We start from the raw sequence: 54154 nt of genomic DNA, 5'->3' as shown, positions 1-54154 counted from the left end.
AATTCGACGCCATGACCACCCAAGCCGCCTTCGACCTGATCTTCCGCAACGCGCTGTTGCGCTCATCCGCCGCGCCCGTCGATATCGGCGTGAAGGACGGCCGCATCGTCGCGATTGAGCCAAAGCTCGCCTGCGAGACCGTCGAGGTCGACCTCGGCGGGCACCTCGCCCTGCCCGGCTTCGTCGACACCCACATCCATCTCGACAAGGCCTGCCTGCTCGGCCGCTGCGGCCACAATCACGGCAGCGTCTCGGAGGCGATCCGCGCCGTGGCGGGGATGAAGAAGGATTTCACGGTCGAGGACGTCTACGCCCGCGGCGCAAAAGTGCTCGAACGCGCCATCGTGCACGGCACGACGCGGATGCGTACGCATGTTGAGATCGATCCGCGCATTGGCCTCCGCGGCTTCGAGGCGGTCAAGTCGCTCAAGCGCGACCATGCCTGGGCGATCGACCTCGAACTCTGCGTCTTCCCGCAGGAAGGCTTGACCAACGATCCCGGAGCCGAGGAGCTGCTGATCCAGGCGCTGCGCAACGGCGGCGAGGTCATCGGCGGCTGTCCCTACATGGACACCGACCCGAACGCCCATCTCGCGCGCATCTTCGACCTCGCTGAGGAATTCGACGTCGACGTCGACCTCCATCTCGATTTCGATCTCGATCCCTCATGGTGGCATCTCGACGAGGTCTGCCGGCAGACCGAGCGGCGCAACTACGGGGGACGCGTGGCAATCGGCCATGCCACCAAGCTGTCGGCATTGCCGCCGGATCGGATGAAAGCTGCCACCGCGCAACTGGCGAAATCAGGCGTTGCCGTCACGGTGCTGCCCGCGACCGATCTCTACCTGATGGGACGCGAGGCCACCCACAATGCGCCGCGCGGGCTGACGCTCGCCCATAAGCTCGCGGCCGACGGCGTGCTGTGCTCGGTTGCGACCAACAACGTGCTCAATCCCTTCACGCCGTTCGGCGACGCCTCGCTGCTGCGGATGGCGAACTTCTACGCCAATGTCGCACATGCCTCGGTCAGCGACTTCGACACCTGCCTCGATCTCGTGACCGAACTGCCGGCGCGGCTGATGAACCTCGGTGACTACGGCATCAAGGTCGGCAATCCCGCCGATCTGATCGTGCTCGATACCAGGGACAGCCGATTCGCCATCGCCGAGCTGCCTGACGTGATGATGGGCTTCCGGGGTGGCCGGCAGACCTTCGCGCAGCAGCGGCCCGCGCTGTTCCGCCCAGGCCCGTGAACGGACGCTCACGCATATCTGCATTGCAGCGCGCCGGATTACCGTTCGATGTTACCGCTCAAAGTTCCAAAATTCCGAATCCGGTACTCTCCCGGATAGTAGATTCTCCCCGAATTCCCGATAGGTGCACGCAATGCAAGTCCCGCGGTGCCGGTCATGGTGAGACCGCACTGATGTCTGCATTCAACGGGGAAGCATGGACATGTTCAGCGCATTCAGCAGCATCGACTCTCATTCCATTCGGGCCGGAACGCCTGCCGAGACCGCCGTCAAGCGGCTGAACGGCATCGGCGAGGTCCTGTCAGGCCTCGATCTCTCGGCGATCCGCACCGAGGAGGATATGGCCCGCGCGCTGTGGACGCTCGAGACCGCTGACAAGTGCATTCGCATGATCCTCGCCGAGTTCCGCACTGAGCGTACGACCGTAGTTGCCCGGGAAGCCAAAAGCCTGATCGACTTGATCGACCGCGCCCGCGACGAGCTCACGGGCTGTTGCGCGGCGTAATCTTGAACCGGATCCGCGCTATTTCGCGCGATTGATCTTCGCCAGGATCCGATCCGCTTCGGTGCGCCAGTCCGCACTGCGGGCAAACTCCTTGGTCCCCTTGGGTCCAAACAGCCCTTCATCGGCGAGATCGGCCACCCAGGCCTGGCGCTCGGCCGTGCCTTGCGCGGACCACGGCGTCAGCCCCGCCTCGCGCACGGTCTCGGCGACCTCGCGCACCTCCTCGGCACGGCGGCGGCCGTGCTCGATCACGCGCTGGAAGAAATAGGCGCCCTGCTTCTCCCAGTTGATGGCAGGGAATGTCTCGGTGAGTGACGCCAGCATGGCATCCTCGACGCCATAGGCGCGCGCGGTCGTAAAACTCTCGATGACCATGGCCTCGAGGCCCTTGATCATGATGCTGCGGCACATCTTCACTGCGGAGGACACACCTAACTTGTCGCTCGCAACCTTCGCCGCAAAGCCGATCGCGTTCAGCAGCGGCTCCAGCTCCCTCGCGCCGGACCCGCCGAGCAGCAGCGGCACCTTGATGCGATATGGCGGCACCGAGGTCATCACCGCGCCCTCGACATAGCGCCCCGCCGCGCCGTCGATCAGCGCCGCGGCGCGCTGCTTGGCGCCGGGAGACGCCGAGTTGAAATCGAGGAACCAGGTGCCCTGGTTGATCGCGGCCGCGCAGGCCTTTGCGACCGGCACGGCCTGGCTCGCCGTGACGGCAGAGATGATGAAGTCGGATTTCGCGGTCAGCTCGGCGTGGGACGCCGCGAGCGTTACGCCGAATTTCGCCGCATGCTCCCTTAGCGGCGCGCCCTGCTCGCCCCCGAGCTTGATGTCATAGGCTGAGACCTTGATGTCCTGCTGGCGCAAATCCTCGGCCAGAATCCTGCCGACCTCACCATAGCCGACCAGTCCGATCTGCCAGCGCCTGGGATCACCCGCCATCAGTTCAATCCTCGCGTCGTCTCGTCGAACAATTCTTCGACCACATAGCGGCGCGGGATCAGCGCCTGCTGGAATGCATAGTCGATGATCAGCTCAAGCGGTTTTCTGTTGGCTTCGATCCCGAACGGAACGAGGTCGGGCGTCGCCGCCGGTCCCGCCTGCGCCTTGTTCCACTTGAGCAGATCATAGACGCCTGCGACCACATCGGGGCGCGATATTGCTAGGCTCTCTGTCACGACCACGAGATGGTTGACCGGCACGACGCCGCGACGGGCGTACCACTTCGCCGCCTCCGCGGCCGGATCAGGGAAGAGCGGCTTCAGTTTGGGATTATCAGAGGTCTCGCCGAGCACGGCATCGAGCTCACCGTCGAGCAGCATCTGCAACACCTTCTTGTCCTTGGGCGCGCGCTCCGTGGTGTCGACATATTCGGCCACGTGCGGATCCTCGAAGGTGATCCAGCGGATCTTGTCGAGATTGACGCCGTAGTCGTTGGCGAGGATGCCCCTGATCCAGGCGCCCGTCGTGGTCGTGAACGAGCGGATGCCGACGCGTTTGCCTTCGAGATCGGACGGCCCGAGCGTTCCGTGCGCAGGATTATAGAGCGCGTAGGAATGCTGGAAGCGCCCGAGGATGGTTGCCGGCAGCAGCACCAGCGGCTTGCCGTGCGCCTTCGCCATCAGATAGGTGACGATCGCCATCTCGCAGACGTCGAAGGCCTGCTCGCGCACCATCGGCTTGAACGCCGTGTTGGTCGGCGTGTACTCGATGAAGTCGAGCTCGAAGAGGTCGGAGCGGAGCGCGCCGCTCTTCACCGCCTGCACATGGGGATGACTGCCGAGCACGGCTTTCAGCTTGAGACGTTCCATCCGCCCGCTCCGCTTCTCGCGAGCATGATCCGGAAAAGTGTGCAGCGGTTTTCCGAATAGATCATGCTCAAACAATATTACGCTTCAGACGTCCTCGGGATTGTCGACATAGACGAGGCCCGCCTTCGCCAGCGCCTCGCGCATGCTGTACATATCGAGGCCGAGCTCGCCCGAGGCCAGGCGCTTACGCTTGCCGCCTTCATCCGCGTTGCGCTTCTTCGCCTTCTCGGCCACCTCGGCCGCATAGCGTTTCGGCACCACGACAACGCCGTCGTCATCGGCAACGATGATGTCGCCGGGGTCGACATTCACGCCGGCACAGACCACGGGAACGTTGACCGAGCCGAGCGTAGCCTTCACGGTGCCCTTGGCCGAGACCGCGCGCGACCACACCGGGAAATTCATCTCGTGCAGCGCTTTGACGTCGCGGCAGCCGGCATCGATGATCAGCCCCTGCACGCCTCGCGCCTGCAGCGAGGTGGCGAGCAGCTCTCCGAACATGCCGTCGGTATTGTCGGTGGTGCAGCCGACGACGAGGATGTCGCCCTTTTTGCATTGCTCGACCGCGACATGGATCATCCAGTTGTCACCGGGCTGCGCCAGCACGGTGACCGCGGGACCGGCGATCGACGCACCGGCCCAGACCGGGCGCAGATAGGGCTTCATCAGGCCGAGGCGGCCATAGGCCTCGTGCACGGTGGAGACGCCGTACTCCGCCATGCCGGCGGGATCGGCACGCTCGATGTTGCGGACGACGACGGGCTTCATGCCAGCTCCTCCGCAACGGTCGGGAACAGGCGCTGATAGGCCTCGCCGTAGGTCATGGGAACGCCGGTATTGCGGCTGCCCTGGATGCCGCGGTTGAGAGCGACGCGCTCGTAATAGCCCCAGAGGTGCTTCTGCGCGGCGAGGATCTGGAACGCCTCGTATTTCTCCTTCCAGACCTCGTCGATCTTGAGGATCGTGTCGGGCTTGTAATTGCACTGCTCAGGCTGATGCGGCTCGAACAGGAACACCGGCGGCGCCGAGTATTTGTACTGCGCGCCGGGCTTATGCCCCATGGCCTGCGCCACGACGCGCGTCTCCTGCGCGAAATGCGCCGCGTTCGGATGGTCGAAATTATAGGGGTCTTCGAGCGCGTGCGTCAGCACGAAGCTCGGATTGAGCTCGCGGTAGATGTCGACCATGCGGTCGAAATGCGCCTCGGTCAGTTTCAGCGGATAGTCGCCGCAGTCGAAGAACTCGATCTCGGCGCCTAACAGCTTGGCCGCCCGCTCCGCCTCGTCCTTGCGGCCGGCCTTGACCGATTCCAGCGTCGCGCCCTTTTCCTTCCACGCGAACTGGCTCTCGCCGCGCTCGCCGAAGGACATGCAGACGATCTTCATGCGATAGCCCTTCTTCGCATGCAGCGCGATGGCGCCGCCGGCGCGCCAGACGAAATCGCCGGGATGGGCGGTGACGACGAGACCTGTTTTCATGGGACAAACTCCCCTCTCTCATTCGTAAGCATCATAGGCCGCCTGCGTCATGCCGGCAGCAAGTTCGTTCAGGCAGCAGCGGCCACCGGTTCCTCGCCATCGAGCACGCGGCGCAAGCGCTCGCCATCGAGTGCGCCTTCCCATTTGGCAATCGCGATGGTCGCGACCGCGTTCCCGATCAGGTTGGTCGGCGTCAGCCCCTGCGACATCAGCCGGTGGATGCCGAGCACCAGCGCCACGCTGGTCACCGGAATGGTGCCGGTCGCCGACAGCGTTGCCGCCAGCACGACGAAGGCCGCGCCTGCGATTCCCGCCGCGCCCTTGGAGGTCACGAGCAGGATCAGCAAGAGCTCGATCTGCTCGGCGAGGCCGAACGGCGTGTTGGTCGCTTGCGCCAGGAACACCGAGGCGGCGGCGAGATACAGGCAGGTACCGTCGAGGTTGAAGGAATAGCCGGTCGGGATCACCAGCCCGACCACGCTCTTCTCGCAGCCGGCCTTCTCCAGCTTGGTCAGCATCCGCGGCAGCACCGTCTCCGACGAGGTCGTGGCGATGCAGATCAGCAGCTCCTCCCAGATGTAGCGGATCAGCTTGAGCAGCGAGAAGCCGCACAGCCGCGCGACGGGACCGAGCGCAATGACAATGAAGAGCAGGCAAGTAAGATAGAAGCCGCCGAGCAGCTTGCCGAGCGAAGCGAGCGAACCGACTCCAAATTTGCCGACCGTGAACGCAATGGCACCGAATGCCCCGACCGGCGCCGCCCACATCACGAAGCCGACGACGGAAAACACCATCTTGGCGGCGATGTCGATCAGATGGACCAGCGGCGCGGCCCGCTCGCCGAGCTGCACCAATGCAAAGCCGCACAGCACGGAGATGAACAGCACCTGGAGGATATTGCCTTCGGCAAAAGCGCCGACGAACGTCGCCGGTACGATGTTCATCAGGAACGGCACGAAGCCGATCGCCCCGGTCTGCTTGACGTAAGGCTCGATCGCGCTGGCATTGATGCTGGCGGGATCGATGTTCATGCCGACGCCGGGCCGCATCAGGTTCACGGCAATGAGCCCGATGATCAGCGCGATCGTGGTCATGATCTCGAAATAGACGATCGCCTTCACCGCGACGCGCCCGACACGCGCCATGTCGGCCATGTGGGCGATGCCGTGCACGACGGTGCAGAAAATGATCGGCGCGATCAGCATCCGGATCGCCTTGATGAAGGCGTCGCCGAGCGGCTGCATCTTGGCGCCCGCCTCGGGGCTTGCGATCCCAAGCGCGATGCCGGCCGCCATGGCGATGAGCACCTGGATCCAGAGCTCCTTCCACCAGGCGCGGCCGCGCGGCTTGTCGATCGCGATCGCCGTCATCGGTCGAACTCGAACAGGCGCGCGGGATTGTCGACGAGGATCTTCTGCTGAAACTCCGGCTCGGGGGCGAACAGCGGGATCAGATCGACGAGGTCGCCGTCATTGGGCATCACCTTGACGTTGGGATGCGGCCAGTCGGTGCCCCAAATGACGCGGTCGGGCGCGGTCTCGACGATCTTTCGCGCGAACGGCACCGCATCCGTGAATGGTGGACCGGCCGAGGACACCCGCTCGGACCCGCAGATCTTCACCCAGCACTTCTCGTCGCGCTGCATCAGCTCGATCAGGATCTTGAACGGGAGCTGATCGAGCCCGTCCGCCGACTTCACCCGCCCCATGTGGTCGATGGTGTAGCTCAGTGGCAGCCTGGTCAGCACGTCGGCATATTCAGGCAGGTCGATCGCATCGAAATGCAGATCGATGTGCCAGCCGAGCGGCGTGACCATCGCGACGATGCGGTCGAACACGCGCTTGTCGGGCACGCCGCCGAGATGGCGGACGAAATTGAAGCGGCAGCCGCGGAAGCCGCCCTCGTGCAGCACACGGAGCTCACGCTCGGTGATGCTGTCGTCGATATTGGCGACCGCGCGATAGGCGCCATTGCTCTCAGAGATCGCATCGAGCGCCACCGTGTTGTCGGTGCCGTGCACACTGGCATTGACGATGACCGCGCGCTCCACCCCGAGCTTGGCATGCAGTGCGCGAAAGTCCTCCAGCGGCGCGTCCGGCGGCGTGTAGGAACGGTCCGGCGCGTAAGGATATTTCGAGCCGGGCCCGAAGATGTGACAATGCGCGTCGCAGGACAGCTTTGGCAGCTTGAACTTCGGCGAGCGCGTGTTCGGATCGGGCGGCGGAATGGTCGGCGTGTACATCATGGCCATCACTTGAACCGCCGAGCGAGACGGTTTCTTTCAAGTCTTGCTGCTGACGACCGGTCGCCGCCGCGCAGGCGCGGCCTGGTCGAGCGCCGGCGCCTGGAACGCGGCGACGGTGGCCTGCACCAGCTGTTCGATGGCGCCCGCGGCATCGCTGCCGTCGGCCTCGCCGCGCGACAGGCGCGAGACGCGATCCGGCGTCACCAGCGAATAATAGAGTGCGCCGAGCAGGAAATGGCTCCGCCAGACGATATCGGTGCGCGGAATGTGCGGCAGACTCTCGTGGATCGCGTCGATGAAGGCGTGGCTGGTGTCATCGAAGGTCTGCGCGATGATCTTTCGCGCAACCTCGTTGCCTTCCGCCGACATCACCGCACGCAGCCGGGTGAAGCGCGCCCCGCCGCCGGCGAGATCGCTGCCCGAGGTGAAGGCCGGCACCACATAGGCGCGCACGATCGCCTCCAGCCGGTCCTGCAGATCGCGCACGCGTTTTGCGGCGGCGAGCAGCTCGGAGCGGCGCAAATTCATCGGCCCGCAATGGCGCCGGTAGATTTCCAGCAGCAGACCGTCCTTGGTCTTGAAATGATAGGTGACGCTGCCGGGATTGGCCCCGGCGGCCTGCGCGATGTCGCGCACCGAGACGGCATTGAAGCCGTTGGTGGCGAACAGCTCCTCGGCCGCGGCGAGGATCGCCTCGCGCATGTTCGGCTTGCGGGCCGATTCCTTGCTGGTGGGCTTGCGTACCATGTGATTTGTACTATCGTACAAAAGATCAGGTCTCGTCAACAAGAACCATGGGCGACGTCCGGAACGGCCGAGAGACCGCCGTCAGGGACGGAATGCCCGCAAGGAGTGCTGGGAATGCTGGGTTTGAACACAACGATCGGCCGGCTCGCCGTCGGCGCAGGCCTGCTGCTGGCAGCGAGCACCGCGCAGGCTGACAACTATCCGAGCAAGCCGGCCCACATCCTGGTGCCCTATGCGGCCGGCGGCGCGGTCGACGTGCTCGCGCGTACGCTCGGCCAGGCACTGGCCAAGATCTGGGGCCAACAGCCGGTGATCGACAACCGTCCCGGCGCCGGCGGCATCGTCGCCTCGCAGACGCTGGCGCAGGCCGCGCCTGACGGCTACACGCTGATCCTGGTCGCCAGCGGCCATCCGCTCAACCAGTTCATCTATCCGAGCGTGCCCTACGACACGTTCAGGGATTTCACCGCGATCACCGAGGTCGCCTCCTCCCCGCTCGCGATCGTCGTGGCCAAGGACAGCCCCCACAAGACGCTCGGCGATCTCCTCGCCGCCGCCAAGAAGGAGCCGGACAAGCTCTCCTACGGCATGTCCGGCAATGGCACGTCGGCGCATCTTGCCGGCGAGCTGCTCAAATACATGTCCGGCACCAAGATCGTCGCGATCCCCTACAAGGGCGGCGCGCCGGCGCTGACGGCCGTGATCGCCGGCGAGATCCCGCTCAGCATCAATCCGCTCGCGGAAGCCATCGGCCAGCTCGAAGGCGGCCCGGTGCGCGCGCTCGCGGTGACCTCGGCCGAACGCTCCAAGGCGCTGCCGGATGTTCCGACCGTCGCCGAGGCCGGCGTGTCCGGCTACGACGTCTCGGTCTGGTGGGGCGTGCTTGGTCCGGCCAAGATGCCGCCGGAGATCGTCGCGAAGCTCGAGACCGACCTCAAGGCCGCGCTGCAAGACCCCAGCGTACTGTCGACACTCGCCAAGATCGGCGCATCCCCCGTCGGCTCCTCCGCCAAGGACTTTGACGCCTACATGCATGCCGAGGCGACCAAATGGGAGCCGGTGCTGAAGGCCGCCAACATCCGCGCGCAGTAGGGCTCTTCCCATGAGCACCTCTTCTGGACGCCTTGCGCGCACCGCCCTGCTCGCGGCCGCAATCATCAGCTTGATCGGCGCGCCTGTGCGCGCCGATGGCGAAGCAAAGCTGCTGGCACCGAACGGCACCTTGCGGGTCGGCATCTATCCGGGCAGTCCGACCTCGATGGTGAATGATGCGGCCGGCAAGCCGCACGGCCTCGCCTACGATCTAGGCGGCGAGCTGGCAAAACGGCTCGGCATCGGTGTCGACTATGTCAGGTTTCAGCGCGTCGCTGACATCGTCAGCGCCATCCACGACGGCCAGGTCGATTTCACCGTGACCAACGCCACGCCGGCGCGCGCGAGCGAGGTCAGCTTCAGCCAGCCGGTACTCTCGATCGAGCTCGGCTATCTCGTTCCCGCGAACTCGCCGATCGGCAAGATCGAGGATATCGACAAACCGGGCGTGAAGATCGGCGTCACCAAGGGCTCGACCTCCGAGCGCACCCTGCCGGCGAAGTTCAAGAATGCGACCATCGTTCCCGCCGAAAGCGTCAAGGTCGCCATCGCCATGTTCGGTCGCAGCGAAATCGACCTCTACGCCACCAACAAGCCGACCCTGTTCGAGATGTCCGACCAGATGCCGGGCGCGCGCATCCTCGACGGCAATTGGGGACTGGAGCACATGGCGATCGCGATTCCCCGAGGGCGCGAGGACGCGCTTCCCCTGCTCAACCGCTTCGTGACCGAGGAGCGGTCCTCCGGTGCACTGGACACGATCCAGCAGCAGGCGGGCCTGCGCGGCGCGACCAAGGCGACGCGCGAATAGGCCTTAATTCGCCGCCTGCTCCGCGGACCGCCAGACGATCTCCGGCGGATCGCGGAAGGCGAAACGAAGAAGATGCCGCTCGACGACGCCTTCGACCTGCACGAGGAGGTCCGCGTTTTCGGCCTCAGCCTTCATCGTGAGCCTGTCGCCCACGGCTTCCAGCCGGCACGTACCAACCGAAAACGGGATCGTGCCGTGCTCTGGCGTGAACTCGACTGCGAGCTTGTGGGCAAAATGCTTGCAGAGCTGCTGGAGGTAGATGCTGGCCCGCTCGGTGGTGATCTCTGCCACGGAATGATTCATGTTCCAATGCCCTTCAGGCAGGTGGTCCGAGGTTCGTCTTGCCGGATCGCGTAAGCGCCTTGTATCTTTCCAGCAAGCTAATCGCTGCTAACGATCCCGTGAGACCATGCCGCCGCCCGTTCAGAGGTTACGCAACGACTGGAGCGCTTACGCGCCAGCCTTCGTCCCGTCCGATCTTACCACGCGCCCGGCTGGGCCGGCGGACGGGCAACCGCAACGCCATCGGCCGAATTCGTCGCAGCATTGGCCGGCACGGCACCGAAAGCCTGCCGCGCGGTCGCTTGTTTCGTCGTGCTCTTGGCCGTGGCGAGGTTCGTTCTGGTCTGGCCACCCGCTGCGAAGGCGGCGGGCGCCGCGAAGATCGCCGCTGCGGTCAAGGTCAGTGTCAGATATCGCTTCAACATCGATCGTCTCCGTTTGGCAAAAGCCTTCCCGTTCGCGCGCCGACTTGTCGCGCGCGTCGGGTCCGTTTCATCGTCTCGCTGGCCGGCGGCTGCCGGCCATTTATCTTTCTAGAAAGGTACATCGCAACTATCTTCCTAGCAAGACATCTGGAAATGAACTTTACGTCAGGAGCCCACCGTGACCGAACCGCGCTATCCCGCGGACAAGCTTCTCGCCATCAGGAAGAAGCATTGGCCGGAATCCGTCACCGCCGTCGGCGAATTCATGGTGCGCATCTACCGCCTGAACAGCCTGATGCAGGACAGCGTGGCGCAGCAGATCGCCGCGCACGACCTGTCATTCATGGAATTCGAGGTGCTGATCACGCTCCGCGGCGTCGCTCCGCCCTACGAGATGATCCCAACCGAGCTCTACCCGGCCATCCTGATCTCGTCGGGCGGACTGACCAAGGTGCTTAATTCCCTGCAGGAGCGCGGCTTCATCACGCGGGCGGAAGGCACGGCCGACAAGCGCAGCAAGCCGGTCCGGCTGACGGCCAAGGGCCGCGCGCTTGCCGAGCGCGTCATGGCCGACGTTCTCGAGCATGGCGACACAATGGTGCGTGGCGGCCTCTCGGACGCCGACATCGAGCGCGCAACGCGGTTGCTGCACAAGCTGCTGACGACGCTCGAACCTGCGAACGATTAGAATTCGGCTGCGGTGTGCTGCGCTAGCCGCATAGGGCCAAGCCCGCGCTTCAGTTGCGCGCGCTCGCTCGCATCTTCTCCGGCGGCAGCCGCAGGAAGTCGGCATCGTCATCGGCCGACGGGATCAGGATCGCGCGCTCGCGCGGCAGCGCTTCCGGCATCTCGTCGCGAATGAAGGCGACGAGCTTCTCCCTGATCTCGCAGCGCAGGTCCCAGGATTGCGGCGCATTCCTGGCGCTGACCAGCGCGCGAAGCTCGATGGTGCGCGAATCCGCGTCGATGACCTGGAGATTGACCACCTCGCCGTCCCATAGTTTCGACTGCTTCACCGCCTCCTCCAGCCAGCGCCGGATGTGCGGCACGTCGGCGCGATAATCGACATGGAGCGCGATGACGCCGATCAGGGAGGCGGTATCGCGGGTCCAGTTCTGGAACGGCCTCTCGATGAAGTACGACAGCGGCACCACCATGCGGCGCCAGTCCCAGAGCCGGATCACCACATAGGTCGAGGCGATGTCCTCGACCCAGCCCCACTCGTTCTCGATGATCACGGCATCCTCGATCCGGATCGGCTGGGTGATCGCGATCTGCAGGCCCGCGATGAGGTTGCTGAGCAGCGGACGGGCGGCAAGACCGACGATGATACCGGCAGCGCCCGCGGAGGCGAACAGGCTGACGCCGTATTGCCTCACCGAATCGAACGTCATCAGCGCTGCCGAGACCGTGATGATGACAATGATGGTATCGGTGACGCGCTTGAACACGCGCACCTGCGTGACGTGCTTGCGCGCGACGAAATTCTCGGTGACGTCGCGAAAATTCTGCAAATAGCGCGCCGCGCTCATGTCGACGACCCGGATCGAGATCCAGCCAATCAGCGCGATGAAGGCGACGACGAACAGGCGCGTGAGCGGCGTGCGGATGGTGTCGTCGAGCGGCGCGAGCGGCAGAACCAGCGCGACGGCGGCAAGACACAGCGCCAGCTGGGCCGGACCGGACGTGCGCTCGATGAACACGCTCAGAAGCGGAAGCCGGGTCCCGAAGGCGCGATTCAGCAGCCAAACGGCAAACCGATAAAGCGACAGGGCAAGCAGCATCGCTCCGGCGACCAGGCCGAGACCGATGAACCATGATGGTATCCACCCGAACATCTTGTCGATGTCGGCCATGAGGGCCTGCCAATTCATTGCTGTCCCCGTCTTGCATGCGCGTCAGCGCTCAACGCCTCCCGCCCGGCTTCGCTCCCCCGCCCCGTGCAACGCAGCATTCCGCTGGTGCAACCGTCGCCGACCTGCGCTAGTTTGTGGTTCGCATGACCAGACGAACCGGCAGCGCCGATCTTCCTCTCCACACCGGACGGGTTCCGCCGTGGCTCGCGAGCCGCATGGCAACGCTCGGCGCGATCGTCACGCAGGCGGTCGTACATCATTATGGACGCGATGCATTCCTTCAGCGTCTGTCGCATCCATTCTGGTTCCAGTCGTTCGGCGCGGTGATGGGGATGGACTGGCACTCCTCGGGGATCACCACCTCGGTGATCGGCGCGCTGAAGCGCGGGCTCGGCCCGCTCCAGGACGAGCTCGGCATCTATGTCTGCGGCGGCCGCGGCCAGCATTCGCGCAAGACACCGGACGAGCTGCTGCAGCTCGGAGAGCGCGTCGGCTTCGACGGCGTCAAGCTCACGCGCGCCAGCCGTCTGGTGGCCAAGGTCGACAGCGCCGCGGTGCAGGACGGTTTCGATCTCTATCTGCACGGCTTCTTCGTCACCGCCGACGGCAAGTGGACGGTGGTGCAGCAGGGTATGAACGGCGACAAGCGCCAGGCCCGCCGCTATCACTGGCATTCCGAGGCGCTGAAGAGCTTTGTCGATGCGCCCCATAGCGCGATCGATGGTCCGCAGCAGGGCGAGATCGTCAATCTCACCGATCACCGCGCCGACGTCTCGCGCAGCGCGCAGCTCGAATTGCTCTCCGATCTCGGCCCCGATCGCATCGTCTCCGAATTCGAGCGGCTCACCGGGACCGAGCCGGCGCAAGCCATGCTGCCGCATCTGATCATGCCTGATCATCACGATGTCAGGCCCAAGGACGTGTTCGCGCGCCGCCTGCACGGCACGCTGGCCGCGGCGGCCGAGCGCGGCCCGGTCGATTTCCCGGAGCTGCTGCTGACGCCCGGCGTCGGCGCGCGCACGGTGCGCTCGCTGGCGATGGTGGCCGAAGTCGTGCACGGCGCGCCCTATCGCTTCACGGATCCCGCGCGTTTCTCGCTCGCCCATGGCGGCAAGGACCGGCATCCCTATCCCGTCCCGATCAAGGTCTATGACGAGACCATCCGCGTGCTGAAGGGTGCGATCCAGAACGCAAAGCTCGGGCGTGAAGAAGAGATGCAGGCGATCAGGCGCCTCGACGACCAGGCGCGGCGGCTGGAGCGCACCGCGCGTGGACCGTCCGTGGAGTCGTTCATCGCGGGTGAACGTGCTGCCTCGCCCGATCTCGACGGTCGCTCCGTGTTCGGCTGGGAGCGCGAGCTTGCGCCGACAAAAAAGCGGACCGGCTGAACACCGGTCCGCATGGTTGGTCGGGAGGACCCTTTCTCAGGTCTCGTCGGTCCCCGGCTCCTCATCGAGCCGGTTCGCCGCATGATCCTGGTACTGTTCGGTCTGGATGGACTTGCCGTCCATGCCGCGAATGTCCGAATGCTGCTTCTTGTCGCGGTTCGATAGCACCATGTTGTCGCCGATCATGTCCTTGGGTACGTCGGTCAATCCGCCGGTGCCGTCGCCCTTGCCATGCATGCCGGACCTGAAATGCGTCTTGCTGCCATGCCCACCTGGCATCGCTCTCTCCTCTTGCAGTGATCTTGCCTCTTGCAGTGATCTTGCGAAGGCTCAGTGCTTCTGTTGCCCCGGCATCGGCTTCGGCCGCTTGTGGCCGCTCTGGCCGGGACTGTTGTGCTTGTTGTGGTCGCTCTCCTGATTGAGACCACCCCGGCTCACCGGAAATTGGCTCTGTCGCGAGTCCCCGGGTTTGGTCACCAACGCCTGATCCAGCTCTCGTGCGTCGGGGAGATCAGGCTTGCGCTCGAGAATGCGTACCTGCTGCTCATGGGTCTTTTTGCCTTGCATGTTGGGTCTCCGGTCTTTACCTCCCGCCGCCCTTGCCGGCCTCATCGTGCCTGTGATGGGAGTCGTGCTCGCCTCCGCCACCCGAGACGCGGCTGTGGCTTCGCTGCGGATCGTCGGCGGGCGGCTTCTTGATCTCCAGCGGCGCTTTTGCGTTCTCGTGCGATGCGCCGGGTCCGCCCTGACGGATGCTGTTCGGTGTCTTGGTGGATGTCGACATGAAGCGTCGTCCTCCTCAACGGTCCTGCTGATAACCCTGATTGGTCGTGTTCTGCTTGATGTTGCCTTGGTTTCCCTGCTGGTCCGGATTTTCCGTGCGCTGTTGTCCGCGCGGCGTCTGCTTGGCTGACGTTTGTTTGCTGTCGCCAGTTCCCTTCGGACTCTGATTGTCGGGCGGAACAGGTGGCATTCTGGTGCTCATGATCCAGACTCCTCAAGAGATGTGGAATCCTTGCGGCACGGAACCTGTTCGTCGCGCGCCGAAGTCCTGGTGACAACAGCGACCGCCGAACACCGTTCCTGACTGAACACAGCTGCGACGATTTTCCGAAGCGCAGGAAACGTCAGTCTGCCTGTGCAAGGGAACGATCAACCATCATTCGCGCAGACGCCGCGACATCTGTTCCCCCGGCCTCTGCCGTAACAGGAAGCTTCGCGATCGCACGGAGGCCTGGCCGCCTGCGCCAGCGGACCTGCGCGGGATCGACGGCGAGACCGAGTTTCGGCCACCGCGTGAATAGCGCCTCCAGCGCGCACGCCGCCTCGATCCGCGCGAGCTGATGGCCGAGGCAGAAATGAATTCCCGTCCCGAACGAGATGTGGCGGTTCGGCTTGCGCACGGGGTCAAGCCGCTCCGGCTGGTCGTGCACCGCCGGATCCATGTTCGCCGCGGCCAGCATGACCATGACGCGGTCGCCCTTCTTCAACCGCACGCCCTCGAGCATGATGTCCCGCCGCACATAGCGCGGCTTGGAGAACTGTACCGGCGAGACGAACCGCAAAAACTCCTCGACGGCGAGAGCGATGCGGCTGCGGTCTTGCTCCAGCCAGTCGCGCAAGGCCGGATCCTTAAGAAGTTCATAGACCGAACCGCTGATGAGATGCGTGGTGGTCTCAGAGCCCGCAGCCAGCAGCAGGAACACCATCGAGACCATCTCGTCCGGCGTGATCTGGCCGCCCTCGCGCTCGACCTGGACCAGCTCGGCGATCAGGCCGTCGCCGCCCTGCACGCGCGCGATCTGCAACTGCCGCTCGAGGTAGGCGCGCATCTTGCGGAACGCCAGCAGCAACCGAAAGAAGCTGAGCGCGTTTGTCAGCGACGACATTGAATTCGCCCAGGCAATGAACCTCGGGCGATCGGCGGTCGGCAGGCCCAGTAGTTCGCAGATCACCGACAGCGGCAGCAGGCGGGCATAACGCTGGACGAGATCGGCGGGACTGCCGCCGGCAAACAGCTCGCCGGCAAGTTCGTCCGCAATGGCGCGAATGCGCGGCTCCATCGCCACGATCGCACGGCGGCGAAACGCTTCATCGACGATACTGCGCAGCCGCGTGTGATCCGGCTCGTCCATCGTCAGCATGTTGTTGGCGATGGTCTTGACGTATTTCGGCATCCACCAGCGCAGGCCGGCGAGGTCGCCATCTTCCTTGCGCAGCGAGAATGTGGTGCTGTCCTTCAGCACCTGAGCGGTGACGTCGTGCGTGGTGGTGATCCAGACCTCGCCCACCAGCGGAAAACGCGTCGCGACCACCGGACCGGATGCGCGCAATGCCGCGATCGCCTTGGGCGGATCGCGGAAGAAGGCCTCGCTGGTGAAATCGAGGCGCGGCGTCATGGGATCACCGGAATGGTTGGTGGTGCGCCTCAACCAGATGGTGTGCGCGCGGCGGCGCGCAAGAGCCGGAACCGGAGGAAGGACAAGAGAGCCTATCCGCGTCCGGGCGAACGCTGGCCGGTCTTGCGTTGCTGCTGGTTGGTATAGGAGTCCCAATGGCTCCAGCTGCCATTGCTGAGGCTTTGCAGGTCGGTGCCAAGCGGACGTCGCGTGCGCTTGTCGTGATCGGCGATGGCGCGCTCGGACTGCGCGATCTTGCGCTTGAGTTCCGCGATCGTCTTCTGCGTCTGGCCGTTTCGCTTCGACGAGGCGATCTCGCCCATCGTGAAGCGCGCGGTCTCGAGCGCCTTCAACTCGGCGCGATTCTTCTTCAACTGAACCCGGTGCCAGGCGATGTTGCTGTCGCTGTCCGCAACCATGTGGGAACTCCGCTGATTCGGTCCCACATAGTATCGTGCGCCGAATCGGCGCCGCAACGCCCCGGCGGTGGCGAAAATACGATCTTCTCGCGCAGAAATTCTGTGCCTAGAGCCCCGGAACGGGGCTCCAGATTCTTATTTTGACGCGTTTTCTTTACGCGAACCGGCATCCACTTCGCTCGAAAACGCTTTAGCGCTCGGCAAAGGCCTTTTCGACCACGAACTGGGCCGGCTCACCGTGATTGCCCTCGACGAAGCCGCGCTCGCCAAGCAGCACGCGGGTATCCGCCACCAGCGCCGGGCTGCCGCAGATCATGACGCGGTCATGGGCGGCTTCCAGCACCGGCAGGCCGATATCGGTGAACAGCTTTCCTGACGTAATGAGGTCGGTGATGCGGCCGCGGTTGCGAAAGGGATCGCGGGTCACGGTCGGGTAGTAGATCAGCTGGTTGCGGATGTACTCGCCGATCAGCTCGTCCTTCGGCAGGTGCTCGGTGATCATCTCGCCATAGGCGAGCTCCTTGACGTGCCGGCAACCGTGCAGCAGCACCACTTTCTCGAACCGCTCGTAGGTCTCGGGATCCTTGATCACGCTCAGGAACGGCGCAAGGCCCGTGCCGGTGCCGATGAGGTAGAGGTTGCGCCCCTCCTCCAGATTGTCGATCACCAGCGTGCCGGTGGCCTTGCGGCTGACGATGATCTCGTCGCCTTCCTTCAAATGCTGGAGGCGCGAGGTCAGCGGACCGTCCGGCACCTTGATCGAGAAGAACTCCAGCGTGTCCTCGTAATTGGCGCTGGCGACGCTGTAGGCCCGCAGCATCGGCTTCTCGCCGACCTTGAGCCCGATCATGGTGAACTCGCCATTGCGGAAGCGGAAGGTCGGGCTGCGGGTGGTCTTGAAGGAGAACAGCGTATCGGTCCAGTGGTGGACGCTCAAAACGCTTTCCTGATTGAAATTGCTCATCTCACCCTTCCGTGTCGCTTGCTTGCGGTTCCGAGGCGGTCAGCTATGCGTCGTTTGTACACTATCATTCGTATACTAATGAATAATCCGGCTTGATCCCGCGGTCAAGGCTGCCCAAGATCGGAAGCGTTGCAGTTACGAATAAGGAGCCCCTTCCATGGCGCATGACGCACCCCAGGCCACCGGACCCTCGAAGCTGGTGATCCGGAACATCGGCCTGATCCTGTCCGGCGCCCTGGAAAAGCCGATCCTGGACGGCGACACCATCGTCGCCGAGAACGGCAAGATCACCGCGATCGGCCGCTTCAAGGACCTCGACACGGAAGGCGCGACCACCATCGTCGACGCCAACGGCACGACGGTGACCCCCGGCCTGATCGACAGTCACGTCCACCCTGTGGCGGGCGACTGGACGCCGCGGCAGAACCAGATCAACTGGATCGACAGCTCCCTCCATGGCGGCATCACCACCATGATCTCGGCCGGCGAAGTGCACATGCCCGGCCGCCCTCGCGACGTCGTGGGGCTGAAGGCGATGGCGATCTTCGCCCAGCGCGCGTTCTGGACCTTGCGTCCGGGCGGCGTGAAGGTTCACGCCGGCGCGCCCGTGATCGAATGCGAGATGGTCGAGGAAGACTTCAAGGAGATGGCCGCCGCCGGCGTCAAGCTGCTCGGCGAGGTCGGCCTCGGTGGTGTGAAAGACGGTCCCACCGCGCGAAAAATGGTCGGCTGGGCGCGCAAATACGGCATCCAGAGCACGATCCATACGGGCGGCCCCTCGATCCCCGGCTCCGGCCTGATCGACAAGGACGTCGTGCTGGAGGCCGACACCGACGTGGTCGGCCACATCAATGGCGGGCACACCGCCCTGCCCGACGACCAGATCCGCTGCATCTGCGAGGGCTGCAAGCGCGGGCTCGAGATCGTTCACAACGGCAACGAGCGCTCGGCGCTCTACACGCTGCGCATCGCGCGCGAGATGGGCGACCTGCACCGTGTCATCCTCGGCACCGACGGGCCGGCCGGCTCCGGCGTACAGCCGCTCGGCATCCTGCGCATGGTCTCGATGCTGTCCTCGCTCGGCGAACTGCCGGCCGAGATCGCGTTCTGCCTCGCCACCGGCAACACCGCGCGGATGCGGCAGCTCGATTGCGGCCTGATCGAGGTCGGCCGCGCTGCGGATTTCGTCATCATGGACAAGGCCCAGCACTCGCCTGGCAAGAATATCCTGGAGAGCGTCCAGCTCGGCGACCTCCCCGGCATCGGCATGACCATCATCGACGGCATCGTGCGCACCCAGCGTAGCCGCAACACCCCGCCGGCCGGCCGGGTGCCCGAGGTGGTGGCGAAGTGACGCAGCCGGAGCGGCCCGCCGCTCCGCATCGCCCCTCGAAGGCGTTGAACAAGTCTGCTGCCTGCTGCGTCTAACGCAGGCAGCCCTCGGCGGCGGCAGTTCCTTGCTGGACCATCGAGGGCAACATGAAGAACTCATCGCGAATAGGCGTCGGCATTGCTGGCGCGGTAGCGGGCTATATCGCGGTCTTTGTGCTGTTCTCCATCCTCGATTTCGGCAACCGCGCGGACCCGATCACATCGGGCCTGTTGGGACTGTTCTTCTACTCTCCCATCGGCGCGATCGCCGGCGCGGTGCTTGCCAGCTGGCTGGTGACGCGCTCGGGCAAGGATAAGGATGCAGGCAGTGGCAGCGTCGCGCGCAACAGCCTGAAGTCGCTCGGCGTCGTCGTCCTGCTCTGCGTCGCCGGTATCGGCATCTACATCGCCTACGCCTATGCGACCGCGACGCCCTGGCTCAACCGGAACGGCAACAATCCCCTGCTCGTGTTCGAGGTCCGTTTTCCGGCCGGAGTAAAAGTGCCGGCGACAGCGCAGGGCATCACCATCGAGCTGCAGACCGACCTCAACACCATGCCGGGCGAAGTGACGCCCGCCGCCTTCTATCGCGACGGCGACCAGCCCGTCATCGCAGGCGAGGTCGAGCTGGCGTTTCGCACCTCGCACCGGCAGCTCGCGATCAACATCCAGGGCCAACCGAGCCGGGTCTATCCGATCGATCTGACGGCCCGGGCGCCGCATACACCGGAATTCGGGACGTGGCGGCGGCTCGCTGACGGCAGCGAAATCCGCTACCGCGCCAAATGGCCGGGAAAGACGTAAGCGATCAGCGCGGCTTCAGCCCCTCGCAACGCACATAGGTTTGGCGCTTCGCGCGCCCGACCGGGCCGTTGTCCATCACCAGCCTGCCATCCGCCGCGATGGAGACGCGCGGATTGGAGCGAAACTTCTCGCCCTCGCCCTCACAGGCGAGCCGCATCTTCCAGCCTTGCTTGCCGTCCGCCGTGATCTCGCTGGCGCGGCAGCGCGTCTCGTACCAATAGAGGCGGTTGCCGCCTTCGATGCTCATGCGGCTGGCGCTGTCGTCGTCGCGACAGTCCTTTTTGGTCGAAGCCCAGAAGCCTTCATAGGGCTGGGCGGCGAAGGCTGGAGTGCAAATGCTCACCAGCGCCGCGCCGAGGCTCAAAACCGTCGCTAATCGCGTCGCGGCTCTCATGACGAAATACCTCGATAAACCCTTCATCGAGGTTAGTCGCCAGTACCCACACCTTGTTCAACTGCCGTAGGGTCGGCAAAGGCGCGAAGCGCCGTGCCCACCATCCTTACGCTTAAGGAAGAATGGTGGGCACGCTTCGCTTTGCCCACCCTACGAGACCGAAATCACCGCAGCTTGTTCAACAGCGCCATCAGCGTCTCGCGCTCCTTGACGTCGAGCGGGGCTAGCGTTTCCCGCGTGATCGCGAGTGCGTTCGGCGCGAGCTTCTCCGCGAGCTGCTGGCCGGCGCGCGTCAGGCTGACCAGCAGGCGGCGGCCGTCCTCGGGATCCTGGCTGGTCTCGGTCAGGCCGCGCGCCGTCAGGCGGTCGATCACGCCCTTGATGGTGGCGACGTCCATCGCCGTCAGCCGGCCGAGCTGGTTCTGCGAGCAAGGACCGGTCTCGGCGAGTTTCGACAGCGCCGCCCATTGCGTCGGCGTCAGGTTGGTGCCGATGTCGCGCGAGAAGATCGAGCTGTGACGCTGCCAGACCTGGCGCAGGATGAAGCCGACCTGCTCGTCGAGCACGTAAGGCGGCTTTGCAGGTTTGACGTTCTTCTTCGCCGCGACGCTTCTCGCCATCCGTCCGCTGCCCTTCCCTTTGCCCTCACAACGACAGATGCGCGTCGCGGATGTCCGGACGCGCGTCGAGCTCGGCCATGGTGCCGCCGAAGCAGATCCGGCCGCGCTCGATGATGTAGGCGCGGTCGGAGATCAACCGCGCGAAATGCAGATTCTGCTCGGAGACGACGATGCTGACGCCCTCCTTCTTCATGGTCAGGATGGCATCGACCATCTGCTCCACGATCTTCGGCGACAGGCCTTCCGACGGCTCGTCCAGCAGCACCAGCGACGGGTTGCCCATCAACGTGCGCGCGATGGTCAGCATCTGCTGCTCGCCGCCGCTCATGCGTCCGCCCGGGCGGTTCTTCATCTCGCCAAGGTTTGGAAACAGCGCGAACAGCTTTTCGCGCGTCCAGTGCGGCGCGTTCGGTCGCTTCGGCTGGCGGCCGACCTCGAGATTTTCCTCCACCGTGAGGTCAGTGAAGATGCGCCGCTCCTCCGGGACGTAGCCCAGGCCATCGCGCACGATCTCGTGGGTCGGCTTCGCCGAGACGTCCTTGCCCTCGAACATGATGCGGCCGGAACGCTGCGCGACGAGACCGACGATCGAGCGGAACGTCGTCGACTTGCCGGCGCCGTTGCGCCCGAGCAGCGCGACGACCTTGCCCTCGCCAACCTCGAAGCCGATGTCGAACAGGATGTGTGCCGGGCCATAATGGCTGTTGAGGCCCTCGACCGTCAGCTTCATGTCGAGGCTCCCTCGCGATGCTCGGCATCGTAAAGCAGACCCTCGCCGAGATAGACCGCCTGCACTTGGGGATTGCTGCGTACTTCCGCTGGCGAGCCCTCGGCGATCAGCGTGCCGCGGTTGAGCACGATGATGCGGTCGGCATGCTCAAACACGACGTCCATGTCGTGCTCGGTAAAGAGCACGCCGATCGACTTTTCCCGCGCGATCTGAGCCGTGAGCCGCATCAGGTCGACGCGCTCGCGCGGTGCCATGCCGGCGGTCGGCTCGTCCATCAGCAGCAGCTTCGGCTGGTTGGCCAGCGCGACCGCGAGCTCGAGCCGCTTGAGGTCGCCATAGGCGAGCTCGCCGCAGGGCCGATCCGCATAGCCGCCCATGCCGACCAGTTCGAGCAAGCGTCCCGCCTCGCCGCGGTCGAAGCTCGGCGCCGAACCCCAGAGATTATAGAGCTGCTTCCCGTGCGAGATCAGCGCAACCTGCACGTTCTCCCGCACCGTCATGGTGGCGAAGGTGGCGGTGATCTGGAAGGTGCGGCCGACGCCCATGCGCCAGATCTCGCGCGGCTTCTTGCCCGTTGTCTCTTCGCCGAGCAGGCGGACATGGCCGCTATCAGGCTTGTTCTGGCCGTTGAGCATGTCGAAGCAGGTGCTCTTGCCCGCGCCGTTCGGACCGATCAGCGCCAGGATTTCGCCGGCGCGCAGCGAGAACGAGACGCCGCGCACGGCGTGGATGCCGCCATAGGATTTGGTCAGGCCTTCGACCGCGAGAAGTGGGGGTGCGACGCTCATTCGGCGGACTCGATCGGCTTGGCAAGCAAGGGAGATCCCGGCGGCGACGACTTCCGGCGGCGCTGCGCCAGCATCTCCAGCATGCCGACGATGCCCTTGGGGAAGACGACGACGATCAGCACGATGAAGCCGCCGAGCACGAGCTTCGACAGATCGGTCTGGCTGACCAGCCAGATGTTCAGCGCCTTGTAGACGATGGCGCCGATCACCGCGCCGGACACCGTTTCGACGCCGCCCAGCAACACCATGACCAGCGCATCGACCGAGAGCGAGATGCCGAGATTGTCAGGGAAGACACTGCCCTTGAGATAGGCGAACAGCGCGCCGCCGATGCCGGCCGTGGTGCCAGCGATCACGAAGGCGGTCCACTGGATGCGCTTGGCGTCGATGCCGATCGCCTCGCTGCGCAGCACCGAGTCGCGCGTGGCGCGGAGCGCGTAGCCGAACGGCGAGAACACCATCACCCGCAGCGCGATGGTCACGAGCGCGGCGACGCCGAGCGCCAGCCAGTAGAAATGCGACGGGCTCGCCGCCCATTTTTCCGGCCAGACACCCAGAATGCCGTTATCGCCGCCGGTGACGCTCACCCACTGGAACGCGATCGACCAGACGATCTGCGCAAAGGCCAGCGTCAGCATCGCAAAGTAGACGCCGGAGAGCTGCACCGCGAAGAAGCCGAACACGGCGGCGCCCATGCAGCCGAGCAGCGGTCCGAGCAAGAGACAGACGATCATCGGCAGCCCCGCCATCTTGGCGAGGAAGGCAATGCCGTAGGCGCCGAGCCCGAAATAGGCGGCGTGGCCGAACGAGGCGAGGCCGCCCACCGACATCAGGAAGTGCAGGCTGACGGCGAAGATCACGAAGATCGCGATCTCCGAGCCGACGGTCAGTGCGTAGTTTCCGGCGAACAGCGGCAGCGTCGCCGCGATGACCAGCGCCGCCAGCGAGGCCAGCCGCTCGTTCGACGTCAGCGGCCGCCAGGGATTGACGGTGAGACCCGGCGTCTTGCGCGCGGCCGCCTCCGGCTTGCCGAACAGGCCCCAAGGCCGCACGATCAGCACCACCGCCATCACCAGGAAGACCAGGATGATGGAAATCTTCGGAAAGATCAGGATGCCGAAGGCGTTGAGCTCGGAAACCAGCACCGCCGCGACGAAGGCGCCGACGATGCTGCCGAGGCCGCCGATCACGACGACGACGAAGACCTCGACGATAATGCGCAGATCCATGGCATGATGCACGGCATCACGTGGGATCTGGAGCGCGCCGCCGAGCGCGGCGAGAAAGACGCCAACGGCGAACACCGATGTGAACAGCCACTTTTGATTGACGCCGAGCGCTGCGACCATGTCGCGGTCCTGCGTCGCCGCGCGCACCAGCACGCCCCAGCGCGTGCGCTGGAACAGCAGCCAGAGAATGCCGAGCACGACCGGGCCAAGCACGATCAGGAACAGATCGTAGCTCGGGATGTTCTGGCCGAAGAAATCGATGGCGCCCTTGAAGCCCGGCGCGCGGCGGCCGACGAGATCGTCGGGCCCCCAGATCAACACGACGAGGTCTTCGACCATCAGGGTCAGGCCGAAGGTCGCAAGCAGCTGGAACAGTTCAGGCGCATGATAGATGCGCCGGAGCAGCACCATCTCGACCAGCACGCCGATCAGCGCCACGGCAAGCGCGGCCAGCACGATGCTGCCCCAGAAACCGAACGCGCCGGAGAGGCGCTCGGTCAGCGTGAAGGCGATATAGGCGCCGATCATGTAGAAGGCGCCGTGCGCGAAATTCACGATCCGGGTCACGCCGAAGATGATCGACAGGCCCGACGCCACCAGGAACAGCGACGCTGCGCTGGCGAGACCGGTCAGAAACTGTACGACATAAAAGGCCATCGGCGGTCCGGGTTGGGTTTGAAGTCACCTCTCCCCGCTCTTGCGGTGAGAGGTCGGATCGCCCCCGGCGATGCGAAGCATCGTCCGGTGCGATCCGGGTCAGGGGCTCTCTCCACCAGCGCGGGGCGTGGAGAGAGCCCCTCACCCCAACCCTCTCCCCGCGAAGAGCGGGGAGAGGGAGAGATAGAGAACGATCAATCCTTCGGCCGCAGCTTCTCGACTTCGGCGTCGCTGGGCAGATAGTCGGCGCCCTTCTTGTAGGACGAGTCCACCATCACGCCCTTGCCGTCCTTCAGTGCGGTCTTGCCGACGTAGGCGCCGAGCGTCGACTGATGGTCGATCTTGCGGAAGGTGATCTCGCCGAACGGCGATGGCATGGAGAGCCCCTCCGCCGCGGCGATCAGCTTCTCCGGATCGGTCGAGCCGGCCTTGGCGAGAATGGCGGCCGCCGACTTGATGGTCTGGTAGCCGACGATCGAGCCGAGACGCGGATAGTCGTTGTACTTGGCCTGATAGGCCTTCAGGAACGCGTCGTGCTCGGGCGTCTTGATCGAGTACCAGGGATAGCCGGTGACGATCCAGCCCTCGGGCGTCTCGTCCTTGAGCGGATCGAGATATTCGGGCTCGCCGGTCAGGAACGACACCACCTCGCGCCCCTTGAACAGGCCGCGGGTGTTGCCTTCGCGCACGAGCTTGACGAGGTCGGCGCCGAAGGTGACGTTGAGGATCGCCTCGGGATTGGCGGCGGCAACGGCCTGCACCACCGGGCCCGCGTCGATCTTGCCCTGCGGCGGCCACTGCTCGTCGACCCACTGGATGTCCGGGCGCTTCTCCGACATCAGCTTCTTGAACACCGCGACCGCCGACTGGCCGTACTCGTAGTTCGGCGCGATCGTCGCCCAGCGTTTTGCGGGCAGCTTGGAGGCAGCCTCCACCAGCATCGCGGCCTGCATGTAGTTGGAGGGACGCAGGCGGAACGTGTACTTGTTGCCCTTGGACCAGGTGATGGCATCCGTCAGCGGCTCGGCCGCGAGGAAGAACACCTTCTTCTGGTTGGCGAAGTCCGAGACCGCAAGACCGATGTTCGACAGGAACGTGCCCGCGAGCATCGCGACGCCCTCGCTCGAGACGAGCTCGTTGGCGGCGGTCTGCGCGTCGGCCGGCTTGCCGCCGTCATCCTTGGAGATGACGACCAGCTTCTTGCCGTTGATGCCGCCGGCCGCGTTGATCTCTTCGACTGCGAGCTGCCAGCCCTTGCGATAGGGCTCGGTGAACGCCGGCAGCAGCGAGTAGCTGTTGATCTCGCCGATCTTGATGTCCTGCGCCACGGCCGAATGGGCCATGCCGCCCGCCAGAAGCGCGAAGGCCGCGCCGACGAAGTAATTTCTTGCTCGCATCCCAACCTCCAGTTTTGAACTCGCTTGCGTCTTCTATCTCAAACCGTCTTCGCCCTTGACCTCGGCAACCGTCAGCCCGCCGACGCGCGGCAGCGGACGGCCGCTGTCGGTGACGGCGACCGCGACCATGATCTCGTTGGCGCGCGGCGCGTCGTTGATCTGCACCTCCATGCCGTCGAAATGACTGCGCACGAAGGCGGCATCCTTGTGCCCGAGCGGAATGTCGAGCGTCGTGCCCGGCCCGCTGCGCTTCTTCGACGACGGGATCAGCGCCGCGCCCTTACCCAACACTTTGCGCACCGGCGCGCCCATCTTGGGGTGAAGGATGGCGGCCGCATGCTCCAGCTCGCCGTTCTCGCCGACGGCCGCGGCCTTGCCGTAGCTCTGCGCCTTGGCGCCTTCGATGCCGAGCGCCGCCACCGCGCGCTTCGACAGGAGCTCGCCGAGCTCCTCGCCGATCGCGATCAGCGGCGAGAGATCCTCGAAATATTTTCCGGCAAAGGGATTCTCGATCACGGCGATCGCCGCCGCGCGCCGGGTCGGCGGCGAGACCTGGCGTCCCATCTCCATCTGCGTCTCTTCGACGACGGTGACGATCTTGCGGATGATCGCGCTCATGTTTCGCTTCCCTGTTCAGGCACAGACCGCGTTCTCCAGCACGAGCGGGCGCGATCGTTGCTCTTCTATATCCTTTGTTCCGATGACAAGCATATCACCACAAAGCCGCAGCACGGCGCCCTCGATCAGTCCGCGATCGAACAATTGCCGTGCACATTCCGCGCCAGATTCCAGCGCGGTCGCGACCTCATTGTGAGACAGCTCGCCGACATCGCGGGTCACGAGACGCGCGCCCAGATCGCTGTCGGGCTGAATTTCGTTCGCAGGCATTCGGATGATGGCGGGATGCCCGGGCAGATCGACGGCATTGGCGATGACAGTCGCGGCCGCATCGGCCTGCGAGGCCGTTGCCGCCAGCACCGTGACGGCGTCCGCGATCCCGAGCGAAAAGCTGCGGCCGTGGCGTCCGCTGGTCGCAATCCCGCGCACGGGATCATCTGAATCGACCCTCATCGCGCGCATCACGCCGTCGCGGTCCGGCCGGTCCATCAGGCCGACGGCAAAATGCTCGCCCTTGCCGAGATGCAGCGCGATGTCGCCGCCGTTGTTGACGTAGGCCCGATCGAGCGTCGCGGCACCCAGCATTGCCCCCAGGATCTCCTCCGCCACGCTGCCGGCCACCGCGGCCATCGGCGTGATGAAGCAATCGGCGGCATAGGGCGCGACAGCGGCGTGCATGCGGCGCGCGACAGCGCCCTTCAGCGAGGTTTTCTCTTCGGCCGCCCCGCGCAATTCAGGCAGTTCCGCACAGAGCTCGTCGAGCAATCCGGTGAACCGGTGCGCCGCGGCGTCATAAGCCGCACGCACTGCATCCGTGCGCCCCCTCGCCTCGACGATCAGATCAATCGGACCATCCTGCAAATGCAGCCGCCGGCCATCAGACAGCAATGCGATTTGCGGGAGCCTCGTCATGCCCGGGGTCCCGGAATCGGGTTCTGCCAGGGCAGCTGCCGGACATCTTCGCCGTTCTGCACCTCGGCAAGCGGTTTGACGTAATCCATGTGTCCGCCGAGCGCGGCGTAGTCCGTCAGCTTCATCGTGAACTCGATCGGCGCAACCAGCGCCGGCGTCGGCACGTAGCCGAACGCGCCCGCCGGCATCTGCGTGACGTCGACCATGTAGGTGATGCCGCCGCCCGGCCAGACATAGACCGGCGCGCCGCCGCTGGTGACGCGGGTCAGCGCATCCTTCACCGAGCGCGTCAGCCGCACCGGATTGTCGGTGACACCGGCGCGCAACGAGCCGCCCGCGCCCGCCATGAACAGCACCGTGCACAGCGCCGGCTCGCAATTCTCCTGGATGCGCTCGACGGAGAATTTCAGATCGGCGGGCATCTCGGTCTCGACCGGATTCAAGGCCTCGTCGAGCACGTAATAGGACGAATGCTCGCCGGTCGTGGAGACCATCAACATGGTCAGCCCGGCCTTCGCCTCCTTCTTGTCGAACGGCCCGAGGATCGAGAGCGGATCGGAAATGTTGGTGCCGCCCCAGCCCGTGCCGGGATCGGCCACCTGGAAGTAGCGGCCGGGCGTCGAGCGACGCCCCTTCATCTTGATGCCGGTGTCGGCGATGTCGAGCAGCTTGCCGGCCTGGTGCTCGCTCAGCACGCCGGTGATGTGATCGTCGACCACGACGACCTCGTCGACCTTGCCGTGCCATTGCTTGGCAAACATGCCGATCGTCGCCGAGCCGCAGCCGACGCGCATGCGCTCTTCCTTCACGCCGTTGACGATCGGCGGCTGGCCGGCCTGCACCACCACCGTGGCGCCGCCGTCGATGGTCAGCTCCACCGCCTTGCAATTGGCGAGGTCCATCAGCGTGTCGCAGGTGACCCGGCCCTCCTTCTTGGAGCCGCCGGTCAGGTGATGCACGCCGCCGAGCGACAGCATCTGCGAGCCGTATTCGCTGGTGGTGACATGGCCGACGGCCTCGCCTTGCGCGCGCACGGTCGCGGTCTCCGGGCCGAGATAGCGGTCGGTGTCGATCTTCACCTTGATGCCGCAATAGGAGAAGATGCCCTCGGTGACCACGGTCACCATGTCGACGCCGTCGACTTCTGCTGAGACGATGAACGGCGCCGGCTTGTAGTCGGGATAGGTCGTGCCCGCGCCGATCGCGGTGACGAAGGTCGAGGGTTCGTGGACGATCTTGCCGTCCCAGTCTTCCGTGCGACTGAACGGAACGAGCTTGCCGCCATGCGAGACGGTACGCTCCAGGATCACATGCGGATCGACGCGGACGAGCTTGCCGTCGTGGTTGGCATAGCGGTCGCAGGCGCCCGCCGCGCCCGGCTTGATGTAGCACATCACCGGACAGGCATCGCAGCGGATCTTGTCGGTGGCGGCGCTCGTTGTTTCCATCACCATGTCGAAAGCCAGCGGAGACGTCGTTATCATTCGCATACGAACGATGTTGCGCGCGGTCCCCTACGCCTGTCAAGCGGCGGTGCAGCGCAAAAGATGTGGCTGCCGCATAAAACCTCATTTGCCTATCGGCTCTGTCCACAAAGAAGGCACTCGCGCTGCAGTGCGGCATGCACGGCTTGCACGTTTGTGTACAAACGGTATCGTCGCGGCGTAGAATTTTTACGACTGCATCGTGTTGGGCTTGGAAACGAGGATGACGCAAACACCGATCCGCCTCACCGTGAACGGCAGGATCCACGAGGTCACTGCAGAGCGCCAGACGCCGCTGCTCTATGTGCTGCGCAACGACCTCGCGCTCAACGGCCCGAAATATGGTTGCGGTCTCGGCGAATGCGGCACCTGTACTGTCCTGATCGACGGCGCCGCGGCGCGCTCCTGCGTGATTCCGATTGGCGGCTGCGCCGGCCGCGACATCGTGACGCTCGAAGGCCTCGGCACCCGTGACAAGCCTGATGTCGTGCAGCAGGCCTTCATTGATGAGCAGGCCGCGCAATGCGGCTATTGCCTCAACGGCATGATCATGACCACCAAGGCGCTGCTTGCGCAGAACCCGCGTCCGACCGAGCAGGAGGCGCTGGCGGCGCTGCGCTACAATCTCTGCCGCTGCGGCACGCATGTCGAAATCCTGCGCGCGGTGATGCGCGCATCGGGCCAGCTCGCCGAGGCCGCAGGTTGATGGCCTCCCCTGCTTCGAACGGAGCTGAGCGCCCATCGGGTTCGCTCGTCGTCGCCCGCAGCGTGGACGAGGTCACATCCGAGACCTTCATCCGCATCACCGCGGACGGCTCGGTCACCGCCTATAACGGCCATGTCGATCTCGGCACCGGAATCCGCACCGCGCTCGGCCAGATCGTCGCCGAAGAGCTCGACGTCTCGTTTGCGCGCGTCGTCGTGGTGCTCGGCGACACATCGGTGGTGCCGAACCAGGGCGCGACGATCGCCAGCGAAACCATCCAGATCACCGCCGTGCCCCTGCGCAAGGCCGCGGCGCAGGCCAGGCACTTCCTGATCGCACGCGCGGCCGAACGGCTGGAGCTGCCGGTGGCCGACCTCAAGATCGAGGACGGCCTCGTGCGCGGCCACGACAACCGCAGTGTCAGCTATGGCGAGCTGATCGGCGGCGACGAGATCCGGCTCGAGCTCGAAGACGATGTCACTGTGAAGCCCGTCGGTGATTATGCCATCGTCGGCCACTCCGTCCCGCGTGTCGACCTGCCGGCCAAGGCCACGGGCGAATTGACCTTCGTGCACGACATCCGCGTGCCCGGCATGCTGCACGGCCGCGTGGTGCGTCCGCCCTATGCCGGCGTCGACGCCGGCCCGTTCGTCGGCACCAGCCTGCTCGCGGTCGATCAATCCTCGGTGCGCGACATTCCCGGCATCGTCGCCGTCGTCCACATCGGCGATTTCGTCGGAATCGTTGCCGAGCGCGAGGAGAATGCGATCCGCGCGGCGGAGCAGCTCGCGGTGAGCTGGAAGCCGATGCCAACGCTGACCGATCTCGCGGATGTCGAGACCGCACTGCGCGCCAATCCGTCGACACCGCGCACGCTGATCGACAAGGGCGAGGTCGATAAGGCGATTGCTAGCGCGGCCAAGCCGATGCAGCGCACCTACGTCTGGCCGTATCAGATGCACGCCTCGATCGGCCCCTCATGCGCGGTCGCCGATTTCCAGGACGGCAATATCCGCGTCTGGTCCGGCACGCAGAATCCGCACGTTCTGCGCAGCGACCTTGCCCTGCTGATCGAGCGTCCCGAGAGCGAGATCGAGGTGATCCGGCTGGAGGCCGCCGGGTGTTACGGCCGCAATTGCGCCGACGACGTCACCGCCGACGCCCTGCTGCTGTCGCGCGCCGTCGGCCGGCCCGTGCGCGTGCAGCTGACGCGCGAGCAGGAGCATGCCTGGGAGCCCAAGGGCACCGCGCAGCTCATCGACGTCAATGGCGGGCTCGACTCGGAAGGCGGCATCGCCGGTTACGATCTCGCGACGCGCTATCCCTCGAACGCCGCGCCAACGCTGGCGCTGCTGCTGACCGGTCGCATCTCGCCCGATCCCGCCGTGCTCCAGATGGGCGACCGCACCGCGATCCCGCCTTACGATTACGACCACATGCGCGTCGTCGCCCACGACATGGCGCCGATCGTGCGCGCCTCCTGGTTTCGCGGCGTCTCGGCGTTGCCGAACACCTTTGCCCATGAATCCTATATCGACGAGGCCGCGACCGAGGCCGGCGTCGATCCGATCGCATATCGCCTGCGCTATCTCAAAGACCCGCGCGCCGTCGATCTCGTCAACGCGGTGGCCGAGCGCGCGGGCTGGACGCCGCGCCCGGTTCGCGAGGAGAAGGACGGCGAGGTCGTGCACGGGCGCGGCTTTGCCTATGCGCTCTATGTCCACAGCAAGTTTCCCGGCTATGGCGCGGCGTGGTCGGCGTGGGTCACAGACGTCGCGGTGAACAAGACCACCGGCGACGTCAGCGTGACGCGCGTTGTCGCCGGGCAGGACTCCGGGTTGATGATCAATCCGGACGGCGTGCGCCACCAGATCCACGGCAACGTCATCCAGGCCACCAGCCGCGCGCTGATGGAGGAGGTCTCGTTCGAGCGCGGCGCGGTGGCGGCGCGCGAATGGGGCGCCTATCCGATCATCCCCTTCCCCGACGTGCCCAAAATCGACGTCTTGTTGCTGCCGCGGCAGGACCAGCCGCCGCTCGGCGTCGGCGAGTCCGCTTCCGTGCCGAGCGCAGCTGCGATTGCCAATGCGATCTTCGATGCGACCGGCGTCCGCTTCCGCGAGCCGCCGTTCACGCCGGAACGCATCCTGAGGGGACTGCACGGTGAAACATCGCCCGCACCGCAGTCCCTGCCCGCACCCGCTACGCAGCCGTCGTCGCGCATCTGGCAAAATCCGTTCGCCAAGCGCGCCGGCATCTTCACGACCGTTGCGGCCGTCTGCACCGCCGCAATAGGAATCGGCGCCGCGTTTCTGCCCGGCCGTGCCATCGCGCCGATCGCGCGGCCCGATGCATCGGTCTATTCCGCCGCGACGATCGCGCGTGGCCAAGAGCTCGCAGCGCTCGGCAATTGCGCGGAGTGCCATACCAGCTTCAATGGCGTGCTCAACGCCGGCGGCCGTGCGCTTCAGACGCCGTTCGGCACGATCTATTCAACCAACATCACGCCTGATGTGGACACCGGCATCGGCGCCTGGTCCTATCCCGCGTTCGAGCGCGCGATGCGCGATGGCTTGCATCGCGACGGCCGCCAGCTCTACCCCGCGTTTCCCTACCCGCATTTTGCCAGGACCAGCGACGCCGACATGCAGGCGCTCTATGCCTACCTGATGGCCCAGCCCGCGGTGCGCGCGCCGGCGCCCGCCAATACGCTCGCCTTCCCGTTCAATCTCCGCCCGCTGCTCGCGGGCTGGAACGCACTGTTCCATCGGACGGCGGAGCTCAAGCCCGATCCCGCCAAATCCGAGGCCTGGAATCGCGGCGCCTATCTCGTCGAGAGCCTCGGTCATTGCAGCGCCTGCCATTCGCCGCGCAACGCGCTCGGCGCCGAGCAGCGCAATGCCTATCTTGCCGGCGGCTTTGCCGAGGGCTGGGAAGCGCCGCCGTTGACCTCGCTCTCGCACGCGCCGATCCCGTGGAACGAGGACGAGCTTTACGCCTATTTGCGCACCGGCAATTCGCGCTATCACGGCGTCGCCGCCGGCCCGATGGCCCCAATCGTCAGGGACCTCAAGGCCCTGCCCGACCAGGACATCCGTGCGATGGCGGTCTATCTCAACTCGTTCAACGACAGCGCAGCCGAGACGCCGGACGCGCTTGCGGCACGGCTAGAGAGCGCGACGCAGGTCACCGTCGCCGCCTCCACCGGCGCACGCCTCTATCAAGGCGCCTGCGCGGTGTGCCACGAGGTCGGCGGCCTGCCGCTGTTCGGCAGCCGCCCCTCGCTCGCGCTCAACAGCAATCTGCACAGCGCGACATCGGACAATCTCGTGCAGGTGATCCTGCACGGCATCACCGAGCCGGTCTCGAGCGATCTCGGCTACATGCCGGCGTTCAGGAACAGCATGAGCGACGCCCAGGTCGAGGAGCTCGTCACCTTCCTGCGCCGGCAGTTCGCGCCGGACAAACCGGCCTGGACCGGCGTGCGCGAGACGATCGCACGCGTGCGAGCGTCAGCGCACTAGGGCGATACGAAGAAAGGCGTGGCACGAGGCTCGCCTGCGGCCATCCTTCGAGACGCCCGCCTATGGCGGGCCCTCAGGATGAGGGCGCGTTTTGCAGCGAGATATCAGACCCTCATGGTGAGGAGCCCGCCAAAGCGGGCGTCTCGAACCATGCAGGCCGATCTCGCTCGGCACGCCCAATGTCGTGTGCGACAGGGAGGGAACGGAGAGAGCGATGCTGTCGGCAAGATTGCTCTAACCGTGCTTCTTCGCCTCCACCGGCGGCGTGCCGTGAGTGTGGAAGGACTCGATCGTCTTCAATCCCCAGGCCTGGCCCTTCTTGCGCTCCTCCTCGGTCCACACGATCGGCTTCCAGTCGGGCGCGAGGATCAGGCGCGCCCCGGCATTGGCGACCTCGACGCGGTTGCCGCCGGGCTCGTAGACGTAGAGGAAGAAGGTCTGCTGGATCGCGTGCTTGTGCGGGCCGGTCTCGATATGCACGCCATTCTCCAGGAAGATGTCGGCGGCGCGAAGGATCTCCTCGCGGCTGTCGAGCGCGTAGGTGACGTGGTGGAAGCGGCCCGGCACGCCGGAATGGTCCAGCGAATAGGCAAAGTCGTAGCTCTTGTTCGACATCGTCAGCCACATCGCCGCCTCGCGGCCATCATTGAGCACGATCTGCTCGGTGAGCCGGCAGCCGAGATAGTTTTCGAAGAACTCGCGGTTGGCCTTGATGTCGACGGCAAGGCAATTGAGGTGATCGAGGCGACGCACATTGACGCCGCGGGCGGGAAAGCGCTGCGCCTGGTTCTTCAGTGCGGGCTTCAGCTCCGGCGGCGCCTGGTACCACTCGGTCTCGTAATAGAGCTCGACGATGTGCCCATCAGGGTCGCGGCAGCGGAAGGTCGGCCCCTGCCCCATGTCGCCGTCGATCCAGCCGATGTCGAAGCCGGATCCTTTCAGCGCCGCAACACGGCGCTCCAGCGCCTGCTGGCTGCGCGCGCGCAGCGCCATGTGCTCCATGCCTGACGTCTTCGACGCCGTCAGCTTGAGCGAATAGCGCTCGTAATCGTCCCAGCCGCGCAGATAGACGGACTCGCCCTTCTGCCCGCTGACGGTCATCCCCATCACGTCGACGAAGAATTTCAGGCTCTCGTCGGGCTTCGGCGTCAGCAGTTCCATATGGCCGAGATGGGCGAGATCGAGGATCGGTTCGGGCTGCATGATTTCCTCCAGGGCTGGTCCAGTAAGGCGTGGCCGCTTCCGCCTGACCGACGGCTCGATTGAGACACAACGACGCCCGCCTCTGCGCGGCAGCGATGGTTACGATTTCATTTGTACTAATGTACAAATGATTAGGTCCCGTCAACAAATCAACCGCCACGCCCCGTTGCGAATGGCTCCCGTCCGCTCGCTTGGGTTCGGACGGAGCGCGGCCTGCCCGGATGGTAAAATCTTCCTTAAGACCGCCTTCGCCCCCGGCGGGCCTCGAAATGCAGCATTTTCCTGGCGTTTCCACCCACAAATATCCATTAGCGACAAAGCTCCCGACCGAATTACCGCAGATTTAACGGAGCGGGCGCGCCCGTCGTTTAACCGTTTGTCCAGCGACGGCCGCGCATAGTCTGGAACAAATTCCTCGCTCTTGCCGGGTTGATTCATCGTGACATCCTTTGGACGCGTGATTTCGGTACGTGGATCGCTCGCCCGGGTCGGGCTTCTGGCGACCAGCCAGATGCCGATCTCGGAGGTTCGGGCCACCGTCGGCCGCTTCGTCAGCATTCGCTGCGCCAGCTCGGTCATCGTCGCGATGATCACCGAGGTCTCCTGCGAGAATTTGTCGAGCACGGACAATTACATCGCGATCGCCTCGGTCGACCTGCTCGGCGAAATCCTCAACGCCGCCGACAAGGCCAAATTCCAGCGCGGCGTCACCAATTATCCGACCATCGGAGATGCGGTCGAGCTGATCACCAGCCAGGAGCTGCGCACGATCTACGCGCCGACCGGATCGGACCAGATCAATGTCGGCTTCCTCCAGCAGGACCGCTCCGTCATCGCCTATGTCGACGTCGAGGAAATGCTGTCCAAGCATTTTGCGGTGCTCGGCTCGACCGGCGTCGGCAAATCGACCGGCGTCTCGCTGCTGCTCAACGAGATCCTGAAGGCGCGGCCGAACCTGCGCATCTTCCTGCTCGACGTCCACAACGAATATGGCCGCTGCTTCGGCGACCGCGCGCTGGTGCTGAACCCGCGGAACCTGAAGCTGCCGTTCTGGCTGTTCAATTTCGAGGAAATCGTCGACGTGCTGTTCGCGGGCCGCCCCGGCGTGCCGGAGGAGCTCGATATCCTCGCCGAGGTGATCCCGCTCGCCAAGGGCGTCTACACCCAGTACCAGAACGCCGACCGTATCGGCCTGAAGCGCATCGATCCCAAGCAGGTCGGCTACACCGTCGACACGCCGGTGCCGTACCGCCTCGTCGATCTGTTGTCGCTGATCGACGAGCGCATGGGCAAGCTGGAGAACCGCTCTTCGCGCATCATCTATCACAAGCTGATCTCGCGCATCGAAGCGGTGCGCAACGACCCGCGCTACGCCTTCATGTTCGACAACGCCAATGTCGGCGGCGACACCATGGCCGAGGTCATCAGCCATCTGTTCCGCCTGCCGGCGAACGGCAAGCCGATGACGGTGATGCAGCTCGCGGGCTTCCCGGCGGAAGTCATCGATTCCGTCGTCTCGGTGCTGTGCCGCATGGCCTTCGATTTCGGCCTGTGGAGCGACGGCGTCTCGCCGCTGCTGTTCGTCTGCGAGGAAGCGCACCGCTACGCTTCCGCCGACCGCAATGTCGGCTTCGGCCCGACCCGCAAGGCGGTGTCGCGCATCGCCAAGGAAGGCCGCAAATACGGCGTCTATCTCGGGCTGATCACCCAGCGCCCGGCCGAGCTCGACGCCACCATCATCTCCCAGTGCAACACACTGTTCACGATGCGTCTTGCCAACGATCGCGACCAGGCGCTGCTGCGCGCCGCTGTATCGGACGCGGCCGCGAACCTCTTGTCCTTCGTTCCCTCGCTCGGCACCCGCGAGGTGCTGGCGTTCGGTGAAGGCGTCGCGTTGCCGACCCGATTGCGCTTCAAGGAGGTGCCTCCACACCAATTGCCGCGCGGCGAAGCCACCATCAGCAGCGTACCGTCGGTCACCGCCGGTCACGACATGCATTTCGTCGGCGCCGTGCTCGAACGCTGGCGCGGCGCCACCTCGCAGCGCGATTCCTCTCCGAACGATCCGGTGTTCTCGGCCCCGCCCACGAAGACGATGTCCAGCCTCGAAGCCCCGATGCTGCAGCCCTCGATGGGACTCGATCCCGACCGCTTCTCGCTGCTGAAGAAGCCGCTGCGGTAAGGCTCTGGTGTCCCGGACGCGCTGCAACGCCCTTAGCGTTGCCGCGCAGAGCCGGGACCCACGCCGCACGCACCATTCCTGTTGAAATTCTGGGCCCCGGCTCTGCAGCGCACCGCTGAAGAGGCGCTGCGCTGCGTCCGGGGCACAAGAGCCGCACATTGAGGCGGTAGCCCGCATCGACTATGTTGCCGGCCCCAAGCCGGAATCCATGCCTATGACAAAAACCGCCGCGCAACGCTTCCCCGCTCCCGCCCTCGACACGCTTCCCGAGGACATCCGCACCCGCCTGCTCGCCGTGCAGGAAAAAAGCGGCTTCGTGCCGAACGTGTTCCTCACTTTGGCCTACCGCCCCGATGAGTTCCGCGCGTTCTTCGCCTATCACGACGCGCTGATGGAGAAGGACGGTGGCCTGACGAAAGCCGAGCGCGAGATGATCGTGGTGGCGACGTCCGCCGCCAACCAGTGCCAGTATTGCGTGATCGCCCATGGCGCGATCCTGCGCATCCGCGCCAAGAATCCGCTGATCGCCGACCAGGTCGCGGTGAACTACCGCAAGGCCGACATCACGCCGCGCCAGAAGGCGATGCTCGATTTCGCGATGAAGGTCTCGGTCGATGCGCAGCGCGTCTGCGAGGAGGATTTCGCCGCGCTTCAACCGCACGGCTTCAGCGACGACGACATCTGGGACATCGCCGCGATCGCCGCGTTCTTCGCGCTGTCGAACCGGCTGGCGAATTTCACGGGCATGCGGCCGAACGAGGAGTTCTATCTGATGGGACGCCTGCCGAAGAAATGAAAGAGCAATGACCGTGCTGGACTGGCCCGAGATCCTTCTGCGCCTCGGCGTCGCCACGCTCGCAGGCTGCGCCATCGGCCTCAATCGTGACCTGCACGGCAAGCCGATCGGGCTGAAGACGCTCGGCATCGTCGGGCTCTCGACCGCAACCGTCGTATTGCTGGCCGTGCAGTTCGCCGAGGCCGGCAAGATCACCGATGCGGCGAGCCGCGTCATCCAGGGCATCCTCACCGGCATCGGCTTCCTCGGTGCCGGCGTCATCGTCCACGAAAGCGAGAGGTTTCGCGTCCGCGGCCTGACCAGTGCCGCCTACACCTTCCTCGCCGCCTGTCTCGGCATCGCCTGCGGCGTCGGCGAGTGGCCGATCGTCGGCACGGCGCTGACGCTGGCCTTCCTGATCCTCACCGTCGGCAACCGCACCGAGCACTGGCTGCACCGGATGCTCGGTGGCAGGCACGAGACGCACGAAACCAATGCGCCGCCGAAGCCGGGCCCTCCGGGTGTGAACTAGAATCGCAGCCGCCGCGTCCACAGCGGCTTCAGCAGTTCGAGCACCGTCAGCAGCAGCAATCCCGCGCCGAGCGTGATCAACAGATCATCGGCATGCAGCGGACCAAAGCGGAACAGGCTGGAGGCCGGCGGCCAGAGCAGCGCGGTGGCGAGAACGGCGGCGACCGCCGCGAAGATCCAGGCCAGCGCCGGGTTCGGCCGGAAGAAGGCCGACACGAACGAGGCGCTGAAGGACCGGTTGACGAGGACCAGCGCGACGAAGCAAACCACGAGCGTCACGAAGGCGAGCGCCCTCGCCTCGTCGGCGACAAGGCCGGAGCGCGGTGCGCCAACGAACATGGTGGCGGTCAGGACGAACGCGAGCGCGCCCTGAAGAACGCTCCAGCCGACCAAGGCCCACGAGAACAGCTCGGCGTCGGCCCGTCTCGGCGGGCGCGTCATCGCATCGCGCTCGTCGCGCTCCGCCTCGAACACCAGCGAGCACACGGGGTCGATGATCAGCTCCAGAAACGCGATATGCACCGGACTGAAGATCAGCGGCAGCCCGAACACCAGCGGCAACAGCGCAAGTCCGGCGATCGGGACGTGAACGGCGAAGATGAAGGCCATCGCCTTGCGCAGATTGTCATAGATGCGGCGCCCCAGGCGAATGGCCGAAACGATCGAGCCGAAATCGTCGTCGAGCAGGACGATCGACGACGCCTCTCGCGCGACGTCGGTGCCGCGCCCGCCCATCGCGATGCCGATGTGGGCGGCCTTGAGCGATGGCGCGTCGTTGACGCCGTCGCCGGTCATCGCCACGATCTCGCCGTTGGCCTTCATCGCCTGGACGATGCGCAGCTTCTGTTCCGGAAGGACCCGCGCGAACACGCTGACCTGCCTGACGCGCTGTGCAAGCTCCGGATCATCCGCCAGCCTGACCTGATCGCCGGTCATGACATCCTGGACGTCGAGGCCGGCGTGGCTCGCAATGGCAACCGCCGTTGCCGGATAATCGCCCGTGATCATGACGACGCGAATCCCGGCCGCACGGCATTCGCGAACCGCCTCCGGCACATGGGGCCGCAGCGGATCGGCAAGCCCGACCAGGCCGACAAATCGAAACGCGAACGCCTGTTGTGACTGCGGGAGCGAGCTGTCATCGCAGACGGCAACGGCGACGCCCAGCACCCGAAGCCCGTCCTTCGCCATCGCGCTGGCGGCATCCCGCACCGACTCCTGATCGGCATCGTTCAGCCTGCACAGGCGCGCAACCGCCTCGGGCGCACCCTTGGCGCATGCGACGAGGTCGGCCCGCCCGGCTGTCCGCCAGACCTGGGTCATGGCCAGCAGCTCGGGGCGCAGACCGTAGGTGTGCAGCAGCGTCCGCTCGCCATCCATCGCATCGCCGTCCCGCAAGGCTTCTTGCGCGAACAGGTGCAGCGCCTTCTCCATCGGATCGAACGGTTCCGGAGAGCTCGCCAGGGCGCCGCAGCGCGCCAGCTCGACAAATTCCGGCCTGGCGCGATCCTCTCCGGCCGCAAGGCGCATCCGCGCCCCATCGGGCAGCCGCAGCTCGGCGACGGACATGCGGTTCTGCGTCAGTGTCCCGGTCTTGTCGGTGCACAGGACGGTCGCGGACCCCAAAACCTCGATGGCGGCGGCGCGCCGTGTCAGCACGCGGGCTTGCGAGATCCGCCACGCTCCCATCGCCATGAAGACCGTGAGCACGACGCCGAATTCTTCCGGAAGCATCGACATGCCGATGGCGATGCCTGCGAGCAGCGCCTGCAGCCAATCCCCGCGCAAGACGCCATAGAGCGCGACGGCGGCCAGGCTGACCACGGCGCCGCCGAGGAAGCAGAGCCGCACCAGCCTTGCAGTTTGTTGCTGCAGCCGCGGCGGCTCGGCCTGCAAGCCGCGCAGCGACAATCCGATCTTCCCGATCTCGCTGCGCGGGCCGGTCGCCTCGACCAGCGCCAGCCCCTCGCCGCGCACGACGAGCGAGCCGGAATACACGAAGGGCTGATCCTCGCCGCCGGGCCGGTGATCCACTGCTGCGATCCTGTCCGCGGCCTGCTTGCGGACGGGCACGGACTCGCCGGTCAGCAGGGACTCGTCGATCTGCAGATCGCGGGCATCCACGAGCGCGGCATCGGCGGGAACCCGATCGCCTTCGCCGAGGACGAGGAGATCGCCGCGCACGACCTCCCGGCCGGGAATTCGCCGGCGCGCGCCGTCCCGCACCACGAGCGCACGCGGGCTGGTGAGGTCGCGCAGGGCGTCCAGCACGCGCTCGGTCCGGGTCTCCTGCACCACCGTGATTACGATGGACATCGCACCAAAGGCCAGGAGGATCAGCGCTTCCTTGAGATCGCCCAGCACGAGATAGATCAGCCCGCCGCAAAGCAGCAGCAGGAGCATCGGCTCGCGCAGCACTTCCACGACGATGCGCAAGGGGCTGCGCCGCTCGGGTCGCGGCAGCTCGTTGGCGCCGTCCTTTTCCAGCCGCGCCTTCGCCCCGGCCTCGCTCAGTCCGGCCGGTCGCGCGCCCGCCTTGCCGCTCACGTCTTCCGCCGCAGGCTCCAGAGACTCCCGGCGAGCAGGACGGCGGTCACGAGCAGGATGGCGACGAAGGTCTGGATGATGGTGAAGTTGAGCGCATCCCGCGCGACGAACAGCGCGGTGATGGCTCCGGCGAGAACGAACAGAATGCGAAGGATCAGGCTCATCGTGGCGTCTCCAGGTCGGCATGATCCGGAGTCCATTTGCCTACGCGGGAGCGCAACGCTGGTTCGGCAGTCATGCAAGCAGACCTTACCGGCCGCCGACGGCGCCTCTTTGCGATACGTCAAAATCGCATGCGCCGCTCTGCCGCAGGTGCAAACAGGTCACGCTCCTGCCGACACCGCAGGCCTAAGCTTCGTCGACCTCGAGCGTGATCGACACCTTCAGGAACGGCGCGCCCTCCTCGCGAACGTCGATGACGACGTGCCGCGCGCTGCCCGAGACGAAGGCATCGCGGGCGATGGAAGCGCCGGTCATGACCGCCTCCTTGCGCGCGTCGTTCTCGTTCGCAAGATCCTGCCCGTCTTCGTCGGGAAACACCCGGCCGTTCTCGTGGATGTCGAAATGGAAGCGCGGCATCGGGCGCCCTCGGAGCGTTGACGACTGCTGCAGGTAAAGGCCGTCAAAATCCGCCAGTTCCAAAATATTCCGCTCATCGACACCGTCGCCCGGTCCCGGTGCAGCGGAACGCCCGGGTCGGTCGGCAGCTCCAACAAAAGTTAAGGACAGTGCCCGCGCGGCCATGGTTGTCTTGCGCCGGAAAGGGCAATTCATGACCAGGAAACGCAAGCGAACGCGACCGGCCCGCTCGCTCCAGGAGCGCTTGAACAAATTCACGCAGGACGCCCGCGCCGCAGCGAGCAAGCTGCCGGCCGGCGCCGAGCGCTACACGCTGCTGCAAAAGGCGCGCGACGGCGAGGCCGCCGCAGAGATCGAGCGGCTACTCACTTCACCCGGCCCGCAAGATCCGAAGTGATCATACCGCCGCCCGGCCTGCGGCCGCGAAGCGCGAGGCCGCTATTGCTTCGCCATCAAGTCGAGCGCCGGGGCAAAGCGCTCGGCAAATGTCAGTGTCTTGGCGTGATGAACTGCGGCGAACGAGGCCGAGATCCCTGCTGTGGCGACGGCGAGCACGGCAATTGCGAAAAACAGACGGCGCATTCCTGCCTCCTGTGTGAGCTCGATAACCCCATAGTTGGGACCGCTCTGTTTCAGTACGGTTTCGTCGGCGCGGAAAATGATGTCGCTCAAGCGGCTGTGATGAGAGCCGGCTTATCAGGCCGCATGCCGCAACCAACTAACAAGTGTCGCCGTAGCTTTGCAGCGGACGTGAGCGGAACCGGGAATTTTGCCCCCGTGATCACGATCGTGAATCGCAAGGCTGCCGCGACAGGCAGCACTTGCTGGAATGCGGAATCGTCGAGGACCACTCAAATGAAAGTCGTCATTCAGAAGCTCAATGGTTTATGGCACCTCATCATCGGATCGAGCCGGATCCGAACGCCCTTCCTGGCCACCCAGGATCGCGCGCTGGTCGTCACTTACGCGCGGCGCGCCTATCCCGGCGCCAAGATCTTCCAGCGCGACTGATATGACCGGTTGCGCTCAATCATCCTCCGCCGGACCGCACCAGCCGGGCAGGTAGATTGCATCCTTGCTCTTGGCCGCGGCCAGGGCCTTCTCCAGCGCCCTGTCGAAATTGGCATCCACGGCCTTGCGCGACATTTTTCGGCGCAGAAAGTCCGCCCACAGAAATTCGGAGAACGGCGTGGTGTCCTTGGCGAAGCCGCCCATGCGACGGAGCTCGCCGGCAAGGCTGCGAAAGGGATCGTCCCTGAGATCGGCGACCGACTTCGGCAGATCGCGGAACAACCGCCGCTCGCCCTTGGCGTCGTATGGGTAGACCCAGCGCTTGTTGTCCATCACACCCCAGAACGCCTCGCGCTCGACCATGCGGAGATCGCCGACCACGGTCACCAGCACCTCCTTGATGCCCTCGTCGTGCAGCGCGCGGCCGAGATGATGATGGTCGATCACGTAATAGCGCTCGTCAGGTCCGTGCACGACGGGGATCATGTGGGTGCCGAGCAGATCGGCTTGCTTCTTCTTGCCGTGCTCGCGCCAGCGCTTGCGCTTCTCCTTGACCTCGCGCATGCCGACCGTCATCTGCGTCGGCCGAAGCGACAGGATCGGCACCGGATGCACTCTCGGCTCGCGCGCGTTGGTCGTGGTCATGGTCGAAGGGCCCCTCACATCATTGCAACCGGTTGCCCGGGTTCCCTGGATTATGCCATGGGCCCCATGGCGGTAAATGCGTTCGACCTGCGAAAGCAGATCACAAGCCGATGTTCACAAGGTGCACGCGGCGCGATCTTTCGTTGCTGCAACGCAACCCGCATGTCCTGCCCGGCATGACGACCCGGCTCCGCGAACTCTCGGGCTTCCGCGAGAGGGCGTGCAATAAGCGCAATGCACGTTTGCGTTGAGAAGATTTTCTGCAACGCTTTCACCACGTGTGCTATCTAAAAATCGCTGCTTCGGAGTGATCCTCGCCCCATGAAAACCCAGCGGCCCATAAGCTCGGATGACGAGCACCGGGTGCTCCAGTTCAGGCCGCGCACCGCGCCCACCCCGGGGGGCCACCGGGGCAACGGCACCGTGCAGCCTCTGCGCGTCACGCCCGAGCCGCTCGACCTGTCGCGCTACGAGCAGCCCCGCGCCGGGCCCGACGATTTCCGCCACCGCATGCTCGCCAACATCGCCGCGCTCGCCTTCACCATCGCGCTGACCGCGATCGGGATCTGGCTCGCGGTGAGCATCGCCGACCTGCGCCGGACCCAGGATTGCGTGCTGATGGGCCGCCGCGACTGCGCCAAGATCACGACACCGCATATCTAGGCCCCGTCTCCGGCCGAAGCCCCTGCCGGCGGCGTCCCCAGCCCTGTCCCTAGGCCCCGCCCGGCTCCATTGAACTCAGGGCGGCGCTCCGATATACGGGCTTTCGACCCGGCCGGAGGGGGGTTTGAGGGCGTCATCAGGGGCGCGATGCCCTCCCATCGTGCCACTCTGGAAAATCTGACAAATATCCGCAATATATCAAAGGCTTAGTGATGTCTTCCACATTCGATCAGGTCGCCACGATCATCGCTGAAACCTGCGACATCCCGCGCGACACGATCACGCCGGATAGCCACGCCATCGATGACCTCGGCATCGACAGCCTCGATTTCCTCGATATCGCCTTCGCGATCGACAAGCAGTTCGGCATCAAGCTGCCGCTGGAAAAGTGGACCCAGGAGGTCAACGACGGCAAGGCGACCACCGAACAATATTTCGTGCTGAAGAATCTGTGCGCGCGCATCGACGAGCTGGTTGCCGCCAAAGGCGCGAGCGCCTAATCGGGCGGTCATGCAACTCGAATACTTCCACATGATCGATCGCATCGTCGACCTCAACGTCGACGAGAAGAAGATCGTCGTCGAAGCCCAGGTCCCGAAGGAGAGCACCATCTTCGAGGGGCACTTCCCGGGCTATCCCTTGATGCCCGGCGTGCTCCTGATCGAATCGATGGCGCAGGCCTCGGGCTGGCTTCAGCTCGGCGTGTTCAAGTTCGAGCGCATGCCGATCCTGGCCGCCGTCAAGGAAGGCAAGGTCCGCGGCTCGGTCTTCCCCGGCGATCTCATGAGCATCGAGGCGAGCCTCACCCATGAGGGCTCGGGCTATGCCATGACCGAAGCCAAGATCAGGGTCGGCGGCAAGCTGCGCGCGAACTCGTCGCTCACCTTCACGCTGATCCCCTTCCCCAATGCGGACATGCGCGGGTACATGGCGAAAGTCGCCGAGCGCGTCGGCTTTCCGCAACAGGCCGTATCGCCATGACTGACACCGCTTCGAAGCCCGGCCAGACGGAAGTCTGGATCACCGGCATTGGCCTTGCCACCTCGCTCGGCGAAGGCCTGGACGCCAACTGGGCCGCGCTCCAGGAGAAGCGCATCAATGTCGACGAGAAGGGCTTTGCGCCCTACATCGTGCATCCCCTGATGCCCGTGACCTTCGACAGCCAGATTCCGAAGAAGGGCGACCAGCGCCAGATGGAGGCGTGGCAGCGCATCGGCACCTATGCGGCCGGGCTCGCGCTCGACTCCGCCGGGATCAAGGGCAACAAGGACATCCTGTCGAAGATCGACATGGTGGTCGCCGCCGGCGGCGGCGAGCGCGACCTCAACGTCGACACCGGCGTGCTCACGGCCGAAGCCAAGGGGGCCAACGCGCCCGGCTTCCTCAACGAGCGCCTGATGAGCGATCTCAGGCCGACGCTCTTTCTGGCGCAGCTCTCCAACCTGCTCGCCGGCAACATCGCCATCGTGCACGGCCTTGGCGGCACCTCGCGCACCTTCATGGGCGAAGAGGTCGCCGGCGCCGATGCCGCCCGCATCGCGCTTGCACGCATCGCCTCGGGCGAGAGCGACATTGCCCTCGTCGGCGGCTCGCATAATGGCGAGCGCAAGGACCTCATGGTCCTCTACGAATTCGGTGATTTCAACCTCAAGGACAAGTTCGCGCCGGTGTGGGCGCGCAAGGACCATGCCGGCTTCGCACTCGGCTCGGCCGGCGCGTTCCTGGTGCTGGAGTCGCGCGCGCATGCGGAGGCGCGCGGCGCAAAGCCGTTCGCAAAGCTGTCGAGCGTCGTCGCCGATCTCGCCCGCCGCAAGCAGCCGGGCGACATGGCCGCAACGCTGGAGAAGCTCTGGGCCAAGCTGCCGAAGCGCGAGGGCAAGGGCGCGATCATCACGGGGGCGACCGGCGCGGAGCCCGCGACCTCGGAAGAGCGCGGCTTCCTGAAGGGCCATGCCGACTTCCCGGTGCGCTCGACCGGCACGATGTTCGGTCACACCATGGAGACGCAATTCCCGCTCGGCATCGCGCTCGCGGCGCTGTCGATCTCGCGCGGCGCGCTGTTCCCGCCGAACGATTCGACCGGAACCGAGATTGAAATGCAGGGGGCGCCCACCCAGATTGTCGTGGTGGGGGCCGGACACTGGCGCGGCGAAGGCATGGCGCTGGTCGAGGCGGTCGGCTGAAGCGCTTCGCGCTTTGGCCGGATGATGCTCTAGCTTGATCGGGGGACACATGACTGCACCACGCGACAAATTCGGGCGTCCCGTCGTCGTCGTCACCGGCATGGGCATCATGACCTCGCTCGGCGCCGGCAAGGCCGACAACTGGGCCAAGCTCGTGGCCGGCGAATCCGGCATTCGCACCATCACGCGCTTTCCGGTCGAGGGTCTGAAGACCACGATGGCTGGCACCGTCGATTTCGTCAGCGTCGATCCGTTCTCGTCCACCGCCCTTTCCGAGCGGATGGCCGAGCTCGTCACGCAGGAAGCGCTCGAGCAGGCCGGCATCGGCGCCAAGGCCGATTTTCCGGGCCCCCTCTTCCTGGCAGTCGCGCCGGTCGAGGTCGAATGGCCGCAGCGCCGTGAGCTCGGCCGCGCTGTCGGCAAGCTCGACATCAATTACGACGATCTGCTGCGGATATCCGGCGGCGGCAAGTACAGCGCCTATCACCACCGCTTCATGTTCGGCTCGGTCGCCAGCCATCTCGCCGAGACCTTCGGCACCAAGGGCTCGCCGATCTCGCTGTCGACGGCCTGCGCCTCCGGCGCGACCTCGATCCAGCTCGGCGTCGAGGCGATCCGCCGCGGCGAGACCGATGCGGCGCTGTGCGTCGCGACCGACGGGACCGTGAATCCCGAAGCGATGGTCCGCTTCTCGCTGCTCTCGGCGTTGTCGACCCAGAACGATCCGCCGCAGGCGGCCTCCCGCCCCTTCTCCAAGAACCGCGACGGTTTTGTCATGGCCGAAGGCGCCGGCGCGCTCGTGCTGGAGAGCTATGAAGCCGCCACCGCCCGCGGCGCAAAGATTCTCGGCGTGATCGCCGGCTGCGGCGAGCTCACCGATTCCTTCCACCGCACCCGCTCGTCTCCTGATGGGAAGCCGATCATCGGCTGCATGAACAAGACGCTGGCCGATGCCGGCATGGAGCCGGGCCAGATCGACCATATCAACGCGCACGGCACCGCGACGCCCGAGAACGACAAGATGGAGTTCAACACGACATCGGCCGTGTTCGGCGAGCTCGCGCAGAAGATTCCGGTGACCTCCAACAAGTCGATGGTCGGCCACACCATCTCGGCCGCAGGCGCCGTGGAAGCGATCTTCTCGCTGCTCACGCTCGAGCACCAGCGCATCCCGCCGACGATCAACTACGAGACCCCGGATCCCACGATCCTGTTCGACGTCGTCGGCAACAAGGCGCGCGATGCCCGCGTCACCGCGGTGATGTCGAACTCGTTCGGCTTCGGCGGCCAGAACGCCTCGCTGATCCTGACCCGCGAACCGGCCTGACCGGACGCATGGCGCTGCTGACTGCGAGCACGAAGGCCCGCGCGCGGGCGGCTGCCAAATCGATCGGCGGCAGCCTGATCGGCGCCGCCACGGTCGGCATGCTGCGCACCACGCGCTATTTCGATCCGGTCAAGACCTCGGACTTCTTCGCACGCGTCGTGAAGCTGATCGGCCCGCGCCTGCGCGAGCACCGCATCGGCCGTGCCAATCTCAGCGCAGCCTTCACCGAAGAAGTCGCCGGAGGAGATCGAGCAGATCCTGATGGGCGTCTGGGACAATCTCGGCCGCGTCGGCGCCGAGTTCGCCCATATCGACCACGTCTGGGATTATGACCGCGATCACCCGGAAAAGAGCCGGATCGAATTGTCGCCGCGCAGCATCGAGCTGTTCGACCAGATCAGGGACGACGGCAAGCCGGCGCTGATCTTCGCAGCGCATCTGGCCAATTGGGAATTGCCGGCGCTTGCCGCCGTCGCGCACGAGCTGGATACCGCGATCCTCTACCGCCGGCCGAATATTGCGTCTGCGGACCGCATCATCCAGGAGATGCGCCAGGTCAACATGGGCACGCTGATCCCGGCCGGCCGCGATGCGCCCTTGCGCCTTGCGCAGGCGCTGAAGGACGGCAAGCACGTCGCCATGCTGATCGACCAGTACCTGACCGCCGGCGTCGAGGTCAGCTTCTTCGGCCGCAAGACCCGCGCCAATCCGATGCTGGCGCGCCTCTTGCGCCAGGTCGAATGCCCGATCCACGGCGTCCGCATCATCCGCCTGCCCGGCGGCCGCTTCCGCGGCGAGCTCACCGAAGAGATCAAGCCGGTGCGCGACGCCGAGGGCAAGATCGACATCCAGGGCACGACTCAGGCGATCACCAGCGTGGTGGAAAGCTGGGTGCGCGAGCATCCCGAGCAGTGGCTGTGGCTGCATCGGCGGTGGCGGTAGGCGCCCCATTGTAGTCATTCCGGGTCTGGTGCTTGCGCACCATCCCGGAATGACGGCAAGCCTCAGCGCCCCGTCTTCACCTTGGTCCACAGCCGGTTGATGACCCGCTGCGTCGCCGGCTCGCGCGCCGTGATGACGAACAGTTTTGCGAGCGTCGCCTCGTCCGGATAGATGTTCTTGTCATCAAGGATCTTCGGATCGACCAGCTTCTGGCTGGCGAGGTTGCCGTTGGCGTAGGACAGGAAGTCCGAGTTCTTGGCGGCGACGTCCGGGCGGTAGAGATAGTTGATCAGCTCGTAGGCTTCCCTAACGTTCTTGGCATCCGCGGGGATCGCGAGATTGTCGAAGAACATCTGCGCGCCCTCCTTCGGAATGGTGTAGCCGATCTCGACACCGCTCTTGGCTTCGGCCGCGCGGGCGCGGGCCTGCATGATGTCGCCGGACCAGCCGACCACGAAGCAGATCTCGCCGGTGGCGAGCGCGCTCAGATATTCGGAGGAGTGGAATTTTCGCACCGACGGGCGAACCTTCCCCACGACGTCGGCGGCCTTCTCGAGGTCCGCCTGCTTGGTCGAGTTCGGATCGAGCCCGATATAGCTCAGCGCCGCCGGAAAGATGTCGTCGGCGGAGTCGAGCATATGCACGCCGCAGTCTTTGAATTTCGCCAGGTTCTCCGGCTTGAAGACGATGTCCCAGCTGTCGATCTTGGCATCCGGCCCGAGGATCTGCTTCACCTTGGCGACGTTGTAGCCGATGCCCGTCGTGCCCCACATGTAGTTGGCGGCGTAGACGTTGCCGGGGTCGTAGATGCCGAGGCGCTGCGTCACCACGCCCCACGCATTGGCGAGATTCGGCAGCTTCGACTTGTCGAGCTTCTGGAAGATGTTGGCCTTGATCTGGCGCTGCAGGAAATAGGCGGTGGGCACCACGACGTCGTAGCCGGACTTGCCGGCCATCAGGCGCGTCTCCAGCGTCTCGTTGGCGTCGAAGGTGTCGTAGACCACCTTGATGCCGGTCTCCTTGGTGAAGGCCTCGAGGACATCCGGCGCCATGTAGTTGGACCAGTTGTAGAAGTTGACGGCCCGCTCCTCGGCCCCTGCGGGAGGCGACAGCAACGTCAGCGCTGCGGCGATTGCAAGACCGAGGCGAAACCCCGCGCGGCTGACGTTCGTCATCTCTGTCTACCTCTTGCGTCCACGCACCGCGTCCGACAGCCGCTCCAGCGCGGTGTCGAGCGTCTGGTCCTTCTTGGCAAAGCAGAAGCGCACCACCGAGGTCACAGGGTCCTGCTCGTAGAACGCCGAGACCGGGATCGCGGCCACCTTGTAGTCCTTCACGATGCGCCAGCAGAACTCGGTGTCGCTCTCGTTGAGCCCGAGCGGCGACAGGTCCACGGTGAGGAAGTAGGTTCCTTGCGACTTCAGCACGGGGAAGCCGAGGCTCTCCAGCCCCTTGGTCAGGCGGTCCCTGCTCCGCGTCAGATCCTTGCGCATCGACAGGAAGTAGTCGTCGGACTTGCCGAGGCCGTAGGCGACGGCGGCCTGCAGGTTCGGCGCGGTGGTGAAGGTCAGGAACTGGTGCACCTTGGCGGCCACGCGCAAGAGCTGTGGCGCGGCGCAGACGAAGCCGATCTTCCAGCCCGTCAGCGAGAAGATCTTGCCGGCCGAGCCGACCTTGATGGTGCGCTCGCGCATGCCGGGGATGGTGATCAACGGGATGTGCTTGTGCTCGTCGAAGGTGACGTGCTCCCAGACCTCGTCGCAGATCGCGATGACGTCGAACTCCTGACAGTAGCGCGCCAAGAGCTCGAGGTCCTCGCGCGGATAGACCACCGCCGAGGGATTCAAGGGGTTGTTGAACAGCACCGCCTTGGTCTTTGAATTGAAGACGCTTTTCAGCATGTCCTCATTGAGCCGCCAGTGCGGCGGCTCAAGACGGACGAGGCGCGGAATGCCGCCGGCCTGGCGGATGATCGGCAGGTAAGAATCATAGACCGGCTGGAAGCAGACCACCTCGTCGCCGGGCTGGACCACCGCGAGGATCGCCGAGGTCAGTGCCTCGGTGCCGCCGGAGGTGACCATCACCTCGCTCATCGGATCGAGCTTGAGGCCGTGCCAGTGGCCGTAATGGGTCGCGATCGCCTGGCGCAGCTCCGGCAGGCCCATCATCGAGGGGTACTGGTTGTAGCCGTTCAGCGAGGCCTCGGCCGCGGCGCGGCGGATGTCCTCAGGGCCGGGATCGTCCGGAAAGCCCTGGCCGAGATTGATGGCGTTGTTGTCGCGCGCGGCCTGCGACATCGCCTCGAAGATGGTGACGGGAAGGTCGGCGAAGACCTTGTTCAGGGACGAGCTCTTGGGCATCTTGTTAGGCATTGGGGCCGATCAGCCACCGACCTTGCTGGGAAGACCCGCCGCCTTCCAGCCGAGCATGCCGCCGGCCAGATGCTTGTCGTAAGGAAGACCCGCGGCCTGTGCCGCCAGCGAGGCCGTCACCGAGCGTTTTCCGGAGCGGCAGGCGAACACGACCTCCTTGCCTTGGGGATCGGGGATCGCCTTGGGATCGAAGGTCGAGAGCGGAACCACGACGCCGTAGGGATAGGCCTCGGCCTCGACCTCGTTCGGTTCACGGACGTCGACGAGCAGATAGCGCCCTTCCGCGACACCCTTGGAGACCTCGTCCGGGGTCAGATCCTGTACCTGGTTTGCCACTTCATCCTCCAACGTCGCAAGGCGTATGCCGGGGCGATCCCGGCCGGCGGCAACCTCGCCTCTCGGGCACCGAAAATCAAGCGCCACAAAGGCTTGAGCCGCGCGGCGCAAGTTAAAGCTAAATCGCAGCGAGTTGAAGTGCGCTTTGAATCCTAGCCCTAGATCGTCACCTGGGTGCCGACCTCGACCACGCGGCCAGAAGGGATCTGGAAGTAGTCGGTGGCATCGTTGGCGGAGCGGCTCAACGAGATGAACAGCCGGTCCTGCCAGCGCGGCATGCCGGAATGGGCGGCGGGTTTCAGCGCCCGGCGCGACAGGAAGAACGAGGTCGACATGATGTCGAACTGCCAGCCGAGCTTGCGGGCGATCGCCAGCGCCTTCGGCACGTTGGGCGATTCCATGAAGCCGAATTTCAGCGTCACCTTGGAGAAGGTCGGCGAGATCTGCTCCAGCCGGACACGCTCGGCCGGATCGATCCGCGGGGTCTGCGCCGTCTCGATGGTGAGAATGACGTTCTTCTCGTGCAGCACTTTGTAGTGTTTCAGACTATGCATCAGCGCGGTCGGCGCGCTGAGCGGGTCCGAGGTCAGGAACACGGCGGTGCCGGGCACGCGCTGCGGCGGCCGCTTCTCCAGCATGGCCACGAGGTCGGCGAGCGGGAACTCGAGCTTGCGCGACTTCTCGAACAGCAGCCGGCTGCCGCGCCGCCACGTGTACATCAGGATGATCATGAGGGCGCCGAGCGCCAGCGGCACCCAGCCGCCCTCGAACACCTTGAGCAAATTGGCGGCCAGGAAGGTCACGTCGAGGAACAGGAACGGCGCGATCAGAGCGGCAGCGGCGAAGGGCGACCACCGCCACACCTTCCAGACCACGACAAAGCCCATCATCGCCGTGACCACCATCGTGCCGGTGACGGAGATGCCGTAGGCCGAGGCCAGCGCGCTGGAGGAGCGGAACAGCAGCACCAGAAGCACCACGGCAACCAGCAGCAGCTGGTTGATGCGCGGGATGAAGATCTGGCCGGAATGGGCTTCCGACGTATGGCGAATTTCGAAGCGCGGCAGCAGCCCGAGCTGGATCGCCTGGCGCGTCAGCGAATAGGCGCCGGTGATGACGGCCTGGCTCGCGATCACGGTAGCCATGGTGGCCAGCACGACCATGCAGCCGCGGACAAAGCCTTGCGGAAAGAGCTGGAAGAACGGGCTGACGATCGCGCCGGGGTCGCCGAGCACGAGAGCGCCCTGCCCCAGGTAGTTCAACGCCAGCGACGGCAGCACGATGAACAGCCAGGCGGTCTGGATCGGCCGCTTGCCGAAATGGCCGAGGTCGGCATAGAGCGCCTCGGCGCCGGTCACGGCCAGGAATACCGCGCCCAGCGTCACGAAGCCGATGATGCCGTGGTGGAACATGAACGATACGGCGTAAAGCGGGTTCAGCGCGAACAGGATCTGCGGCTGCTGGATGATCGGATGGACCGCCGCCGCCGCGAGGACTGCGAACCAGACGCACATGATCGGACCGAAGAAAGCGGCAACGCGCGCCGTGCCGCGCGACTGCACCGCGAACAGACAGACCAGGATCACCACGGTCAGCGGAACGATATAGGGCTCGAACGTCAGCGTGACGTCCTTCATGCCTTCGATCGCCGACAGCACCGAGAGCGCCGGCGTGATCACGGCATCGCCGTAGAACAGAGCGCCGGAAATGATGCCGAGCAGGACGATGGTCGCCCCGCCGGCTCCGACCGCGCGCTGGGCCAGCGCCATCAGCGCCAGGGTACCGCCCTCGCCGTTGTTGTCGGCGCGGAGCAGGATCACGACGTATTTGAGCGTCACCACCACGATGAGCGCCCACAGGATCAGGGAGACCACGCCGAGCACGGCCGCGGGTGAAGCGAGGCCTTCGGTCCCCGAAGCTGCCGTCACCGCCTCGCGGAACGCGTAGAGCGGGCTGGTGCCGATATCGCCATAGACGACGCCGATACTGCCGAGCGTCAGCGCGCCGAAACGGGCGGTGGTGTGGGCTTCGCCATGCCCATTGGCCGCCGTCGTTTCCGGGGCGGAAATCGCTACGTCACTTGTCATGGGAGAGCCTGGAGGCCTCTAAAATGCTTCACTGCACAATGGCAGAAAGGGCGCGCGGCTTATAGTCCTGCGCTGCCGGCATAGCCTAGCCCGATTCTGGGCCTTTGCCATGTGAAATTCGCATGGCTTCAGGAGTTGCGTTTTCAGATAGTCACCTGAGTGCCGACTTCAACCACCCGCCCGGTGGGGATCTGGAAATAGTCGGTGGCGTCGTTGGCGGACCGGCTCAGCGCAATGAACAGATGGTCCTGCCAGAGCGGCATGCCCGATTGCGCCGAGGCCTTCAGCGACCTCCGCGACACGAAGAACGACGTCGACATGATGTCGAACTGCCAGCCTTGCTTGCGCGCGATCGCGAGCGCCTTGGGCACGTTCGGCTGCTCCATGTAACCGAAGCGCAGGCGGACCTTGGAGAACTTTTCGCTGATCTTCTCCATGCGGAACCGCTCGGACAGATCGACCCGTGGCGTATGCGCGGTCTCGATGGTCAGGACCACGTTGTGCTCGTGCAGCACCTTGTTGTGCTTGAGGTTGTGCAGCAGGGCGGTCGGCACGAAGGAGGGATCGCTGGTCAGGAACACCGCGGTGCCCTTGACGATGTGCGGCGGCCGCTTCTCCAGGCTCCGGATCAGATCGTCCAGCGGCACCTCGATCCGGCGCGTTTTCTGGAGCAGGATGCCGGTCCCCTTGCGCCAGGTCCAGATCGTCCCGGCCATGGCCGCGCCGAACAGCAGCGGTACCCACGCGCCTTCGAGCAGCTTGAGCAGATTGGCGCTGAAGAAGCTCATGTCGACGACGACGAAGGGCACGATCACCGCTGCAGCCGTCGCCGCGCGCCAGTTCCACAGCTTCCAGATCACGACGAAGCCCATGATGCCGTCGACGACCATGGTGGTGGAGACGGCGATGCCGTAGGCCGAAGCCAGATTGCTGGGGGTGTGGAACAGCAGCACCAGCAGCATCACGCCGATCAGCAGCAGCCGGTTGACGCGCGGCAGATAGATCTGGCCGGCATGGGTTTCGGAGGTGTAGCGCACCTCGAAACGCGGAAGCAGACCGAGCTGCACCGCCTGATAGACCAGCGAATAGGCCCCGGTGATCACCGCCTGGCTCGCGATCACGGTGGCGGCGGTCGCTAGGCCAACCAACGGCAGCACCAGATATTCGGGCACCATGCGATAGAAGGAGTGTTCGATCGCGCTCGGATCGGACAGCACCAGCGCGCCCTGCCCGAAATAGTTGATCAGCAGCGAGGGCAGCACGAAGAACATCCAGGCCGACTGGATCGGCTTGCGGCCGAAATGGCCGAGATCGGCGTAAAGCGCCTCGCCGCCGGTCACCGCCAGGAACACGGCGCCGAGCGTCACGAGGCCGATCGTGCCGTGCGACTGCAGGAATTGCAGCGCGTAATAGGGATTGATCGCGGCGAGCACCGACGGATCGTCGGCGATGTGGACGGCGCCCATCATCGCAAGAACGGTGAACCAGACCACCATCACCGGCCCGAAGGCCGAGGCCACCAGCGCGGTCCCCTTGCTCTGGACCGCGAACAGCAACACCAGGATGATGACGGTGAGCGGTACGACATAGTGTTCGAAGGCGGGGGTCACGAGCTTCAGACCCTGAACCGCCGACAGCACCGAAATTGCCGGCGTGATCATGGAATCGCCGATGAACATGGAGGCGCCGACCACGCCGAGGGCAAGCAGGAACCAGCTTCGCCGCCCGAGCGCGCGCTGGCCGAGTGCCATCAGCGAGAGCGTGCCGCCCTCCCCGTTATTGTCGGCGCGCAGCAGGAGCAGGACGTATTTGGCGGTGACGACGATAAAGAGCGCCCAGAGGATCAGCGAGAGCACGCCGAG

Annotated in this window: 57 protein-coding genes and 1 pseudogene (1 of these 58 only partly in view); 21 read left to right on the top strand and 37 right to left on the bottom strand. The window is 65.2% G+C overall.

The window, feature by feature from the left end:
* Positions 1-11 precede the first annotated feature (11 nt).
* Entirely contained in the window at positions 12-1253 is a 1242-nt protein-coding gene (locus tag ACVJ19_RS26065; protein ID WP_453951962.1) for an amidohydrolase family protein, read from the top strand.
* 202 nt (positions 1254-1455) lie between these two features.
* Positions 1456-1758, top strand: coding sequence for a hypothetical protein (locus ACVJ19_RS26060; protein ID WP_453951961.1), 303 nt, complete (start codon positions 1456-1458; stop codon positions 1756-1758).
* Positions 1759-1776: 18 nt separating this feature from the next.
* Here ACVJ19_RS26060 and ACVJ19_RS26055 read toward each other — a convergent pair whose 3' ends face one another.
* The 7 genes from ACVJ19_RS26055 to ACVJ19_RS26025 form a co-directional block, all read right to left on the bottom strand.
* Complete coding sequence (locus ACVJ19_RS26055; RefSeq protein ID WP_453951960.1) at positions 1777-2700, bottom strand: DUF1932 domain-containing protein; 924 nt, start codon at positions 2698-2700, stop codon at positions 1777-1779.
* On the bottom strand, positions 2700-3569 hold the full coding sequence (locus tag ACVJ19_RS26050) for a hypothetical protein (protein WP_453951959.1): 870 nt from the start codon (positions 3567-3569) through the stop codon (positions 2700-2702). Before ACVJ19_RS26050 ends, ACVJ19_RS26055 begins: the two co-directional genes overlap by 1 nt.
* An 84-nt stretch (positions 3570-3653) precedes the next feature.
* Positions 3654-4337 (bottom strand): 4-carboxy-4-hydroxy-2-oxoadipate aldolase/oxaloacetate decarboxylase, encoded by a 684-nt coding sequence (locus ACVJ19_RS26045; protein ID WP_018645598.1) that lies wholly within the window; start codon positions 4335-4337, stop codon positions 3654-3656.
* Positions 4334-5047 carry a PIG-L deacetylase family protein gene (locus ACVJ19_RS26040; protein ID WP_211403268.1) on the bottom strand — a complete coding sequence of 238 codons (714 nt, stop codon included), beginning with the start codon at positions 5045-5047 and terminating at the stop codon, positions 4334-4336. The genes ACVJ19_RS26045 and ACVJ19_RS26040 overlap by 4 nt, the downstream gene beginning before the upstream one ends.
* Before the next feature lie 68 nt (positions 5048-5115).
* Positions 5116-6417 (bottom strand): C4-dicarboxylate transporter DctA, encoded by a 1302-nt coding sequence (dctA, locus tag ACVJ19_RS26035; RefSeq protein ID WP_453951958.1) that lies wholly within the window; start codon positions 6415-6417, stop codon positions 5116-5118.
* Positions 6414-7298 (bottom strand): amidohydrolase family protein, encoded by an 885-nt coding sequence (locus ACVJ19_RS26030; RefSeq protein ID WP_453951957.1) that lies wholly within the window; start codon positions 7296-7298, stop codon positions 6414-6416. Before ACVJ19_RS26030 ends, dctA begins: the two co-directional genes overlap by 4 nt.
* 30 nt (positions 7299-7328) lie before the next feature.
* Entirely contained in the window at positions 7329-8039 is a 711-nt protein-coding gene (locus ACVJ19_RS26025; protein WP_212339008.1) for a TetR/AcrR family transcriptional regulator, read from the bottom strand.
* A 114-nt stretch (positions 8040-8153) separates the two neighbouring features.
* On the opposite strand from ACVJ19_RS26025, the gene ACVJ19_RS26020 reads away from it, so the two are divergent.
* Together ACVJ19_RS26020 and ACVJ19_RS26015 are read left to right on the top strand one after the other, a co-directional pair.
* Positions 8154-9131 carry a tripartite tricarboxylate transporter substrate binding protein gene (locus tag ACVJ19_RS26020; RefSeq protein WP_453951956.1) on the top strand — a complete coding sequence of 326 codons (978 nt, stop codon included), beginning with the start codon at positions 8154-8156 and terminating at the stop codon, positions 9129-9131.
* Between the two features lie 10 nt (positions 9132-9141).
* Positions 9142-9942, top strand: coding sequence for an ABC transporter substrate-binding protein (locus tag ACVJ19_RS26015; protein WP_453951955.1), 801 nt, complete (start codon positions 9142-9144; stop codon positions 9940-9942).
* A gap of 3 nt (positions 9943-9945) precedes the next feature.
* On the opposite strand, the gene ACVJ19_RS26010 is transcribed toward ACVJ19_RS26015, so the two are convergent.
* Both ACVJ19_RS26010 and ACVJ19_RS26005 read right to left on the bottom strand, forming a co-directional pair.
* Positions 9946-10245: a DUF2218 domain-containing protein gene (locus ACVJ19_RS26010; RefSeq protein WP_453951954.1), complete on the bottom strand. Its 300-nt coding sequence runs from the start codon at positions 10243-10245 to the stop codon at positions 9946-9948.
* A 176-nt stretch (positions 10246-10421) separates the two neighbouring features.
* On the bottom strand, positions 10422-10649 hold the full coding sequence (locus ACVJ19_RS26005) for a hypothetical protein (protein ID WP_453951952.1): 228 nt from the start codon (positions 10647-10649) through the stop codon (positions 10422-10424).
* A 178-nt stretch (positions 10650-10827) separates the two neighbouring features.
* Here ACVJ19_RS26005 and ACVJ19_RS26000 point away from each other — a divergent pair, with 178 nt between their 5' ends.
* Positions 10828-11337, top strand: coding sequence for a MarR family winged helix-turn-helix transcriptional regulator (locus ACVJ19_RS26000; RefSeq protein WP_453951951.1), 510 nt, complete (start codon positions 10828-10830; stop codon positions 11335-11337).
* Positions 11338-11386: 49 nt separating this feature from the next.
* Here the strand turns inward: ACVJ19_RS26000 and ACVJ19_RS25995 are convergent, their stop codons facing one another.
* Entirely contained in the window at positions 11387-12523 is a 1137-nt protein-coding gene (locus ACVJ19_RS25995; RefSeq protein ID WP_453951949.1) for a mechanosensitive ion channel family protein, read from the bottom strand.
* Between the two features lie 125 nt (positions 12524-12648).
* Between ACVJ19_RS25995 and ACVJ19_RS25990 the strand changes: the two genes are divergently transcribed.
* Complete coding sequence (locus tag ACVJ19_RS25990) at positions 12649-13893, top strand: DUF763 domain-containing protein (RefSeq protein ID WP_456739455.1); 1245 nt, start codon at positions 12649-12651, stop codon at positions 13891-13893.
* A 36-nt stretch (positions 13894-13929) separates the two neighbouring features.
* On the opposite strand, the gene ACVJ19_RS25985 is transcribed toward ACVJ19_RS25990, so the two are convergent.
* The 7 genes from ACVJ19_RS25985 to ACVJ19_RS25955 form a co-directional block, all read right to left on the bottom strand.
* On the bottom strand, positions 13930-14172 hold the full coding sequence (locus ACVJ19_RS25985; RefSeq protein WP_453951947.1) for a hypothetical protein: 243 nt from the start codon (positions 14170-14172) through the stop codon (positions 13930-13932).
* Positions 14173-14223: 51 nt separating this feature from the next.
* Positions 14224-14460: a hypothetical protein gene (locus ACVJ19_RS25980; protein ID WP_453951946.1), complete on the bottom strand. Its 237-nt coding sequence runs from the start codon at positions 14458-14460 to the stop codon at positions 14224-14226.
* Between the two features lie 16 nt (positions 14461-14476).
* Positions 14477-14677, bottom strand: a complete 201-nt coding sequence (locus ACVJ19_RS25975) for a hypothetical protein (RefSeq protein ID WP_453951945.1) — start codon at positions 14675-14677, stop codon at positions 14477-14479.
* 15 nt (positions 14678-14692) lie between these two features.
* The gene (locus tag ACVJ19_RS25970; RefSeq protein ID WP_453951944.1) at positions 14693-14878 is read right to left on the bottom strand and encodes a hypothetical protein; all 186 of its coding nucleotides are present in this window, start codon (positions 14876-14878) and stop codon (positions 14693-14695) included.
* A 142-nt stretch (positions 14879-15020) separates the two neighbouring features.
* A complete protein-coding gene (locus tag ACVJ19_RS25965) occupies positions 15021-16292 on the bottom strand; it encodes a cytochrome P450 family protein (RefSeq protein ID WP_453951942.1) in 1272 nt (423 codons plus the stop codon).
* Between the two features lie 92 nt (positions 16293-16384).
* Complete coding sequence (locus tag ACVJ19_RS25960; RefSeq protein ID WP_453951941.1) at positions 16385-16711, bottom strand: hypothetical protein; 327 nt, start codon at positions 16709-16711, stop codon at positions 16385-16387.
* Between the two features lie 190 nt (positions 16712-16901).
* On the bottom strand, positions 16902-17675 hold the full coding sequence (locus tag ACVJ19_RS25955; RefSeq protein ID WP_453951940.1) for a ferredoxin--NADP reductase: 774 nt from the start codon (positions 17673-17675) through the stop codon (positions 16902-16904).
* A 157-nt stretch (positions 17676-17832) separates the two neighbouring features.
* On the opposite strand from ACVJ19_RS25955, the gene ACVJ19_RS25950 reads away from it, so the two are divergent.
* Both ACVJ19_RS25950 and ACVJ19_RS25945 read left to right on the top strand, forming a co-directional pair.
* Positions 17833-19029: an amidohydrolase family protein gene (locus ACVJ19_RS25950; protein WP_453951939.1), complete on the top strand. Its 1197-nt coding sequence runs from the start codon at positions 17833-17835 to the stop codon at positions 19027-19029.
* A gap of 125 nt (positions 19030-19154) precedes the next feature.
* Positions 19155-19850, top strand: coding sequence for a hypothetical protein (locus ACVJ19_RS25945; protein WP_453951938.1), 696 nt, complete (start codon positions 19155-19157; stop codon positions 19848-19850).
* A gap of 4 nt (positions 19851-19854) precedes the next feature.
* Here the strand turns inward: ACVJ19_RS25945 and ACVJ19_RS25940 are convergent, their stop codons facing one another.
* The 9 genes from ACVJ19_RS25940 to ACVJ19_RS25900 form a co-directional block, all read right to left on the bottom strand.
* A complete protein-coding gene (locus tag ACVJ19_RS25940) occupies positions 19855-20244 on the bottom strand; it encodes a hypothetical protein (protein WP_453951937.1) in 390 nt (129 codons plus the stop codon).
* A gap of 164 nt (positions 20245-20408) precedes the next feature.
* Positions 20409-20864: a MarR family winged helix-turn-helix transcriptional regulator gene (locus ACVJ19_RS25935; protein WP_453951935.1), complete on the bottom strand. Its 456-nt coding sequence runs from the start codon at positions 20862-20864 to the stop codon at positions 20409-20411.
* Positions 20865-20889: 25 nt separating this feature from the next.
* Positions 20890-21594, bottom strand: coding sequence for an ABC transporter ATP-binding protein (locus ACVJ19_RS25930; RefSeq protein ID WP_453951934.1), 705 nt, complete (start codon positions 21592-21594; stop codon positions 20890-20892).
* On the bottom strand, positions 21591-22382 hold the full coding sequence (locus ACVJ19_RS25925) for an ABC transporter ATP-binding protein (RefSeq protein ID WP_453951933.1): 792 nt from the start codon (positions 22380-22382) through the stop codon (positions 21591-21593). Before ACVJ19_RS25925 ends, ACVJ19_RS25930 begins: the two co-directional genes overlap by 4 nt.
* The gene (locus ACVJ19_RS25920) at positions 22379-24268 is read right to left on the bottom strand and encodes an ABC transporter permease (protein ID WP_453951932.1); all 1890 of its coding nucleotides are present in this window, start codon (positions 24266-24268) and stop codon (positions 22379-22381) included. Before ACVJ19_RS25920 ends, ACVJ19_RS25925 begins: the two co-directional genes overlap by 4 nt.
* Positions 24269-24462: 194 nt before the next feature.
* The gene (locus ACVJ19_RS25915) at positions 24463-25665 is read right to left on the bottom strand and encodes an ABC transporter substrate-binding protein (protein WP_453951931.1); all 1203 of its coding nucleotides are present in this window, start codon (positions 25663-25665) and stop codon (positions 24463-24465) included.
* 33 nt (positions 25666-25698) lie between these two features.
* A complete protein-coding gene (locus ACVJ19_RS25910) occupies positions 25699-26283 on the bottom strand; it encodes an amino acid synthesis family protein (RefSeq protein WP_453951930.1) in 585 nt (194 codons plus the stop codon).
* A 15-nt stretch (positions 26284-26298) separates the two neighbouring features.
* On the bottom strand, positions 26299-27195 hold the full coding sequence (locus ACVJ19_RS25905; protein WP_453951929.1) for a UPF0280 family protein: 897 nt from the start codon (positions 27193-27195) through the stop codon (positions 26299-26301).
* Positions 27192-28649, bottom strand: coding sequence for a 6-hydroxynicotinate reductase (locus tag ACVJ19_RS25900; RefSeq protein WP_453951928.1), 1458 nt, complete (start codon positions 28647-28649; stop codon positions 27192-27194). Before ACVJ19_RS25900 ends, ACVJ19_RS25905 begins: the two co-directional genes overlap by 4 nt.
* Before the next feature lie 253 nt (positions 28650-28902).
* Here ACVJ19_RS25900 and ACVJ19_RS25895 point away from each other — a divergent pair, with 253 nt between their 5' ends.
* Together ACVJ19_RS25895 and ACVJ19_RS25890 are read left to right on the top strand one after the other, a co-directional pair.
* Positions 28903-29385, top strand: a complete 483-nt coding sequence (locus ACVJ19_RS25895) for a (2Fe-2S)-binding protein (RefSeq protein ID WP_453951927.1) — start codon at positions 28903-28905, stop codon at positions 29383-29385.
* On the top strand, positions 29385-32909 hold the full coding sequence (locus tag ACVJ19_RS25890; RefSeq protein WP_453951926.1) for a molybdopterin cofactor-binding domain-containing protein: 3525 nt from the start codon (positions 29385-29387) through the stop codon (positions 32907-32909). The genes ACVJ19_RS25895 and ACVJ19_RS25890 overlap by 1 nt, the downstream gene beginning before the upstream one ends.
* A 234-nt stretch (positions 32910-33143) precedes the next feature.
* Here the strand turns inward: ACVJ19_RS25890 and ACVJ19_RS25885 are convergent, their stop codons facing one another.
* Entirely contained in the window at positions 33144-34112 is a 969-nt protein-coding gene (locus tag ACVJ19_RS25885) for a catechol 2,3-dioxygenase (protein WP_453951925.1), read from the bottom strand.
* Positions 34113-34551: 439 nt separating this feature from the next.
* Between ACVJ19_RS25885 and ACVJ19_RS25880 the strand changes: the two genes are divergently transcribed.
* The 3 genes from ACVJ19_RS25880 (at position 34552) to ACVJ19_RS25870 (ending at position 37601) form a co-directional block, all read left to right on the top strand.
* Positions 34552-36294: an ATP-binding protein gene (locus tag ACVJ19_RS25880; RefSeq protein WP_453951924.1), complete on the top strand. Its 1743-nt coding sequence runs from the start codon at positions 34552-34554 to the stop codon at positions 36292-36294.
* A 214-nt stretch (positions 36295-36508) separates the two neighbouring features.
* On the top strand, positions 36509-37090 hold the full coding sequence (locus tag ACVJ19_RS25875) for a peroxidase-related enzyme (protein ID WP_453955209.1): 582 nt from the start codon (positions 36509-36511) through the stop codon (positions 37088-37090).
* Positions 37091-37097: 7 nt separating this feature from the next.
* Positions 37098-37601 (top strand): MgtC/SapB family protein, encoded by a 504-nt coding sequence (locus ACVJ19_RS25870; protein WP_453951923.1) that lies wholly within the window; start codon positions 37098-37100, stop codon positions 37599-37601.
* On the opposite strand, the gene ACVJ19_RS25865 is transcribed toward ACVJ19_RS25870, so the two are convergent.
* From ACVJ19_RS25865 to ACVJ19_RS25855, 3 genes are all read right to left on the bottom strand, one after another.
* The gene (locus ACVJ19_RS25865; RefSeq protein WP_453951922.1) at positions 37598-40147 is read right to left on the bottom strand and encodes an HAD-IC family P-type ATPase; all 2550 of its coding nucleotides are present in this window, start codon (positions 40145-40147) and stop codon (positions 37598-37600) included. The genes ACVJ19_RS25870 and ACVJ19_RS25865 overlap by 4 nt on opposite strands.
* Complete coding sequence (locus ACVJ19_RS25860) at positions 40144-40311, bottom strand: hypothetical protein (RefSeq protein ID WP_165405372.1); 168 nt, start codon at positions 40309-40311, stop codon at positions 40144-40146. Before ACVJ19_RS25860 ends, ACVJ19_RS25865 begins: the two co-directional genes overlap by 4 nt.
* Positions 40312-40495: 184 nt before the next feature.
* Complete coding sequence (locus ACVJ19_RS25855; RefSeq protein ID WP_453951921.1) at positions 40496-40891, bottom strand: DUF6894 family protein; 396 nt, start codon at positions 40889-40891, stop codon at positions 40496-40498.
* Between the two features lie 28 nt (positions 40892-40919).
* On the opposite strand from ACVJ19_RS25855, the gene ACVJ19_RS25850 reads away from it, so the two are divergent.
* Entirely contained in the window at positions 40920-41123 is a 204-nt protein-coding gene (locus tag ACVJ19_RS25850) for a hypothetical protein (RefSeq protein WP_453951920.1), read from the top strand.
* A 41-nt stretch (positions 41124-41164) separates the two neighbouring features.
* Here the strand turns inward: ACVJ19_RS25850 and ACVJ19_RS25845 are convergent, their stop codons facing one another.
* Positions 41165-41398 (bottom strand): hypothetical protein, encoded by a 234-nt coding sequence (locus ACVJ19_RS25845; RefSeq protein ID WP_453951919.1) that lies wholly within the window; start codon positions 41396-41398, stop codon positions 41165-41167.
* 183 nt (positions 41399-41581) lie between these two features.
* Here ACVJ19_RS25845 and ACVJ19_RS25840 point away from each other — a divergent pair, with 183 nt between their 5' ends.
* Entirely contained in the window at positions 41582-41737 is a 156-nt protein-coding gene (locus ACVJ19_RS25840) for a hypothetical protein (protein WP_183243145.1), read from the top strand.
* 15 nt (positions 41738-41752) lie between these two features.
* Here the strand turns inward: ACVJ19_RS25840 and ACVJ19_RS25835 are convergent, their stop codons facing one another.
* Positions 41753-42382, bottom strand: a complete 630-nt coding sequence (locus ACVJ19_RS25835) for a ParB-like protein (protein ID WP_453951918.1) — start codon at positions 42380-42382, stop codon at positions 41753-41755.
* A gap of 321 nt (positions 42383-42703) precedes the next feature.
* Here ACVJ19_RS25835 and ACVJ19_RS25830 point away from each other — a divergent pair, with 321 nt between their 5' ends.
* From ACVJ19_RS25830 to ACVJ19_RS25805, 6 genes and pseudogenes are all read left to right on the top strand, one after another.
* Positions 42704-43045, top strand: a complete 342-nt coding sequence (locus ACVJ19_RS25830) for a hypothetical protein (RefSeq protein WP_453951917.1) — start codon at positions 42704-42706, stop codon at positions 43043-43045.
* Between the two features lie 212 nt (positions 43046-43257).
* Positions 43258-43545 (top strand): acyl carrier protein, encoded by a 288-nt coding sequence (locus tag ACVJ19_RS25825; RefSeq protein WP_007592476.1) that lies wholly within the window; start codon positions 43258-43260, stop codon positions 43543-43545.
* A gap of 10 nt (positions 43546-43555) precedes the next feature.
* Positions 43556-44026, top strand: a complete 471-nt coding sequence (locus ACVJ19_RS25820) for a 3-hydroxyacyl-ACP dehydratase FabZ family protein (RefSeq protein WP_453951916.1) — start codon at positions 43556-43558, stop codon at positions 44024-44026.
* Positions 44023-45228, top strand: coding sequence for a beta-ketoacyl-ACP synthase (locus ACVJ19_RS25815; RefSeq protein WP_453951915.1), 1206 nt, complete (start codon positions 44023-44025; stop codon positions 45226-45228). Before ACVJ19_RS25820 ends, ACVJ19_RS25815 begins: the two co-directional genes overlap by 4 nt.
* Before the next feature lie 49 nt (positions 45229-45277).
* Positions 45278-46555: a beta-ketoacyl-ACP synthase gene (locus ACVJ19_RS25810; RefSeq protein WP_453951914.1), complete on the top strand. Its 1278-nt coding sequence runs from the start codon at positions 45278-45280 to the stop codon at positions 46553-46555.
* Positions 46556-46563: 8 nt separating this feature from the next.
* Positions 46564-47497 (top strand): annotated as a pseudogene (locus tag ACVJ19_RS25805) (lipid A biosynthesis lauroyl acyltransferase).
* A 62-nt stretch (positions 47498-47559) separates the two neighbouring features.
* Here the strand turns inward: ACVJ19_RS25805 and ACVJ19_RS25800 are convergent.
* From ACVJ19_RS25800 to ACVJ19_RS25780, 5 genes are all read right to left on the bottom strand, one after another.
* Complete coding sequence (locus tag ACVJ19_RS25800) at positions 47560-48672, bottom strand: polyamine ABC transporter substrate-binding protein (protein WP_453951912.1); 1113 nt, start codon at positions 48670-48672, stop codon at positions 47560-47562.
* A 6-nt stretch (positions 48673-48678) separates the two neighbouring features.
* Positions 48679-49857 (bottom strand): aminotransferase, encoded by a 1179-nt coding sequence (locus ACVJ19_RS25795; protein ID WP_453955208.1) that lies wholly within the window; start codon positions 49855-49857, stop codon positions 48679-48681.
* A gap of 21 nt (positions 49858-49878) precedes the next feature.
* Positions 49879-50205, bottom strand: a complete 327-nt coding sequence (locus ACVJ19_RS25790; RefSeq protein WP_008139644.1) for a rhodanese-like domain-containing protein — start codon at positions 50203-50205, stop codon at positions 49879-49881.
* Between the two features lie 158 nt (positions 50206-50363).
* Entirely contained in the window at positions 50364-52292 is a 1929-nt protein-coding gene (locus ACVJ19_RS25785; RefSeq protein ID WP_453951911.1) for a potassium transporter Kup, read from the bottom strand.
* Between the two features lie 143 nt (positions 52293-52435).
* On the bottom strand, positions 52436-54154 hold the 3' portion of the coding sequence (locus tag ACVJ19_RS25780) for a potassium transporter Kup (protein ID WP_453951910.1). Its footprint extends 180 nt past the window's final position; only the last 1719 of its 1899 coding nucleotides appear in the window; its start codon lies beyond the right edge, outside the window — the gene reads right to left on this strand; its stop codon occupies positions 52436-52438.

The sequence above is a fragment of the Bradyrhizobium sp. USDA 376 genome, from assembly GCF_054063675.1.
Note: the sequence above shows the minus strand (reverse complement) of the source record. Positions and strands in the feature narration are given on the sequence as shown.

What these genes read in the sequence shown, in the direction of transcription:
- ACVJ19_RS26065 (WP_453951962.1), top strand. Translation starts at nt 12, where the DNA reads ATGACCACCCAAGCCGCCTTCGACCTGATCTTCCGCAACGCGCTGTTG.
- ACVJ19_RS26060 (WP_453951961.1), top strand. Translation starts at nt 1,456, where the DNA reads ATGTTCAGCGCATTCAGCAGCATCGACTCTCATTCCATTCGGGCCGGA.
- ACVJ19_RS26055 (WP_453951960.1), bottom strand. Translation starts at nt 2,700, where the DNA reads ATGGCGGGTGATCCCAGGCGCTGGCAGATCGGACTGGTCGGCTATGGT.
- ACVJ19_RS26050 (WP_453951959.1), bottom strand. Translation starts at nt 3,569, where the DNA reads ATGGAACGTCTCAAGCTGAAAGCCGTGCTCGGCAGTCATCCCCATGTG.
- ACVJ19_RS26045 (WP_018645598.1), bottom strand. Translation starts at nt 4,337, where the DNA reads ATGAAGCCCGTCGTCGTCCGCAACATCGAGCGTGCCGATCCCGCCGGC.
- ACVJ19_RS26040 (WP_211403268.1), bottom strand. Translation starts at nt 5,047, where the DNA reads ATGAAAACAGGTCTCGTCGTCACCGCCCATCCCGGCGATTTCGTCTGG.
- dctA (WP_453951958.1), bottom strand. Translation starts at nt 6,417, where the DNA reads ATGACGGCGATCGCGATCGACAAGCCGCGCGGCCGCGCCTGGTGGAAG.
- ACVJ19_RS26030 (WP_453951957.1), bottom strand. Translation starts at nt 7,298, where the DNA reads ATGGCCATGATGTACACGCCGACCATTCCGCCGCCCGATCCGAACACG.
- ACVJ19_RS26025 (WP_212339008.1), bottom strand. Translation starts at nt 8,039, where the DNA reads ATGGTACGCAAGCCCACCAGCAAGGAATCGGCCCGCAAGCCGAACATG.
- ACVJ19_RS26020 (WP_453951956.1), top strand. Translation starts at nt 8,154, where the DNA reads ATGCTGGGTTTGAACACAACGATCGGCCGGCTCGCCGTCGGCGCAGGC.
- ACVJ19_RS26015 (WP_453951955.1), top strand. Translation starts at nt 9,142, where the DNA reads ATGAGCACCTCTTCTGGACGCCTTGCGCGCACCGCCCTGCTCGCGGCC.
- ACVJ19_RS26010 (WP_453951954.1), bottom strand. Translation starts at nt 10,245, where the DNA reads ATGAATCATTCCGTGGCAGAGATCACCACCGAGCGGGCCAGCATCTAC.
- ACVJ19_RS26005 (WP_453951952.1), bottom strand. Translation starts at nt 10,649, where the DNA reads ATGTTGAAGCGATATCTGACACTGACCTTGACCGCAGCGGCGATCTTC.
- ACVJ19_RS25995 (WP_453951949.1), bottom strand. Translation starts at nt 12,523, where the DNA reads ATGAATTGGCAGGCCCTCATGGCCGACATCGACAAGATGTTCGGGTGG.
- ACVJ19_RS25990 (WP_456739455.1), top strand. Translation starts at nt 12,649, where the DNA reads ATGACCAGACGAACCGGCAGCGCCGATCTTCCTCTCCACACCGGACGG.
- ACVJ19_RS25985 (WP_453951947.1), bottom strand. Translation starts at nt 14,172, where the DNA reads ATGCCAGGTGGGCATGGCAGCAAGACGCATTTCAGGTCCGGCATGCAT.
- ACVJ19_RS25980 (WP_453951946.1), bottom strand. Translation starts at nt 14,460, where the DNA reads ATGCAAGGCAAAAAGACCCATGAGCAGCAGGTACGCATTCTCGAGCGC.
- ACVJ19_RS25975 (WP_453951945.1), bottom strand. Translation starts at nt 14,677, where the DNA reads ATGTCGACATCCACCAAGACACCGAACAGCATCCGTCAGGGCGGACCC.
- ACVJ19_RS25970 (WP_453951944.1), bottom strand. Translation starts at nt 14,878, where the DNA reads ATGAGCACCAGAATGCCACCTGTTCCGCCCGACAATCAGAGTCCGAAG.
- ACVJ19_RS25965 (WP_453951942.1), bottom strand. Translation starts at nt 16,292, where the DNA reads ATGACGCCGCGCCTCGATTTCACCAGCGAGGCCTTCTTCCGCGATCCG.
- ACVJ19_RS25960 (WP_453951941.1), bottom strand. Translation starts at nt 16,711, where the DNA reads ATGGTTGCGGACAGCGACAGCAACATCGCCTGGCACCGGGTTCAGTTG.
- ACVJ19_RS25955 (WP_453951940.1), bottom strand. Translation starts at nt 17,675, where the DNA reads ATGAGCAATTTCAATCAGGAAAGCGTTTTGAGCGTCCACCACTGGACC.
- ACVJ19_RS25950 (WP_453951939.1), top strand. Translation starts at nt 17,833, where the DNA reads ATGGCGCATGACGCACCCCAGGCCACCGGACCCTCGAAGCTGGTGATC.
- ACVJ19_RS25945 (WP_453951938.1), top strand. Translation starts at nt 19,155, where the DNA reads ATGAAGAACTCATCGCGAATAGGCGTCGGCATTGCTGGCGCGGTAGCG.
- ACVJ19_RS25940 (WP_453951937.1), bottom strand. Translation starts at nt 20,244, where the DNA reads ATGAGAGCCGCGACGCGATTAGCGACGGTTTTGAGCCTCGGCGCGGCG.
- ACVJ19_RS25935 (WP_453951935.1), bottom strand. Translation starts at nt 20,864, where the DNA reads ATGGCGAGAAGCGTCGCGGCGAAGAAGAACGTCAAACCTGCAAAGCCG.
- ACVJ19_RS25930 (WP_453951934.1), bottom strand. Translation starts at nt 21,594, where the DNA reads ATGAAGCTGACGGTCGAGGGCCTCAACAGCCATTATGGCCCGGCACAC.
- ACVJ19_RS25925 (WP_453951933.1), bottom strand. Translation starts at nt 22,382, where the DNA reads ATGAGCGTCGCACCCCCACTTCTCGCGGTCGAAGGCCTGACCAAATCC.
- ACVJ19_RS25920 (WP_453951932.1), bottom strand. Translation starts at nt 24,268, where the DNA reads ATGGCCTTTTATGTCGTACAGTTTCTGACCGGTCTCGCCAGCGCAGCG.
- ACVJ19_RS25915 (WP_453951931.1), bottom strand. Translation starts at nt 25,665, where the DNA reads ATGCGAGCAAGAAATTACTTCGTCGGCGCGGCCTTCGCGCTTCTGGCG.
- ACVJ19_RS25910 (WP_453951930.1), bottom strand. Translation starts at nt 26,283, where the DNA reads ATGAGCGCGATCATCCGCAAGATCGTCACCGTCGTCGAAGAGACGCAG.
- ACVJ19_RS25905 (WP_453951929.1), bottom strand. Translation starts at nt 27,195, where the DNA reads ATGACGAGGCTCCCGCAAATCGCATTGCTGTCTGATGGCCGGCGGCTG.
- ACVJ19_RS25900 (WP_453951928.1), bottom strand. Translation starts at nt 28,649, where the DNA reads ATGGTGATGGAAACAACGAGCGCCGCCACCGACAAGATCCGCTGCGAT.
- ACVJ19_RS25895 (WP_453951927.1), top strand. Translation starts at nt 28,903, where the DNA reads ATGACGCAAACACCGATCCGCCTCACCGTGAACGGCAGGATCCACGAG.
- ACVJ19_RS25890 (WP_453951926.1), top strand. Translation starts at nt 29,385, where the DNA reads ATGGCCTCCCCTGCTTCGAACGGAGCTGAGCGCCCATCGGGTTCGCTC.
- ACVJ19_RS25885 (WP_453951925.1), bottom strand. Translation starts at nt 34,112, where the DNA reads ATGCAGCCCGAACCGATCCTCGATCTCGCCCATCTCGGCCATATGGAA.
- ACVJ19_RS25875 (WP_453955209.1), top strand. Translation starts at nt 36,509, where the DNA reads ATGACAAAAACCGCCGCGCAACGCTTCCCCGCTCCCGCCCTCGACACG.
- ACVJ19_RS25870 (WP_453951923.1), top strand. Translation starts at nt 37,098, where the DNA reads ATGACCGTGCTGGACTGGCCCGAGATCCTTCTGCGCCTCGGCGTCGCC.
- ACVJ19_RS25860 (WP_165405372.1), bottom strand. Translation starts at nt 40,311, where the DNA reads ATGAGCCTGATCCTTCGCATTCTGTTCGTTCTCGCCGGAGCCATCACC.
- ACVJ19_RS25855 (WP_453951921.1), bottom strand. Translation starts at nt 40,891, where the DNA reads ATGGCCGCGCGGGCACTGTCCTTAACTTTTGTTGGAGCTGCCGACCGA.
- ACVJ19_RS25850 (WP_453951920.1), top strand. Translation starts at nt 40,920, where the DNA reads ATGACCAGGAAACGCAAGCGAACGCGACCGGCCCGCTCGCTCCAGGAG.
- ACVJ19_RS25840 (WP_183243145.1), top strand. Translation starts at nt 41,582, where the DNA reads ATGAAAGTCGTCATTCAGAAGCTCAATGGTTTATGGCACCTCATCATC.
- ACVJ19_RS25835 (WP_453951918.1), bottom strand. Translation starts at nt 42,382, where the DNA reads ATGACCACGACCAACGCGCGCGAGCCGAGAGTGCATCCGGTGCCGATC.
- ACVJ19_RS25830 (WP_453951917.1), top strand. Translation starts at nt 42,704, where the DNA reads ATGAAAACCCAGCGGCCCATAAGCTCGGATGACGAGCACCGGGTGCTC.
- ACVJ19_RS25825 (WP_007592476.1), top strand. Translation starts at nt 43,258, where the DNA reads ATGTCTTCCACATTCGATCAGGTCGCCACGATCATCGCTGAAACCTGC.
- ACVJ19_RS25820 (WP_453951916.1), top strand. Translation starts at nt 43,556, where the DNA reads ATGCAACTCGAATACTTCCACATGATCGATCGCATCGTCGACCTCAAC.
- ACVJ19_RS25815 (WP_453951915.1), top strand. Translation starts at nt 44,023, where the DNA reads ATGACTGACACCGCTTCGAAGCCCGGCCAGACGGAAGTCTGGATCACC.
- ACVJ19_RS25810 (WP_453951914.1), top strand. Translation starts at nt 45,278, where the DNA reads ATGACTGCACCACGCGACAAATTCGGGCGTCCCGTCGTCGTCGTCACC.
- ACVJ19_RS25800 (WP_453951912.1), bottom strand. Translation starts at nt 48,672, where the DNA reads ATGACGAACGTCAGCCGCGCGGGGTTTCGCCTCGGTCTTGCAATCGCC.
- ACVJ19_RS25795 (WP_453955208.1), bottom strand. Translation starts at nt 49,857, where the DNA reads ATGCCCAAGAGCTCGTCCCTGAACAAGGTCTTCGCCGACCTTCCCGTC.
- ACVJ19_RS25785 (WP_453951911.1), bottom strand. Translation starts at nt 52,292, where the DNA reads ATGACAAGTGACGTAGCGATTTCCGCCCCGGAAACGACGGCGGCCAAT.